Source organism: Thermocatellispora tengchongensis (assembly GCF_014202315.1).
GTDB classification, from domain to species: Bacteria; Actinomycetota; Actinomycetes; order Streptosporangiales; family Streptosporangiaceae; genus Thermocatellispora; species Thermocatellispora tengchongensis.
In genome coordinates this window covers 114103-158798 of record NZ_JACHGN010000028.1, presented here as the reverse complement: position 1 = coordinate 158798, position 44696 = coordinate 114103, and the positions used below count along the sequence as shown (strand labels likewise).

Annotated in this window: 42 protein-coding genes and 1 pseudogene (1 of these 43 running past the window's edge); 29 read left to right on the top strand and 14 right to left on the bottom strand. The window is 69.9% G+C overall.

Going from position 1 to position 44696, the window contains the following annotated elements:
* Positions 1-121 precede the first annotated feature (121 nt).
* The 5 genes and pseudogenes from HNP84_RS44465 to HNP84_RS44445 all read left to right on the top strand — a co-directional run bounded on the left by HNP84_RS44465 (position 122) and on the right by HNP84_RS44445 (position 4888).
* Complete coding sequence (locus HNP84_RS44465; protein ID WP_185056136.1) at positions 122-727, top strand: thiolase family protein; 606 nt, start codon at positions 122-124, stop codon at positions 725-727.
* 8 nt (positions 728-735) lie between these two features.
* Positions 736-2283 carry a class I adenylate-forming enzyme family protein gene (locus HNP84_RS44460; protein ID WP_185056135.1) on the top strand — a complete coding sequence of 516 codons (1548 nt, stop codon included), beginning with the start codon at positions 736-738 and terminating at the stop codon, positions 2281-2283.
* A gap of 342 nt (positions 2284-2625) precedes the next feature.
* Positions 2626-3402, top strand: a pseudogene (locus HNP84_RS44455) (IS3 family transposase); the annotation flags it as partial.
* A gap of 197 nt (positions 3403-3599) precedes the next feature.
* A complete protein-coding gene (locus HNP84_RS44450; protein ID WP_185056133.1) occupies positions 3600-4100 on the top strand; it encodes a SigE family RNA polymerase sigma factor in 501 nt (166 codons plus the stop codon).
* Positions 4097-4888, top strand: coding sequence for a hypothetical protein (locus HNP84_RS44445; RefSeq protein ID WP_185056132.1), 792 nt, complete (start codon positions 4097-4099; stop codon positions 4886-4888). Before HNP84_RS44450 ends, HNP84_RS44445 begins: the two co-directional genes overlap by 4 nt.
* A 320-nt stretch (positions 4889-5208) precedes the next feature.
* On the opposite strand, the gene HNP84_RS44440 is transcribed toward HNP84_RS44445, so the two are convergent.
* The 3 genes from HNP84_RS44440 to HNP84_RS44430 form a co-directional block, all read right to left on the bottom strand.
* On the bottom strand, positions 5209-5349 hold the full coding sequence (locus tag HNP84_RS44440) for a hypothetical protein (RefSeq protein ID WP_185056150.1): 141 nt from the start codon (positions 5347-5349) through the stop codon (positions 5209-5211).
* Positions 5350-5471: 122 nt separating this feature from the next.
* Positions 5472-5714, bottom strand: coding sequence for a hypothetical protein (locus HNP84_RS44435; protein ID WP_185056131.1), 243 nt, complete (start codon positions 5712-5714; stop codon positions 5472-5474).
* A gap of 364 nt (positions 5715-6078) precedes the next feature.
* Positions 6079-6621 (bottom strand): hypothetical protein, encoded by a 543-nt coding sequence (locus HNP84_RS44430; RefSeq protein ID WP_185056130.1) that lies wholly within the window; start codon positions 6619-6621, stop codon positions 6079-6081.
* Between the two features lie 250 nt (positions 6622-6871).
* Between HNP84_RS44430 and HNP84_RS44425 the strand changes: the two genes are divergently transcribed.
* Positions 6872-7093 (top strand): hypothetical protein, encoded by a 222-nt coding sequence (locus HNP84_RS44425; protein WP_185056129.1) that lies wholly within the window; start codon positions 6872-6874, stop codon positions 7091-7093.
* An 897-nt stretch (positions 7094-7990) separates the two neighbouring features.
* Here the strand turns inward: HNP84_RS44425 and HNP84_RS44420 are convergent.
* Together HNP84_RS44420 and HNP84_RS44415 are read right to left on the bottom strand one after the other, a co-directional pair.
* Positions 7991-8815 carry a class I SAM-dependent methyltransferase gene (locus tag HNP84_RS44420; RefSeq protein WP_185056128.1) on the bottom strand — a complete coding sequence of 275 codons (825 nt, stop codon included), beginning with the start codon at positions 8813-8815 and terminating at the stop codon, positions 7991-7993.
* An 854-nt stretch (positions 8816-9669) separates the two neighbouring features.
* A complete protein-coding gene (locus HNP84_RS44415) occupies positions 9670-10668 on the bottom strand; it encodes a helix-turn-helix transcriptional regulator (protein WP_185056127.1) in 999 nt (332 codons plus the stop codon).
* A 616-nt stretch (positions 10669-11284) separates the two neighbouring features.
* On the opposite strand from HNP84_RS44415, the gene HNP84_RS54335 reads away from it, so the two are divergent.
* Both HNP84_RS54335 and HNP84_RS44405 read left to right on the top strand, forming a co-directional pair.
* The gene (locus HNP84_RS54335; protein WP_185056126.1) at positions 11285-12022 is read left to right on the top strand and encodes a DedA family protein; all 738 of its coding nucleotides are present in this window, start codon (positions 11285-11287) and stop codon (positions 12020-12022) included.
* A gap of 57 nt (positions 12023-12079) precedes the next feature.
* Positions 12080-12778: a response regulator gene (locus HNP84_RS44405; RefSeq protein ID WP_221337532.1), complete on the top strand. Its 699-nt coding sequence runs from the start codon at positions 12080-12082 to the stop codon at positions 12776-12778.
* Between the two features lie 67 nt (positions 12779-12845).
* Here the strand turns inward: HNP84_RS44405 and HNP84_RS44400 are convergent, their stop codons facing one another.
* Entirely contained in the window at positions 12846-13289 is a 444-nt protein-coding gene (locus HNP84_RS44400; RefSeq protein WP_185056125.1) for a hypothetical protein, read from the bottom strand.
* Positions 13290-13563: 274 nt separating this feature from the next.
* Here HNP84_RS44400 and lxmK point away from each other — a divergent pair, with 274 nt between their 5' ends.
* From lxmK to HNP84_RS44335, 13 genes are all read left to right on the top strand, one after another.
* Entirely contained in the window at positions 13564-14721 is a 1158-nt protein-coding gene (gene lxmK / locus HNP84_RS44395) for a class V lanthionine synthetase subunit LxmK (protein ID WP_185056124.1), read from the top strand.
* The gene (locus HNP84_RS44390; protein ID WP_185056123.1) at positions 14715-15674 is read left to right on the top strand and encodes a T3SS effector HopA1 family protein; all 960 of its coding nucleotides are present in this window, start codon (positions 14715-14717) and stop codon (positions 15672-15674) included. Before lxmK ends, HNP84_RS44390 begins: the two co-directional genes overlap by 7 nt.
* Before the next feature lie 93 nt (positions 15675-15767).
* Positions 15768-15983 (top strand): LxmA leader domain family RiPP, encoded by a 216-nt coding sequence (locus HNP84_RS44385; protein ID WP_185056122.1) that lies wholly within the window; start codon positions 15768-15770, stop codon positions 15981-15983.
* 143 nt (positions 15984-16126) lie between these two features.
* On the top strand, positions 16127-16303 hold the full coding sequence (locus HNP84_RS56545; protein WP_185056121.1) for an LxmA leader domain family RiPP: 177 nt from the start codon (positions 16127-16129) through the stop codon (positions 16301-16303).
* A 114-nt stretch (positions 16304-16417) separates the two neighbouring features.
* Positions 16418-17425 (top strand): methyltransferase, encoded by a 1008-nt coding sequence (locus HNP84_RS44375; protein ID WP_185056120.1) that lies wholly within the window; start codon positions 16418-16420, stop codon positions 17423-17425.
* 19 nt (positions 17426-17444) lie between these two features.
* Positions 17445-18164, top strand: coding sequence for an ABC transporter ATP-binding protein (locus tag HNP84_RS44370; protein WP_185056119.1), 720 nt, complete (start codon positions 17445-17447; stop codon positions 18162-18164).
* An 8-nt stretch (positions 18165-18172) separates the two neighbouring features.
* On the top strand, positions 18173-19363 hold the full coding sequence (locus HNP84_RS44365; RefSeq protein WP_185056118.1) for an ABC transporter permease: 1191 nt from the start codon (positions 18173-18175) through the stop codon (positions 19361-19363).
* Positions 19364-19366: 3 nt separating this feature from the next.
* Positions 19367-21166, top strand: coding sequence for an ABC transporter ATP-binding protein (locus HNP84_RS44360; protein ID WP_185056117.1), 1800 nt, complete (start codon positions 19367-19369; stop codon positions 21164-21166).
* Entirely contained in the window at positions 21163-22125 is a 963-nt protein-coding gene (locus HNP84_RS44355; protein ID WP_185056116.1) for an LLM class flavin-dependent oxidoreductase, read from the top strand. Before HNP84_RS44360 ends, HNP84_RS44355 begins: the two co-directional genes overlap by 4 nt.
* Positions 22122-23606, top strand: coding sequence for a flavoprotein (locus HNP84_RS52205; RefSeq protein ID WP_221337531.1), 1485 nt, complete (start codon positions 22122-22124; stop codon positions 23604-23606). The genes HNP84_RS44355 and HNP84_RS52205 overlap by 4 nt, the downstream gene beginning before the upstream one ends.
* Before the next feature lie 13 nt (positions 23607-23619).
* Positions 23620-26217, top strand: coding sequence for a M16 family metallopeptidase (locus HNP84_RS44345; RefSeq protein WP_185056115.1), 2598 nt, complete (start codon positions 23620-23622; stop codon positions 26215-26217).
* Complete coding sequence (locus tag HNP84_RS44340; protein ID WP_185056114.1) at positions 26214-26498, top strand: hypothetical protein; 285 nt, start codon at positions 26214-26216, stop codon at positions 26496-26498. Before HNP84_RS44345 ends, HNP84_RS44340 begins: the two co-directional genes overlap by 4 nt.
* Before the next feature lie 47 nt (positions 26499-26545).
* Positions 26546-26830, top strand: coding sequence for a hypothetical protein (locus HNP84_RS44335; RefSeq protein WP_185056113.1), 285 nt, complete (start codon positions 26546-26548; stop codon positions 26828-26830).
* A gap of 218 nt (positions 26831-27048) precedes the next feature.
* Here the strand turns inward: HNP84_RS44335 and HNP84_RS44330 are convergent, their stop codons facing one another.
* The 3 genes from HNP84_RS44330 to HNP84_RS44320 form a co-directional block, all read right to left on the bottom strand.
* Positions 27049-27369 carry a GYD domain-containing protein gene (locus tag HNP84_RS44330; protein ID WP_185056112.1) on the bottom strand — a complete coding sequence of 107 codons (321 nt, stop codon included), beginning with the start codon at positions 27367-27369 and terminating at the stop codon, positions 27049-27051.
* 238 nt (positions 27370-27607) lie between these two features.
* The gene (locus tag HNP84_RS44325; RefSeq protein WP_185056111.1) at positions 27608-28087 is read right to left on the bottom strand and encodes a carboxymuconolactone decarboxylase family protein; all 480 of its coding nucleotides are present in this window, start codon (positions 28085-28087) and stop codon (positions 27608-27610) included.
* On the bottom strand, positions 28084-29031 hold the full coding sequence (locus tag HNP84_RS44320) for an MBL fold metallo-hydrolase (protein WP_185056110.1): 948 nt from the start codon (positions 29029-29031) through the stop codon (positions 28084-28086). Before HNP84_RS44320 ends, HNP84_RS44325 begins: the two co-directional genes overlap by 4 nt.
* Positions 29032-29110: 79 nt before the next feature.
* On the opposite strand from HNP84_RS44320, the gene HNP84_RS44315 reads away from it, so the two are divergent.
* The gene (locus HNP84_RS44315; RefSeq protein ID WP_185056109.1) at positions 29111-29794 is read left to right on the top strand and encodes a TetR/AcrR family transcriptional regulator; all 684 of its coding nucleotides are present in this window, start codon (positions 29111-29113) and stop codon (positions 29792-29794) included.
* Positions 29795-29834: 40 nt separating this feature from the next.
* Here the strand turns inward: HNP84_RS44315 and HNP84_RS44310 are convergent, their stop codons facing one another.
* Together HNP84_RS44310 and HNP84_RS44305 are read right to left on the bottom strand one after the other, a co-directional pair.
* On the bottom strand, positions 29835-30572 hold the full coding sequence (locus HNP84_RS44310; protein WP_185056108.1) for a DUF429 domain-containing protein: 738 nt from the start codon (positions 30570-30572) through the stop codon (positions 29835-29837).
* 191 nt (positions 30573-30763) lie between these two features.
* The gene (locus HNP84_RS44305) at positions 30764-31213 is read right to left on the bottom strand and encodes a winged helix-turn-helix transcriptional regulator (RefSeq protein ID WP_185056107.1); all 450 of its coding nucleotides are present in this window, start codon (positions 31211-31213) and stop codon (positions 30764-30766) included.
* A 60-nt stretch (positions 31214-31273) separates the two neighbouring features.
* On the opposite strand from HNP84_RS44305, the gene HNP84_RS44300 reads away from it, so the two are divergent.
* Positions 31274-32704, top strand: coding sequence for an MFS transporter (locus HNP84_RS44300; protein WP_312927073.1), 1431 nt, complete (start codon positions 31274-31276; stop codon positions 32702-32704).
* Positions 32701-33183 carry a pyridoxamine 5'-phosphate oxidase family protein gene (locus tag HNP84_RS44295; protein WP_185056106.1) on the top strand — a complete coding sequence of 161 codons (483 nt, stop codon included), beginning with the start codon at positions 32701-32703 and terminating at the stop codon, positions 33181-33183. The genes HNP84_RS44300 and HNP84_RS44295 overlap by 4 nt, the downstream gene beginning before the upstream one ends.
* A gap of 93 nt (positions 33184-33276) precedes the next feature.
* On the opposite strand, the gene HNP84_RS44290 is transcribed toward HNP84_RS44295, so the two are convergent.
* Both HNP84_RS44290 and HNP84_RS44285 read right to left on the bottom strand, forming a co-directional pair.
* A complete protein-coding gene (locus HNP84_RS44290; protein ID WP_221337530.1) occupies positions 33277-35124 on the bottom strand; it encodes a rhamnogalacturonan lyase family protein in 1848 nt (615 codons plus the stop codon).
* A gap of 33 nt (positions 35125-35157) precedes the next feature.
* The gene (locus HNP84_RS44285) at positions 35158-37845 is read right to left on the bottom strand and encodes an exo-rhamnogalacturonan lyase family protein (protein WP_246519420.1); all 2688 of its coding nucleotides are present in this window, start codon (positions 37843-37845) and stop codon (positions 35158-35160) included.
* A 752-nt stretch (positions 37846-38597) separates the two neighbouring features.
* On the opposite strand from HNP84_RS44285, the gene HNP84_RS44280 reads away from it, so the two are divergent.
* From HNP84_RS44280 to HNP84_RS44260, 5 genes are read left to right on the top strand one after another with little or no spacing between them, the layout of a single operon-like run.
* The gene (locus tag HNP84_RS44280; protein WP_312927069.1) at positions 38598-39620 is read left to right on the top strand and encodes an ABC transporter ATP-binding protein; all 1023 of its coding nucleotides are present in this window, start codon (positions 38598-38600) and stop codon (positions 39618-39620) included.
* The gene (locus HNP84_RS44275; RefSeq protein ID WP_185056103.1) at positions 39610-40686 is read left to right on the top strand and encodes an ABC transporter ATP-binding protein; all 1077 of its coding nucleotides are present in this window, start codon (positions 39610-39612) and stop codon (positions 40684-40686) included. The genes HNP84_RS44280 and HNP84_RS44275 overlap by 11 nt, the downstream gene beginning before the upstream one ends.
* Positions 40683-41642, top strand: coding sequence for an ABC transporter permease (locus HNP84_RS44270; protein ID WP_185056102.1), 960 nt, complete (start codon positions 40683-40685; stop codon positions 41640-41642). The genes HNP84_RS44275 and HNP84_RS44270 overlap by 4 nt, the downstream gene beginning before the upstream one ends.
* Positions 41639-42706 (top strand): ABC transporter permease, encoded by a 1068-nt coding sequence (locus HNP84_RS44265; RefSeq protein WP_185056101.1) that lies wholly within the window; start codon positions 41639-41641, stop codon positions 42704-42706. The genes HNP84_RS44270 and HNP84_RS44265 overlap by 4 nt, the downstream gene beginning before the upstream one ends.
* Before the next feature lie 19 nt (positions 42707-42725).
* Complete coding sequence (locus HNP84_RS44260) at positions 42726-44324, top strand: ABC transporter substrate-binding protein (protein WP_185056100.1); 1599 nt, start codon at positions 42726-42728, stop codon at positions 44322-44324.
* A 75-nt stretch (positions 44325-44399) separates the two neighbouring features.
* On the opposite strand, the gene HNP84_RS44255 is transcribed toward HNP84_RS44260, so the two are convergent.
* Positions 44400-44696, bottom strand: the final stretch of a protein-coding gene (locus HNP84_RS44255; RefSeq protein WP_185056099.1) for a hypothetical protein. The gene runs 783 nt beyond the window's last position; only the last 297 of its 1080 coding nucleotides appear in the window; its start codon lies off the right edge, out of view; it ends in the stop codon at positions 44400-44402.

Below are 44696 nucleotides of genomic sequence, written 5' to 3'. Positions count from 1 at the left end.
TGGTCGACTGCTGTCTTACCGGGAGCCTCTTGTCATGCCAACCCGGTCCCGGCCCCACCCCTGCTGACCTGCGCGATCAGGTTGGAAAAGCCTCAATGAGCGCGCGTTCTTCCGCAAGTCGATGAGCCTGGATGAGGTGTTGGCGGCCCGTCCTTTGGCCTTCCCCATCACAGTGCCCATGTGCTCGCCGCTCACGGACGGTGCTGCCGCAGTGGTGGTGTGCCGCGAATCCGTGCTGAAACGGTATGGAGTGCTGCATCCCGTTCGTGTCAGGGCGTGCCGTGTGGCGACTGGTCTTGAACGCGATCTCCACGACTATGAGACGAATCTGAGTCGGCTGTGCGGTCTTGACGCGTATGAGGAAGCCGGCATGGGACCGGCTGACATTGATGTCGCCGAGGTACACGACGCCACGGCGTTCGCGGAGATTCAGCTCAGTGAGATGCTCGGGCTCTTCCCGGTCGGCGACGGAGGGCCCGCCGCTGAGCGCGGGGACACCCGGATCGGAGGATCCATGCCTATCAATCCCTCCGGCGGGCTGGAGGCCAAGGGGCATCCGCTGGCCGCCACTGGTCTCGGTCAGATCTTCGAGCTCGTCGACCAGCTCCGTGGCCGGTGCGGTCCTCGGCAGGTCGAGGCGGCTCGTGTCGGTCTCGCCGAGAACGGCGGCGGCTTCCACCGCGGTCAAGAGGCCGTGGCCGTAGTGACGATCCTCGAAGCCGTGTAGGTGAAGAGATGGCCCTCATCGACTTCTTCGACCGAGGATGGAGACGGAACAGGGACGGCCTGGCCTACGTCATGGGTCAAGAGGCATGGACATTTGAGGAAGCTCGAATCTATACCTGCCGTGTCGCGGTTGGCGTGCGGCGGTTGGCACACGGTATGGAAGGCACGGCCGCGGTCCTCGCCCCCAACTCACCCGCTGCCTGGATGTGCGTGCTCGGAATCTGGCGCGCTGGGCTTGCCTGGCTTCCTCTCAACCCAGGCTATCCGCCAAAGGTCCTTGCAGACCATCTGCGCCGCTTCGACGGCCGCCTCGTCTTCTTCGACAGCAGGCTGCTGAACGAAGTCATGGAACTGCAAGCCGATTTGAGCCGCCACGGCAGCAAGGTTAAGTTCGTCTGTCTGGACGAACCCATCGAATCGTTCGAGTCCGTCACCGACTGGAGCGACACGTCGTGCGCAGAGGCAGAGACCAACTCGATCGTCGCGATCATGCCGACCGGGGGAACAACCGGCCGGCCGAAGGGCGTCGTGGTGACGCAACAAAACGCGACGGCCTTCGTATCTCACGTGCTTGCCGAGTTCACGTACAAGGCGGATGAGAAGATCGTCAATCTCGCCGCTGCCCCCCTCACCCACACTGCCGGAATGCTGAGCATCCCTGCTTCAGCACGTGGCGGAACCGTGGCCATGCTGGAGCGCGCTGATCCCAGAGCCATCCTGAAGGCCATCGAGACCTACGGCGTGACAGAGACCTTCCTGCCGCCCACGGTCATCTATCGGCTCCTGGAGCAGGGCGACGTATCGCAGTACGACCTTGCTTCGCTCAAGTATCTGCTCTACGGAGCGGCCCCCATGTCGACTGCGAAACTGAAGCAGGCGCTTACCGTCTTCGGGCCAGTGATGATGGAAGGCTACGGGCAGACCGAAGCCTTTGCGAGCATCGCCGTGCTCCGGCCCGAAGAGCACTTCCTGAACGGCTCGCCGGCACCTGACACCCGCCTGAAGTCCTGCGGGCGGCCCTCGACGTACATCGACCTGCGGATCATCAACGAGGCCGGTGAGACGGCGGAGCCCGGAGAAACCGGTGAGATCTGCGTACGCGGCGATGTCGTCACGCCCGGTTACTACAAGGACCCCGAGCAGACCGCCGCGACAATCATCGACGGTTGGCTGCACACGGGTGACGTGGGGCACCTGGACGAGGCAGGCTATCTCTATATCACAGACCGCAAGAAGGATGTGATCATCACAGGCGGCCTGAACGTATACCCAGCCGAGGTCGAGCAGGTTCTGTGGTCCCATCCCGGGGTCGCCGATTGCGCTGTCGTTGGAATTCCGGATGACGACTGGGGTGAGCGTGTGGTCGCAGTAATCGAGACCACGGACGGTCAGCCCATCGACAATGCCGAAGTACTGGCGTGGTGTCGCTCCGAACTCGGCGCCGTAAAAACCCCCAAAGAGTTGTTCCAAGTTGACAGTTTGCCCCGCAGCCCAAACGGCAAAGTGATGCGCCGAGAGGCAGCACTGCTGTTCAGGGAAACACAAAGGAGACAGTGAGCTATTTCAGCGTTGCCGCTCAAGGCCAAGGACGACCGCGGCGATTGACGACACCCGATTCGGGGTGAAAGTGTTCGGGAACCGCGATAGCTCGGACCGACCGAGCGCGGGCCGGGTCCACCCCCTCATGCTGGAAAGCGCGGTCGCTGTGCGAGTCCCTCTCGGACCCCGACCCCATCTATACCTAGATCATCGGTGTGCCCCGTGGGCACACCGGGCTGGCGAGAGCCAACAGAACCCCGCACAACCGGGTTCAAGCCGGTCGCCCTGAGCAGCCAAGAGAGCGAACCCGCAGGTGAGAACCCTCTTACCGGTCCAGTTCGATTCCCGTCACCTGCTCCAACAACGAAAGCCGTGCTGGAAGAGGAGAACAAGCAGCTCAAGGCGCGGATCTGGGAGCTGGAGATGGAGCACGACATCCTGCGCCGGGCGGCGAAGTATTTCGCGGGCGAGACGAACTGGTGAGCCGTTTCCAGTTGGTCGCCGTCCACCGGGACGCCTTCGGGGTGAAGCGGCTGTGCCGAGTGCCGGAGCTGTCTCGATCCGGCTTCTACCGGTGGCTCAAGGCGGCACCGGCTCGGGCGGTACGGGCCGCGGCCGATGCCGCGCTGGCACAAGGAGATCAAGCGGATTCACGGCGAGTTCGACGGCACCTATGGCAGCCCTCGCCTCACCGCCGAACTACGCGCTGTGCGGCGGCGGGTCAACCGCAAGCGGGTGAAGCGCGTCTTCGGCATCGCCGGAGTACGGCTGCGCAGGAAGGTGCGCACCACCGTGAGCGAGCCGTCGCACCAGAAGGTGCCCGACCTGCTCCAGCGTGACTTCACCCCGCCCGCGCCCGGCCGGCGCTATGTGGGCGACATCACCTACCTGCCACTGGCCGACGGTGGTTTCCTGTATCTGGCGACCGTGCTGGACTTGCCTCACGCCGTTCGGCGGGCTGGTCGATCGCGGATCACATGCGCACCGAGCCGGTGGCCCACCACCCACGCCGCCCGCCTGGCGGTCTTCGGATGGATCACCCGCTACAACACCCGCTGGCGACACTCCACTCTGGACTACTTCAGCCCCACCGAGTACGAGCAGCGCTTGCTCGATACGGTGCTGCTCGCTGCATAACCACCGGTGTCCGCATTTCGGGCGAAGCCCCGGCTCCGGCGCGCTCCTCGCCGTCGCGCGCTACCAGCCGTTGACCGACTACGACCGCGAGGCCGCGTGGCCGGATGCCTTGCTGTGGCCGGGTGATGAACGCCTGTCATCCGAATGCGCACCCTGAACGGTAGTCATCACCGGAGACGACAAGACGGAGATGATGCATGGACGACGGGTTCGCCGAGTACGTGGCGCAGCGGCATCTACGGCTGTGCCGGATGGCGTATCTCCTCGCCCGCGACTGGGGCGCGGCCGAGGATCTGGTGCAGACCGCGCTGGCGAAGGCATGGCTCGCCTGGCGGCGGATCGAGGGCAACCCCGACCCGTACGTGTACCGGATCATCGTGAACACCCACTCGTCGTGGTGGCGCAGGCGCTGGCGTGGCGAGGTCCCCGCCGAGACGGTTCCTGAGACGGCCGATCCGCGCGACGCGGCCGCCGAGGTGGACGATCAGGCCGCGCTGTGGAGTGCGATCGGCGCGCTTTCCCCGCGCCAGCGGGCGGTGATCGTTCTGCACTACTTCGAGGGACGGACGCTCACCCAGGTCGCCGAGATCGTCGGCTGCTCACTGGGAGCGGTGAAGAGCCAGCTCAGCCGAGCGCTCACCCGTCTTCGGGTCGATCCGGACATTCAGACGATGAGCTTGGAGAAGGTTCCGCGATGACGTACACCGAGAGTGACCTGCGAAGGCTGCTGACCGAGCGGGTGCGGGAACAGGACGGCGGCGAACCGTCCGCTCATCTCGACGCGATCGTACGGCGGGGCCGCCGCACGCGCCGTACCCGGCGGGCCATGGCGGCCGGCGGCGCGTTGGCCCTCGCCGTCGCCGCGGCCGGGCTGATGAACGTCCTGCCCGCCGCCCAGCCCGGGACGGGCGAGACGGCGGCCGCCCAGCAGCGCGCGGACTCGGCGCGGGTCGAGCGCGGCCCGGAACTTCCCGAGACGTACGCCGTGGTGCTGGGGGCCGAGAGATTCGACCTTGCGCTCATCCACTCCCGGCACTTCGAGACGATGGGCGTCGCGCAGAAGGTGACCTTCAGTCCGTCCACGTTCTCTACCGGGTACAAGGTGGTCTGCGATGACCCCCGGGCTTGGGTCGTCACGGTGGAGCGGCTCAAGGGCGGCGAACCGGGCGGTACGGCCGGACGGTGCGACTCTTCGGTGGGCGGGCATCACGACCGGCTTTCGGCGCCGTCCGACTGGCTGAAGCGTCCGCAGTCGTTGCAGGTCTGGGTCTTCCCGGCGGACGCCCCGGTCCGCGAGGTGGCGGAGGCCGTCACGGGATGCCCGGTCACGCCGGTGTCGAAGGACTGTGACGAGAAGGCCCAGTCCCAGGCCCTGATGCGCCCCGAAGTGCGCGAACGGCTGTCGGCCCAACTCGGCGAACGGCCGGGCAGGTGGGCGGTCGGAGTCTACGACCGGCCCGCCGAGGCCAGCCCTGGACCGGACTGAAAAGGCATCCGCACGAGATCCTGCGGATCGCGGTGACGGACATGCGCGAGATCAAGATCCGCGATCGGACAAGAGGTCGAACGGGGTGGACCCGTCCTGCGGCGGCGACGCCGCCTCCAGGCCGGCCTCGGCCTGGACGGCGCGGGCCCCGGCGGCCGCGGCGCGCTCCGTGGCGGCGGTGGCCATCTCGGCCCGCAGGGGCGCGACCTTCTCGCGGGCGGCCTGCTCGGCGGCGCGATGCTCGTCGGTCGGCGTCGCGTGCCGTCCAGTCTACGGGCCCTCGCCCTGATACCAGGGCGAGGGGTGCAACGCGGTGGAGGTCAGCAGGTGGCGAGCATGCCCTGCAACGCGGCCTCCTCCGCGCTGTCCACGGTCAGGCCGTAGTAGTACTTGACCTGGATCCATGCCGGCCCCCGCCCGCAGATCACGACACGGGCCGGCGACGGGGGATGGCGGGCCATGGGCGCCTGCGTTCTTGGACGCGGGCCCCGCCTGAACTCCCATGACCGCGGATGGCTGGCTCCCCTCCTGGCCAACCACCACAGTCATATCAGCATCCGATCAACTACTTTTAGTAATTGCTTCAGGTAGGTGACGCCGCTGATGCGGTGACGCACCGCCTCTGAGCCCTCGCCCGGGGCCCGCCCGGCAGGGGCCCCTCGGCGAGGTCCTGCGCTGCGGACTCCCCGCCCAGGCGCTGCCACCACTCCCCGGCGCTGCGCGCCAGCAGCAGCACCCGCACCCGCCGTCCGGTATCGGCGGCGACCTGCTGCAGCAGTGCGGCCAGGCCGGTGCGAGTCTCGGCGTAGTCCACCACCAGCAGCACCCGCCCACCGTGCGCCGCGCGCGAGCGGGGCCAGCGCCTCGGCCTCGCCGTCGTCGATGATCTCCACCACCTGCCAGCCCTCGGCCTGCAAGCACGCGTCTCCCAGGTCGTCTTGGCCGGGTCTCTAATGCGGTGCATGCCGGCGCATTCCTCACGATCACCCCGGCGGTGGCCAGCCACCGTACGTGGCTGGGGGCGATCGACGGTTGGAGGGCTTCGTCCTCAGCCCTGGGCGCGACGGAGGAGCAACCGTCCCGTGCCCGCTGCGTGCCCGTCCACCAGGGGGGGGAAGAGGGGAACCACGGGCAATCACGACTGGCCCGAGGTCGTCGGTGACCAGGAGCGCAGAGCCCAGGATCCGTGGTCATTGCGGTTCCCAGGATTCAGGGTTCAGCAAGTACTGCAAGAATTGACTGGTGGATTTCAGCACGGCGGGGTCATACTGCGGCGCGGGCCATATTTGAAGGTAGTAGCCATCTATGGGCCAGCTCTCCATATCCCCTTGGGTGTGGTACCGCAGGCGGTATGTTCCGGGACCACCTGGCAACGGAGGAAGGATGTGCGCCTTTTCATCGTCCCAATCCATATGCCATCCTGCCAGGAGGAACTCGCCTGAGGGGGAATCGCAGCTGATCTCCACGATGTCTTCGTAGCCGTCGAAGTGGGCACCCGGGTCCTGATCGGCGACGGCCACCGTGAAGTCCACCGGCCCCCACTGAGCGGCGATGTGCAGGCAGACGACGCCCTTATCCTCCACCTTGACGAGCCCGATGGAGTGAGTCGGTGAGTCATCGAGGCCACCGCCGGCCCCGTAATCCCTCCGATCCAGGAGATAGACCGCGCCGCAGTCCTCCACCTCCACCTTCATCCGCTTGATGTGCACGACAGGGCTCTCATCGCTACTCATAGGCGGGAAGCATAGGGCCCGTCACCGACAATTCCGGCTGTCGGGACAGCGCGACGAGCCGCCCGCAGGCGATGGATACCGAACGGCTTCCGTGCCAGACACGTGCCAGAACGGGCGGGGAAACGCGGTCAGTCACGGAGACTCATGGTCAACCGCATCCCGGTTTTCCCAGATTAGGACGGTATGATCAGCAGCGGTTTCCAAACTGACAGCGCAGCGTCAAAGACAAGGGCGAGATGGCTTGACAAGGGTGCGATCAGGCATCGGCCGCGTTACTCGCGGCACGCTGATTGCCGTCGTATTGGCAGGGGTGGCGCTGTTCGGGGTCTACCTCGTCGCACAGTGGGTGTGGGGACGCGCAGAGGCCGATCCTGTCGCTCTAGAACAGGTGAAGTCGCTCGGGCGGATCGAAGCGGAGGCGCGCACAGAGTTCTCGGAGGGGGACGACTTGGTGGAACGAACCACCTGCTGATCAGCACGACGACTCAAGATCCCGAACAGGTACCACGGGTCGGCGCGGAACAACTCCGGTCGCATGGGTGGACCGTGGTGAGCGATCATTCCCCGGACGGGATCTATTTGCAGTCGCAGAAGCTGGATGCCTTGCTGGGCGCTGAGGCCGCTACGCCATATCGAATCCGACCCTATACTTAACAATGAATATCTGGGATCGAAGGAGTTCGTGAGCGCCGCTAAGGCGGTGCGAGTTAGAGTCGGGAATTCAGACCTGGTCATCTACGCCAATCTGCGGCCATATGTTGTGATGACCGGTAAGCATTCACGTTCTGCGCATGGGGGAATGATCGGGCTGGATGAGTGACTGTCCGTGACTTCGATCTCATGGGCTCGCGGATGATGTGATCACGGGCTGTGTCCGATCTAGAGGAGATGTCCGCGAGGAGTTGATCGCTCTGACGCGTTCCCTCGTGGCCGAGAACGCCGCGCTGACGGCAGAGGTCGCCCGGCCGCGGGAACGGGTGGCCAAGCTGGAGCGGCTGGTCTCGCGCAGCAACGAGAACTGTGGGAGGCGGCGGCGACGGGGCGGTGCGGTTGAATGCGCAGGCAGCAGTGGCCAGCCGTGCCGGCTCAGCATGCACCTTTGACCTCACCGGCATGACCGGCAGCGGCGCCGAGGCTGCCGCTGCCGCTCGCGCCTTCCCACCTACGACCTGACCGCCATCGTCGTGCGGCATCGGCGGCTGCCTGGGCGAATCCCGCTCGCGCGCCGCTACGACCCGTTGAGCCGACCAGCGGGGCCAAGCTCAGGGCCGCGGGCCGGGCGGTGAGATCGACGGCATCCACGTCACCAAAGAGCCCGCTCCATCTGCTGACTCGGCCGCGGCGGTGGTTCGGGGATCGGTCCCTGCACTCATTGGGCGCGCTGGCCGACGCGGAGGACGCTCAGATAGCGGCGTGATGCGCGGTCGCCCATCCGCGTACGGATGCGCTCGGCGATGGCGTCGAGCAGGGGCTCACGGACGTCGGGGGCGAGCCTTCGATACAGCGACGTGGAGCGAAGGAGATCGGCGAAGCCGTCCCCGTTGAACCACTGAACGGTCGGGTACCAGCGCACGATCGTTGGGCCGAACAATCCTCCGGGATCCTCGACCAGGCCCCAGCCCTCGTCGGTGGTGCGTACGTCGTCCTCCAGCGGCGGATGACCCCAGCCGGGGTTGCCGGGGCAGAACCGCTCGTGGAGATCGGCGGTCTCGGCGTAGACTTCCGGCTCTCCGGGCCTGCGGACGACGACGTTGCCGAGCAGCGCCACCCAGCCTCCGGGATTGAGCACGTCGTGTGCTCGCTGCCAGCCGACCGACGGGTCGACCCAGTGCCACGACGACGCAGCCACGAGGACATCGAAGCGTCGGCCGCGGTCGTCCCATTCCTCAAACGTCGATGCCTCGACTTCGACGTTGCGGAAGGTGGCCATCCGACGGCGGGCGAGTGCGGCCATGTCCGCGCCCGGCTCGATGGCGGTCACCGAGCATCCGAGTGCTGCCAGCGAGCGCGTCGCCTGGCCGGTGCCGCAGCCCACCTCCAGCACCGACGACCTTTCGTCCAGGCCGGTGATGGCGCCGAGGTCCGCGAACAACTCGTCGGGGTATCCCGGCCGGACCCGGTCGTAGAGTTCCGGCACCTCGTTGAACACCCGGCCGAGGTCGTGTCGGGGGCGCTTCTTCGGATCCTCAGTCACGAATGCACAAGCTATGAGGCTCGTCCACGGGGACGCCACTGGTTTACCGGCGGCCTGCTGACGCGCTGCCGCCGATAGGTGGAGAAGCATGCGTTCTCTGCTCGATGCTCCCTCGATCCCCGGCAATGCCCGAGGCTCGTCATAGGGTACGCCGCGGGCAAGGCGGCCGGCGTGATCGTGGGGCGGTCGGGCTGCCGGCAGAAGCCGCGTGTGACCGTACGCTGGGCACCTGCGCTGTCGATGTGCCCTGCGGCCCCGAGTCGGCTGCTCGAAGCCGAGGTCATCATCGGCATGGGCGATCCGGGACGGGCTGGAGTACTCATCGGGCAGGGCATCTCGGTGCCCAACCGCTGCCGGTGCCACCCTCCGTGACGCAGTGGGCACGGAACCGCATGCGGGGCTGATTAGGTCAGGCCCATTTAGGTCACGCGCAAGATCTCCTGAAGTCGCGAGCCGCCGGCCATACTGGGGTGTGTCAAGCCGGGCACCGGTGTAAGGGAGGAGAAGAAGAAATGCGCTTGATCCGCAATATCGCCGTCGCAATCGCCGTCGCCGCCATAGCGGGGGGCGTTTCAGTGAGCACCGGCGATCGGCCGCAGTCTTTCCTCGCGGCCGACGACGTGGAGGGTGGCAACATTTGGGGCTGGCCTAGAAGCGATTGCGGTAGATGCGGCGCAGAACTAGGACCGATACCTCTTGAACCAGGCAAGTGACGGAGGAATACCGCGGGTGGCAGATGTCGCACGAGTCCGGGCGATGCCGGCCGGTGCGGTGACCACGTAGGTCCACCGGTTGCGGACACCCATACGGCCTGCGCCACATCATGGCGTCGGCCCGGTGTGGTGGTCACCGCACTAGAGCCAGCCCATCTCCGCCACACGGAGCCCCGCTTCGAAGCGGCTGCGTGCGCCGAGCCGCTCCATGATCCCGGCCATCATGCGCCGTACCGTTCGCTGGGACAGTCCGAGATGGTGCCCGGCCGCCTCGTCCGTCATTCCCTGTGCGAGGAGCTTTAGGAGTTGACGTTCTTGAGGCAGTAACCCTGATTCGTCCTTGGGCAGCGGGGTCCTGATCGGTATCGCGGCGTCCCAGATCCGGTCGAACAGAGCGAGGACCGCTGTGATGGTCCCGTTGTCGGAGACCTGTACGGCACCCGCCTGCGTATTGCTGGAATCCAGTGGAAGAAAGGCGATCTTCCGATCGTAGACCAGCATTCTGATGGGCAGGGTCGGAGCTGTGCGGACCTCGGCGCCGATGTCGACCAGCCATTCAGCGTAGGCCAGTGTCGGGGGATCGTTCCTGATGCTGTCGAGAATGAGGGTGCGAATTGCCACCCCTCGGTCCCGCACCTGGCGGTCCACTATTTTGGCCGCTTCGATGAGTGAGGGCTCCTGAGCGCCGCCGGGCACCATGCTGGCGACTTCGTAGACGGCGTTCATCCCCAATCTCTCGATTTGGCGATGTATGGCGTCCATACCGAGCACGGACTGCGCGCGGGGATGCTGGGCGACAGGATGGAGTTCGGAGTATTCGCTTATGAGCGCTGCGATCGCGGTTTCCGCATCGGCTATCTGTTTCTGGCGCTGCTGTACCTCTGCCTGCCGATGCTGGAGCAGCTTCAGGAGTCCGACCTGTGGGCTTACCGGGCGATAGCCTCCCGGCGACTCCCAGGACGGAAGGAGTAATCCCAGCTCGGTCAGGTGCTCAAGCGCTTCTTGGACCTGCTGTTCGGTGACCGCCAGCTCTTGTGCGACGAGAACCACATCGAGACCGGTTTTCGTCAGGAGTAATCGGTAGACGCGCTCGGCAAACGGATCCAACCCTAGTGACACCAGCATCAGCGCCGCCTCCAACCCCGGGACACGGGTGTGCAAGATTCTCGCGGATGATGATCGGAGAGCGCAACCCCGGTCGTGCGGAGGGTGCCTACGGCGCTGACCTGTGACGCCGGCGGAGGCGCGCCGGCTGAAAGCCCGCTGCGGGCCGTGCGCACCGGTTACCGGCACTGCGCCGACCGGCGCGGCCGGGGACGTGCACGCTCGGGTGGCCGCCGTGGACGCCGAAGCCTTTCTCAAGGAGGCGGCCTCTGGGGCCGGTGCTATTGATACCTGGCCTGTCATACCGCTTATCCGTGCGCATGACAGGCACTTGAAAACCGCCCAGGATCGCCGTGAAAGACATACGGCCATGAATGGAGAGGTGTCCGCATTAGGTCAGGCCCCAATAGGACGGGTGCACGCCGGCCTATGCGAACTAGCATCTCCCATGCCGTGACTGATCTTTTCTACAATGGAGGTACCCGGCAATGGTCGTCTTATCCGGTGGCCGTGCAGCAGAAGCGGCGACGTCGATTTCTGGCATCCCGGCCGCGCTCACGGCGATCGAAGTGCACGACGGCACGGTCCCGCTCAAGGCATCTGGCGGTCCGGTCCGGATGAGGCAGGACGCCCCCGGAAGGCGGGAGAGAACGTGACCGCGGGAAGCCGCAAAGGCCCGAGCGCCAAGTCCTGGTCGCCGTGGGAGGGCACACCCTCGCGAAGCGACCTGATCTGCTGGTACGGCATGCTGGCGGTCTTCGCCTACTCCCTGCTCATGTGGCCGCTCAAGCCCTGGCTGATCGGCACGAACCCGATCCTGCTGGAGGCCATGACCGGCACGCAGTCCTCGATAGCGATCGCGGCCGCCTTCGCCCGCGTCGGCGAGGCTCCGATCGCCCTCGTCGTGGCCGCGGGGGTGTTCGGGCTGATGAAGTTCTCCTGGATCTTCTGGTGGGCGGGCAAGCTGTGGGGCGAGCGGATCGTGCGGTACTTCCTCGGCTCGGCCGAGGGCAGGAAGGCGCGGCTGCTCCTCAACCGCGACCCGTCCAAGAACTGGCTCGTGTGGGCCGCTGTTCTCCTCGCTCACCTGCCGTTCGTGCCCTCGGCGCTCGCCTACGCGGCCGCAGGGTGGGCACGGATGCGCCTGGCCACCTTTCTCGTGCTCCACCTGTCGGCGTCACTCGCGTGGGCGGGGCTCTTCGCCGGCCTCGGGTATTCACTCGGCCGGCCGGGGGTCGATCTGGCGGAGACCATCACGCACTATGCCCTGTGGATTTCCCTGGGCACGATCGTGGTGATCCTCTTCATCCAGGTGCGGGCGGCCAGACGCGCGTTCGCCGAACAGGACGCCGCCCGAAACGCACCGCAGGACGCCGGCGAGCCCAACTGAGTAGGTGCCGTCGGTGAGTCCCTGTCCAGGATCAGCATCATCACGGAGACGGTTGGTGTGACACGTATTCTGATCGTTGACGACGAGTCCCTGTTACGAGCCGGCCTGCTGTTGATCATCGGCTCGGTCCAAGGTTTCGAGGCCGTCGCGGTGGACGGCGCCGAAGCGGTGGGCGAGACCCGGCGGCGGCGCCCGGACGTCGTGCTCCTGCATCTCGGGATGCGGAGCATGGACGGCTTCGCCGTACTGAAAGTCCTGCTGTCACTGCCGGACCCGCCACGGGTGGCGGTGCTCACCACCTCGTCCGTCGATGTCTGCGTGGTGCGCGCCCTGCGCATGGGAGCCTCCGGCTTCCTCTCCAGGGACGGCAGACCCGAGGAGCTCATAGCGTCGGTGTCGGCGCTGGTCCTGGGAAAGACCGTCCTGTCACCGCTGGCCGTCGCCCAGCTCCTCGCCGAGTTGGAGCGACAGGAGCCTCGGGCCGGCGTCGCCACGGAGGCACGGCGGTTGACCGCCGGCCTGACCACGCGCGAGCACGACGTGCTGACGATGATGGCCGCGGGCCTGTCCAATGCCGACATCGGACGGCGCCTGCTGCTCGGCACCGGGACGGTGAAGGACTACGTCAGCGCCATCTTGAGCAAGCTCCGCGTCACGAACCGGGTGCAGGCCGCGATGATCGCGTACCGGGCCGGTCTGCTGGACGCGACGTTCACCGGTGCTCTGGAGGGCTCGCCCAGCGGGCAGCCGGCCTGACGGTGCGGGTGACCGGGCCGAGCACGCCGGGGACGCGCAGCCGGTCCGGGGCGCGGGTCGGCCCACCTCAGCGGGCTGTCCGCAGCTCCCGCCGTACGGCGTCGTCCACGCGGTACCCCATGACGATCGTGCCGACCCCGATCAGCACCCCGGCCCCCGCGATGGCGAACCGGACGCCGGCTCCCCATTCGAGGTACATCCCGAGGGCGGCCAGCCCGACGAAGATCAGCCCGAAGACCCCCGACAGCCGCCGCGAGCCGGGGGTGGCCGTGTAGCGGTCGCGGGAGACGCCGGTCGCCCGTCGGCGCGCTCTGTTCAGCGCGAGCGCCACGAGTAAGGCGATCGGCACCCCGAAGCCGGCGAAGCGCAGGCTCATGGAGACGAACGCGAACGTGAGCGACGCCCCTAGGCCCACGTGATACCACCATGGGCCGACGATGCGCTCCGCCGTTCCGGCAGAGGACTCACCGTTGTCCAGGTTCACCCGGGGGCCGGGGTTCACGTTTTCCATGTGTGCAGCGTAAGCAGCCGAATTGAATATCGACAAGTAGTGGGCGGGAGGTCCGGCTCGGTCGCGGGGGCTCATCGACAGTGGCACTCCCGCCGCTCGGCAGGATCTGCCGCAAGAAACCCGTCATATGGCGGGTCGCGCCCGACGACCGGCGGATGGCTTCCGGTCGCCGCCGGCGCGATATTGATTCCAGTCGTCCGATTCTGCGGCTTCCGAATCCCCGGGGGGAAATGGTTACCCCGGGAGAACGCGGAGGTCTCCGTACCAGCGTGCGATGGTGAAAACATTGGCAGAGAATCAGAAAGCCTCCCCGACAGAAAGCAAGTCCAAAGCAGTGCTCGAATTCCAGCCCGTGGACCTGAGCCGGTTCCCCGCCGTGGACGCGCTTTTGACGAGGCTGGGCGTGGGGCCGTTCATCCGCGAGTCGCTGTCGGCTCCGGTGGGGCGAAACGACGTCTGGACGGGGCGCACCCAAGGCGGCCGCAGCATATTCGTCAAGCGCCTCGTGGGCCCCTCCGCCGATGTGCGGGAGCGCATGAGCCGGCTGTTGTCGTTCGAGCGTTTCCTCGGCGACAACCCGGCATTCGCGCCCCATGCCCCGGCGTTCCTCGGCTCCGACCTGGCGGCCGACCTCGTCGTGTTCGAGAGCGTCGAAGACGCGAAGACCGGCGCCCGGCTCATGGTGGACGAGGACTTCGACGAGGACCTGGCGGAACGGCTGGGCCGGGTGATCGGCACCTTGCACGACGCCGATCCCGGGATCGGCGACCACATCGACCGGTCGCCGCCCCTGCTGCCGGAACTCTCCCTTCTCGAGGGACTGCCCCTGCCGGTCTTCGACGGACTCACCTTCGCCGGGCTGTCGGCGTGGCGGCTCATGCAGCAGGACTCCGACCTCACCACGGCGATCGGGAAGCAGCTCGAACGGGAGTCGGTCGCCCCGCGGGTCCCGTCGCACTGCGATTTCCGTGTCGACCAGATTCTCGTCTCCGACGTGATCCGCGTCACCGACTGGGAGGAGTTCCGCCTGGCCGATCCGGCGCGCGACGTCGGCGCGTTCGCCGGAGAATGGCTCTACCGCTCGGTGCTGGACATCGTCACCAGCCGCGGAGACGCCGATTCGTCCTTCATCGACCTCGAACTCACGCACGAACAGGTGCTCGCGCGAGGCGCGGAGAAACTGGAAAGGCTGCTCCCGCTCGTCCACGCTTTCTGGCGCGGTTACCGGTCGGTGCGGAAGGACATCGACGACGCCATGCCGGTCCGCGCGACCGCCTTCGCCGGCTGGCACCTTCTGGACCGTCTGATCGCCGGCGCGGCGGGCAGCGCCCGGCTTTCTGGAATAGAACGGGCCGCCGCGGGTGTGGGCCGCCGCGCGCTCATGGATCCGCACCGATTCGCCGCGACTCTGGGTTTCGAGGAGTCATGGTGACCGCTGATCAGATCTCTCCCGCCCTGCTGGCGGCCGTGCGGCAGGTCACCGTCGCGCCCGACCGGTTGAGCGCGGTCGTCGGCACCCGGGACATCCAGGCGGACGATCCGCCTGAGCTGCGCCGCATGCTCGCCGACGCGTTCTACGAGATCCTGCACGCCGGGCAGGACACGCACGACAGGCGGTTTCCGCTCCGGATTCGGGACGAGGAGTTCGAGCGGGTGCTGGACCAGGCCGTGCCGCACCGCGAGACCGTCGCCCCGGCCGTGGTGTGCGCGGCCGAGCGGGAGACCGAGGCCGGCCGGCAGCTCCTGGTGGAGCTGGCCGGGGTCCGGGTCTGGATGCCACTGGACCGGATCCGGCACGCCGAGCGGAAGTTGGCCGCCGGTGACGTGGTCACCGTGACCACCACGTCACGGCGTCCGGCACTGTCCCCCGGATTCTTCCTGGTCGACGGCGCCAGGCCGCGCCGGTCCGGGAACGTGCTGCGGGTGTACGTGCACATCGCGGACTGGGACGGTTCGCCGGAGATCTGGGGGCGGGTGCTCACGCACCTGGAGCGGGAGCAGGTGGCGTACCGGGCGAAGGTGCTCTCGTCCAAGCACCTCTATCCCCGCCAGGACGCCCTGGTGGTCTACCTCGATTCGGAGTTCCGGCAGGCCGCCAAGAGCGTCGCCGACCTGGTCCGCGGTATGGCCGGCGTCGGCTCTGGGACCTCGCTGTTCGCGGAACGGCTGGCCCCCGGCGTCGCGATGGCCTGGGAACCGGGTGATCGGCGCCCCGGCATGGACGCTCTGAGCTTCGGCCAGCACCGGGCCAGCGTCCTGGCGCAGGTCCTGGTGGACACATCCGGCGAGGAGGACACCCTCATCGCCGCGATCAGGTCGTCATTCATAGAGGCGAACATCGACCCCGGCGATCCGTCGCGGAATCTCGACTCGCCCGCCAGTTAAGGCTTCGGCCGCCCCCGGCCGAAATTGCTCCAGGGGGTGAGTATGCGCACTCCCCGGACCGGTTCAGTACACGACACAGAGAGGTTACAGAAAATGAAGAAGAGCGCAGCGATCACCGAGCTCGTCGCCGGCTACGACGCCTACACCGACGTCCAGGAGCTGAACATCAGCGCCGCCGCCGGCGCCCCGGCGACGAGCTGGATCTGCGTCTCCGCGGTGAGCGCGATGAAGAGCTCCAACGCCTGCAAGGCGGCTTCCGGGGTGGTCGTCAGCTTCGTCAGCGGCGTCACCTACGAGGTCGCCTGCTGACGCGAAGCGGGAATCCCGCGGGTGCCATGCCGCCGAATGGCCATCGAATTCCCGACAAGGTGCGCCGGCCGCGGCAAGGCCGAACAGACCCCTTTCCCATCGGGAAAGGAGAGGCTTCCGATCTTTCGAAAGGAGGTGTAGAGGTGAAAAGCGCAGTCATCACCGACCTGGTCGCCGGTTACGACTCCTACGTCGATCCCCCGGAGCTGGAGTTGCGCGCCGCAGGCGACGCGCCGGCGACGACGTTCATCTGCAGTCTGGGCGTCAGCTGGATGTCGGGCCAGCTGATCAGCAAGATCACCATGGTACACGGCTGCTGACCTTCAGGTAGGTCGCGGACGCCCGTGGTGAACCGGGGCTGGGCACGATCCCGGACGTGTGAGCGTGCCCAGCTCCCCGGCGAGTCTCGACGGCTCTGAGCAACGGAGAATCCGATGGAGAACCACACCCTCGCGGAAACGCTGGCCGACATGGCGGACCTGCTGCGGCCGGCCGCGATCCGCGCCGCGGCGACCCTCAAGGTGGCCGACCACATCGCGGCGGGCGCGGCGGACCCCGGCGAGCTGGCGCGGCGCTGCGGCGCCCGCCCCGACTTGATGGACATCCTCCTGCGCTACCTCGCCTCACTCGGCGTGCTCCAGCCTGAAGCGGATGGCCGGTACGGCGTCGCGGAGCTCGGCGCGCCGCTGCTGAGCGACCACCCGACGAGCCTCCGCGATCACCTCAGCATGACCGGCATGGTGGGGCGGGGCGACGCGGCGATGGTGAACCTGGTCCACACCCTGCGGACCGGTGAGCCGGCGCACGCCGTACCCCTGGAGAAGGGGTACTGGGAGAGCGTCAACAACGATCCCGAGTTCGCCGGGTCGCTCATGCGGAACTTCTCCGAGAATCTCGTCTTCGACGGAGAGATCGTCGTCCACGGCTACGACTGGAGCGGCGCGCGCGACGTGGTGGACGTCGGCGGCAACAGCGGCGCCATGTTGATCAACCTCTTACGTCGCCACCCGCACCTGCGCGGTACGCTCCTCGACCTGAAGAACTCGGCGGAGCTCGCGTCGAAGAACTTCGCCGACGCCGGGTTGGGCGACCGGTGCACGGCCGTGGTGGGCAGCTTCTTCGATCCGCTGCCGGCCGGCCGGGACGTGTACCTGCTGTCGGCGATCCTCGCCGACTGGACCGACGAGCAGGCGGTCGCCATCCTGCGGCGCTGCGCCGAGGCGGCCGGCCCGTCGGGCAAGGTGCTGCTGGCCGAGGTGAACCTCGACGTACGCGGCGGCGGCCTGGCAGGCGCCAGGACGGAGCTGATGCTGCGCGCCCTCATGCCCGCGCCGGTGCGGACCGTGCCGGAGCTGGTGGCGCTCGCGCAGCAGGCCGGACTACGGCTCACCTGGCAGGGCGCGGGCACGCCGTTCAGGTCGCTGCTGGAATTCTCCGGTTGAGCGCGGGCGGGATCGCGACATGCTGGTTCTGGACCGCCTTGAGAAGCGTTTCGAGGGCAAGCAGGTGCTCCGCGGGCTGACGCTCGCCGTACGACCCGGTGAGCTGTTCGGCCTGTGCGGCGCGAACGGGTCGGGCAAGACGACGGTCATGCGGATCGTGCTGGGCGTCACCACGGCGGACGCGGGCGAGGTGCGCTGGAACGGGGCACCGATGGACGCCGCCGCCCGGCGCCGGATCGGGTACATGCCCGAGGATCGCGGTCTGTACCTGAAGCAGCGCCCCCTCGACCAGCTCGTCTACTTCGCGATGTTGAGCGGCGTCCCGCAGGAGGAGGCCGAGCGCCGCGCCCGCGAGTGGCTGGAAGGGCTGGAGGTGAAGGCCGCCGCGAACGACAAACTGGAGGACCTGTCCCTGGGCAACCAGCAGAAGGTGCAACTGATCGCCGCGGTCATCCATGACCCGGAGCTGCTGATCCTGGACGAGCCGTTCTCCGGCCTGGACCTTCACGCGGTGGACGCGATGGTCGAGGTGCTGCGGGCATTCGCCGCCGGCGGCATCCCCGTGCTCTTCTCCAGCCACCAGCTCGACCTGGTGGAACGGCTGTGCGACCGGGTCGCGATCATCCGGGACGGTGCGCAGGTCGCGGTGGGGACGGTGGCGGAGCTGCGCGAGAGCCTCCAGCAGGAAGGCCCCAGCGGGTGGACGCTGGCCGAGGTCTACCGGGAACTCTCCCGATGAGCCGGCCGGTGACCCGGGTCCTGGGACCTACGGCACGCCGTGATCTCGGCGAATGGCGGTTGATCGGGATCGTGGCCAGGCACGAGCTGCGGAACCAGTGGCGTAAGAACGCCTTCTGGACGTCCGGTTTCCTCACCGTGCTGCTCATCTGCCTCGCCCTGGGCACGGTCGCCTACCTTGGCGGCAACCGCGATGCCGCGCCCGCCGTGGGCGTGGTCGGGGACCGGCCGCACCTGGTCACGGCGCTGGAGCGCGAGGTGAAGGTGGAGCGCTTCGCCTCGGTGCGGGACGCCCGCTCCGCCGTACGGGAGGGCCGGGTGGACGCGGCGGTGGCGGCCGGCGGCGAGATCCTGGTGTCCTGGACTCTCGACCCGGGGCTGGGCCGGCTGCTCCGGCAGGCGTACGTGACCGCCGGTTACGCCGAGAGGCTGACGCGGCTCGGCACGCCGCCCGACGCCGTCGCGAACGCGTCGCCGCCGCTGCGGGTGGTCCCGCTCACCGCCGACGTCGCGCTGCTCCAGGAGCGCACGCTCGCCGCCGTCGCGGGCGTGTCCATGCTGCTCATCATGATGATGTTCTTCGGGAACTCCATCATGCGCGTCGTGGTCGAGGAGAAGACCAGCCGCCTCGCCGAGATGCTGCTCCTCAAGATCGACGCCTGGCAACTGCTGACAGGAAAGATCATCGGCGTGGGGGCCGCGGCGCTGGGGCAGATCCTCGCCGCGTTCGCCGCCGCGGCGGCGCTCGCGCTGGGCGCCGGAGTCTTCGATCGCCCCGGCGACGTGCTCGCCGTCGCCGCGAATCTCGTGCTCTGGTTCGTCCCGGCTTTCATCCTCTTCACCGGCCTCTACGCCATCGCCGGCTCGCTGGTGTCCGTGCCCGACGACGTTCACCACACCGGGACGCCGGTGTCGCTGGTGCAACTGCTCGGCGTCTTCGGCCCGGCGATGGTCGTCCTCGGGGCGAACGAGACGGTCACCGCGGTCGTCTCCGTGATCCCCGGCTTCTCCTGGACGACGATGCCCGTGCGGATGGCCCACACCGACGTCCCGTGGTGGCAGGTGGGTGTGGCGTACGCGCTCATGCTGCTCACCGTCCGGGGACTGATCCGCACCAGCAGCACGACCTACACCACCGTGTTCCTGCACGCCGGCCGGCGCATCACCGTCCAGGACTGTCTACGCGGCCAACGGAGTTGACTCATGCACATCCCGGAAACACCGAACACGAATACCGATGGGCGGCCGGAGCGCCTGCTCATCCTGCGGGAGATATTCCGCGGCAGGCGCGTCCGGCTCGCCTCCATCATGCTGCTCGCCCTGGCCTCCACGGCGGGGACCCTGCTGCTTCCCTGGACGGTCGGCCACCTGCTCTCCGCCATCCAGCAGGGCGAGGGCTTCAGCCGATGGACCTGGCTCATGATCGCCGTCGGCATCGGGTCCGGTACCGCCAACGCCGCCGGCACCTATCTGCTCTCCCGGATGGGACACCGGCTGGTCTGCCGGCTGCGGGTGCGGTCCATGCGGCACTCGCTGCGACTGGGCGTCCGGGCCGCGCGTGAGGAAGGCACGGGCAACCTCGCGACGCGGCTCACCTCGGACGCCGGCGCGGTGAAGAGCATCATCGACGTCGGGCCGATCCAGATCCCGATGGCCATGATCACCCTGGTCGGCACCCTGGTGATCATGGGTGTGCTGGACTGGGTCCTGCTCCTCATCACCCTCGGCGCCTTCCTCGTGGCCCTGGGCATCGTGACGGTCGTGGTGGTCGGCCTGCGCCGTAAGTACCTGGCCATCCAGGAAGGGGTCGGCGCGCTCACCGAGGACTTCGTCGCGGCGATGGAGGCGCTGACCATCATCAAGGCGCACGGGGCCGAGGACGCGGTGTCCGCGCGGCTCTCCGGCCAGGCGGATCGGATCGCCGAGACGGAGATCGGCGCCTCCCGCCTTGAGGCGCTGATGGTGCCGGTGATCACCCTGGGCCAGCAGGTGGCCCTGGTGGCGGTCATCCTCGGTGGCGGCGCGCGCATCGTCAGCGGAGACCTCTCCCTCGGCTCGTTCGTGGCCTTCCTGCTCTACCTCTTCCAGCTCGTCGCACCGTTGATCATGGCGATGTCCGCGACGAACACCGTCCAGATGGGCCTGGCGGCGCGTAAGCGGTTCGACGACCTGTTCGCCCTGCCGGTCGAGCAGGCGGAACGCGCCGCCGGTGACGGCGACGTGGTGCCGGACGAGCACGCTCCGGCGGTCCGGTTCGAGGGGGTGACCTTCGCCTATGGCGAGGAGCCGGTGCTGCGGCAGGTGAACCTGGAGGTCCCGGCGCGCGGGCTGACCGCGATGGTCGGCCTCTCAGGTTCCGGCAAGACCACCGTTCTCGGACTGATCGAACGTTTCATGGACCCCGACTCGGGACGGATCGAGGTGTTCGGCCAGGACGCCACCCGCTGGCCGCTGGAGGCGCTCCGCCGCCGGCTCGCCTATGTGGACCAGGGCAACACCCTGCTGCGTGACACGGTCCGCAACAATCTCACGCTCGGCCAGGACGTCCCCGTGGACGACGAGGCCCTGGTCGACGCGCTGCGCCGGGTGGGCCTGGAGGAGAGCGCGCTCCTGGAGGAAGGGCTGGACACGGTCCTGGGCGGCGCCCACGACCTGTCCGGTGGGCAGCGGCAGCGGCTGGCCCTCGCCAGGGCCAGTCTGTCCGACGCCCCCCTGATCCTGCTGGACGAGCCGTCATCGCAGCTCGACAGCGTCAACGAACAGCTCCTGCGCGGCCTGGTCGACGACATGGCACGCGAACGCGCCGTGCTCGTGGTCGCCCACCGCATGTCCACCGTCCGGCACGCCGCTCACGTGATCGTGATGGACGCGGGCGAGGTGGTGGCCCAGGGCTGCCACGACGATCTCATGCTCACCTGCCCGCGGTACGCCGAGCTGGTGCAGGGGCAGGCCCTCAAGATCGCCGACGAGACGGTCGCGGCCATGGCGGGAGCCGACCGATGAACACCTACTCCATCCTGATGCCGTTCGTGCCCCAGCGCCCCGAGCGGATGCTGCCGTACGCCGCGCTCACGCAGTGGAGCGCGGCGGGGAGGCTGTGGCAGGGCCAGGCCCCCGCCAACGACCCCTTCCAGGACTTCACCCACCTGGCCGCGAGCGGGTTTCGCGTGCCGGCGGGCATCGGGGTCACCCTGATGGCGCTGCGCCACCCTTACCAGGCCGCGGTGCAGGCTCACGAACTCGCCGTCTGCACCGGGCATCCGGTGGTGGCCGGTTTCGGGCCGGGGTCGCTCCCGTTCCAGCGGAGCACCCTCGCCGCGCCGTACCGCAGCCAGCTCGGCGCGGTCCGCGAGTACGTCCACGTCATGCGGGAACTGCTCGGCAAGGGGGAGGTCGACCACGTCGGAGAGCACTTCACCTGCCGGTCGGGCTTGGGCCAACTGCCCCGGCCACCGGTGGAGATCGGCCTGGGCGTGCTGCGCCCGGCCATGGCCCGGCTCGCCGGAGAGGTCGCCGACGTCGCGATCACATGGCTGACGCCCGCGGCGTACATCAGGGACACCCTCGTTCCGGCGCTGCGGGCCGGCGCCCAGTCCGCCGGACGCGCCATGCCGCGGATCGTCGCGATGGTCCCGCTGGCGCTGGCCGGGCCGGACCGCGACCCGTTCGAGCTGGCGATGCTGGGAAGCAGCGGGCACACCCAACTGGCGCACTACGCCGACATGCTCCGGCGCTCGGGCATCCAGGTGTCCCGCGACGACCCGGCGGGCAACGCGGCCGCCCTGGTCGACGGCCACGCCTTCCTGTACGGCGACGCCGCCGGGCTGACCGTGCAGTTGGAGGAGTTCTTCCAGGCCGGCGTGGACGAGATCGTGCTGAACGTCACCGGCGTCCACATGCGGTACGGCGACCGGGCCTCGCTGGAGGAACTCGACGCCCTCATGGAGATGGTCACGCCGTGATCGAGGAGTGCGACACCCCGACCTCCGAACCGGGCGTCTCCCGGCTGCTGCTGGTGTGCGCCGGTTCCGCCTACGCCTCCTCGATGCCGTACTGGCTCGACCTGCTGCGGATGCAGTACCCGCGGCTGGCGGTCAAGGTGGTCGTGACCAGGAGCGCGGAACGGTTCGTCACCCGGCAGGCGCTGGGCGGCCGGCTCGCCACCGACGTCCTCCTCGACGCCTGGCCCGGCGAGGAGGCCACGGCGCGGCACGTCGAGTGGGCCGACTGGGCCGAGGCCGTCGTCGTCTACCCCGCCACGCTGCAGTTCATGGCACGGCTGGCGCTGGGACTGGCGGACACCCCTGCCCTGCTCGCCGCCCAGTGCACGAACGCCCCGGTCGTCGTCGCCCCCGCGCTGCCCCCGGGCGGACTGGAGAGCGCGGCGTGCCGGCAGCACTGGGCGGCGCTCGCGGCCCGGCCCAACATCGTGCTGATCCCGCCCGGTCGCGGACGCAGCCTGTTCACCGGGCGGGACGACGCGTGGGTGCCGCCGCCCCTGCCGGAGGTGCTGCACCTGCTCACCGAGCGCCTCGCCGAACTGACGGCCCCCGAGGAGCCGGAGGACGACGGCGCCGAGCCGTCCACCACGTACGGCACCGGCCTGCTCCACACCTCCATCCACTCCATGGCGACCGGCGGATACCGGTGGCGCCGCGCCCCCGGGCCGTTCGCCCCGGCGCCGTTCAGCCCGCTCACCGGCGAGACACGCGACGCGCTGGCGGCGATCGGGGAGGTGGGGACCTGCCGGCTCGCGATCGGCACGGCCGCCGGCGACGCGCGGATCTACGACGTGCGCGGCGGCGAGTCGGCCGCGCGCCGGCTGATGCGGCCCGGAGACCACGACAGGCTGGAAAAGCCCCTGCACGACCTGGGCCGCCTGCTGCGCGCCGTCCACGACCAGGAGCCGCCGGCGGACCTCGTCGGCCGGCCGGCGCGCGGGCTGGTCCGCCTCGGCGACTGGCTGGCCGGTCGCGCGACCAGCCCGCGCGCCGCCTACGCCCAAGGACAGTTCCGGCAACGGCTCGGCGAGGAACGCTGGCAACGGGTCCGGTCCTGGTACGACGCGGTCCGCACCGACACCGGCGTCACCCTCGCGCACGGTGCGGCCGGATTCGGCGCGCTGGCCATCGACGGGGAATCGGGCGCCGGCGACCTGCTCATCGGGGAGGACGTCTGCGCCGCCCCCTGGTACCTCGACGTCGGCTGGCTGATCGGTGAATTGGCCGAACTGCAGTGGCAGGTGGGCGGCGACCAGCACGGCTGGCAGGCCCTGATCAACGCGCTCTTCGAAGGGTACGACCGCGACCTCGGCCCGGAGTGGAACCGGTACGCGGCGCTGCGCATCCTGCTGCACGTCCACGACATCGCGGCGTACTTCGCCGGCTACCAGTACGACTTCGACCACTACCGCAAGTTCCTGCAATACCTCATCGACCTGTAGCGATGGAGAACCCATGCCCGCGAACCATCTGTCGAGGTGGACGCTTCCCAACGGACTGAGGGTGCTCGTCGAACACCGGCCGGGGGCGCCGCGTGCCGCGGTCTGCGTCCACTACGGGGTCGGCTACCGCTCCGAGCGGCCGAGCCGGGAGGGCTTCGCCCATCTGTTCGAGCACCTCATGTTCCGGGGCAGCGAGAATCTGCCGGACGGGCGGTTCTTCGACCACATCCACCGGCTTGGCGGGAACGCCAACGGCACCACCCACCAGGACTACACCGACTACCACCAGATCGTCCCGGCCGAGGCCCTGGAGCAGGCGCTGTTCAGCGAGGCCGACCGGATGCGCGCGCCGCGGTTCACCGAGGAGACGCTCGCCCGGCAACTCGACGGCATCGAGATGGAGATCCACGACGCGGTGACCGGCCGGCCGTACGGCGGGTTCCCGTGGCCGCTGCTCCCCGGCGTTCTCTTCCGGCGCTTCGCCAACGCCCACGACGGGTACGGCCGGCTGAATCGGCTGCGCCGTACCACCCTGGCCGACTGCGCGGAGTTCTTCGACACGCACTACGCCCCCGGCAACGCGATCGTCACCGTGATCGCCGGCCATCCGGCGCAGGACGTTCTGGCGCTGGTCGAACGGCACTTCGGGGACATCGCGCCACGCCCGGTGCCGCCGCTGCCCGATCTCCGCGAACCGGAGCTCGACGAGGACCGGTGGGTGACCTACACCGAGCCAGGGGTGTCCGCCACGGCGATCGCCCTTGGGTACCGGCTGCCCGATCCGGCCGCCGACCTGCCGGGATATCTGGCACATGCGGTACTCGCGGAGATGATCGGCCATCAGGGGGCGGATCTCCCGGAGGTCTACGCGCTGTCGGCCAGTTGCGGGGTCTTCGGGCCGCTCGACGCGCGGAGCCCCGACGCCCTCGTCATCACCGCCCTCGTGGCGCCGGAGGCCGAGCCACGGCGGACGGTGCGGACGCTGACGGAACGGTGGTCCGCCTGGGCCGGCGGCATCGCCCCCGATCAGGTACGGGCGCAGGCCGTCCGCCGCCTGGTCACCGAACACCACCGGGAGCACGCGGACATGTTCGCCCGCTGCCGGGCGCTGGGCCGGATGGAGCTGCTCTTCGGCCGTGCCGAACTCCTCGACGAGATTCCCGGCCTGTTCGAAGTGGTGAGCCGCGAGCGGGTCGCCGCCGCCGCGCGGGGATTGCATACCGGGGCCAAAGGAGTCCTCGCGCTGGTGCCGGGGCCGCTCAGAACCCGCCCCGAGCCCGGCTGCGAATCCGACGATCCGCCGTCGGCGGAGGCACCCCGCTCAGTGGCCGGACCGGCGCGCGGTTCCGCCGCCGTCCGCCCGGTGCCTCCGCTCGGCGTGCGGATCGCCCCCGGCCACACGCCGCGCCGCGACGTCACGTTGGCCGGCGGCATGCGGGTGGCGGCGGTCCGGGACCAGCGGACCCCGCTGGTGGAGCTTCGCCTGCGGTTGCCGGTCAACGCCGCCTGCCGGCGGCATCCCGAGCAGGTGGAGACGCTGGTCCGCCACCTCGCCGCGCGGACGGGTGCGGTGACGCGGTCGGCGCTGGGCGGCGCGCTGGAGATCACCACGGACGGCCAGTGGGTCGATCTCGCCGGATACGCTCTGGCCGCCGGTGTGCCCGGCTGGCTGTCCCTGCTGGCGAAGGTCCTGGCTCCCGCGGAGGACGCCGGCCTGTCACCCCCGGCGCCCCCGCGGCACCGCGACCCGAGCCGGGTCATGGACGACGCGCTGCGCCGGCACCTCACCCACTGTCTCGCCCCGGCGGACCCCGTCGATTGCCACACGCTGCACAGCGCGATCACCCCGGGCGGCGGCTGGTTCGTCGCCGTGGGCGACATCGACCCCGGCCAATTCGTCGCCGACCTGGAACGGGTGCTGCCGGCAGGCTCCGAACACGTCGCCGACCGGCTCGCCGTACCGCAGGAAACCGGCCAAATACTGGCGATCCACCACGACAGCATGCGGGATGTCCACCTGACGCTGAGCAAGCCGGAACCGGCCGGCGATACCGGGGAGGCCGCGCGCTACCTCGCCACCGCGGTCGTCGGCGCCCACTACGACTCCCGGCTCGGGGTCCGCGGCCAGCGCGTGACCCCGGAGTGCCACATGCACGCCGGCCGGGACGTCCTTCTGGACGCCCGCCGCGTCTACGTCCGGGCCAAGGCGCCGAAACGGCACGCCCTCGACGCGATCACCGCGATCCATGCGGAACTGCACCGCCTGGTGGACGCCCCGGTGACTGCGGCGGAGGTGGAGCCGATGCGCGAGTACTGCGCCGGGCAGTTCCTCAGCGCCTTCGACTCGCCGAAGGCCAAGGCCGACCTGCTGCGGGACACCCTGTCCGCCGGCCGGGCCCCCGTCTGGCCCGAGCGGTTTCCCGATCTGCTCCGGCAGGCGACCGTGGACCAGGTCGCCGCGGCCGCCGTCGAACTGTTCGCTCCGGATGACCTGACCCTGGTCGCCCTCGGCGAGCCCGACACCGTGACCGAGGTCACCTCCGGATGGGCCGCTTTCCCATCGGGGCCCCGAAGCCCGTCCCTCACCCCCACGATCGAGGAGGTCTCATGACGCCCAACTTCATCGCGGCATTCATCCTCGGCGCGATGCTCATGCCGCCCGCGCCCGCGGCCGCGTCGGCCCCCACCGAGGCGGCGGCCACCGTGGCGGCGCCGTTCTCCGCGAACCCACCGATACCGACCTGGGGACCGTACTGCCCCGAGCAGGGGCCGCCCGGCGGCCGGTACATCCGCACCGTCCAGCCGCCGTTCGGTCTCGCCTACGACCTGTACCTCGTGACCGCCCCGGACGGCACCCAGACCTACCGGCGGATTCACTGCCGGTTTCCCTGACCGCCGGCCTTCACCTGACACACATCATTCCGAATGAGTGGAGAAACATGAACAAGGTTCGGGCATTAGTCGTCGCCTTCGCCCTGGCCGTGACCCCAGTGGTCATCGGCGCCGCTCCCGCGCAGGCACGGTCCGCCACCGTGACCGCCGGCGAGATTCCGCCGGGCTACACCCTGGTCGGGGGGTACTTCCTCGGCAGGTCGTGGTGCCATAACGAAGGTAGGGCAGGCGTCGCCAACGGTTCGTGGACCGACTACATCTGCGAGGACAAGCTGGTCGGCCTGCCCGGTGGCATGTACCTGCTCCATACGTCCCTCTGGGTCAAGCGCTGACCTGCTGAGCGGGTCGCCGGAGATCCCCCGGGGTGTTGCGGGTCCACCGGGACCACCGGGACCCGGTGGACCCGCAACTCGCCCAGCACCCGGACCCGTACGGGCGTCGAGATCGGCATCGGGGCGGCGTAACACGCTCACCTCCCCCACCACACGCTCGCGAACGTCGCGAAGAGCACCAGGGCGCGGAACATCAGCACGGCCCGCGGTGGGGGAGATCACCTGCCGGGAGCCCGGTACGTCACTTCCAGTCGCGCGGCCTCGTCGATCTCCTCTGGCGTCAGCAGGACGGCGGTCTTCGTCCGTACGGCGCCGGACGCCGACACGGTGAGCCCCACAGCGGCCGAAGCCGCGTTGCTCGGCAGGTCGACGATCAGATACGTGTCCGTCTCGCCGAACGCGAAATACATCTGCTCCACCCGCCCGCCGACGCTTTCCACCATGCGCTCCACCGCTTCCCGGCGTCCGGTGCCGCCATCTTGCAGCACCCCTTTGAGGCCCTCTGCGGTGTAGGTCGCCTGGATCAGGTATTTGGGCATGGTCCGAGTCCCTCTTCTCGTGCCGCCGCCCTGTGCTCAGGCGGCCACTGCGGTCACGGAATCGGACTTCTCGGTATTGGATGAGGGTAATCCCACCCGTTGTACTGCTTTCCCCCTGCCGCCTCACCGAGACGACAGATCGCCGCTCAGGGGATGCCCGCCCTGCGCGCGAGGGGCGGTTTGCCGGCCCCGTGTAAGAGGGAGGCGCCGGCGCTGATGGCGTAGGGCAAGACCAACCTCAGGTGTCCTCCGGTTCCGGTACGGGGGTGTAGGTGGTCGTCGGCGACACGGGCGGGGCGGGCCGCGCGGGGGCGTCCGCCGTTGTGGCGTGGATGGTCTCCATGGCCTGGGAGGCTCGGGGGTATCCGATGTAGCCGGCCAGGAGCGTCATCAGGGCGGTGAGGGCGTCGTCGCCGAGACCGTGCTCGCGGCCCAGCCGCAGGTGGGTGAGGAGGCGGTCGCCGGAGACGCCCTGGGTGGCCAGGGCGGTGATGATGGCCACGCTGCGGTCGCGTCCGGTGAGGGCGGGGTGCGACCAGGCGGCGCCTCCGGCGGCCTGCAGTGCCTCCTCGGCGAACCCTGACCCCACCCGCGCGGCGAAGACGACGGGGACCTCCTGCTCGGGTACGCCGAAGATCCTGGAATAGGCGGCGATGCCGCGCTCCCGCCGTCCATTCCCCTCCTGGCCGCTTGTCTTCTGGTCATGCGTGCCCGTCACCGCTCGACGCCGGCGTAGAAGGCACGGGCGGCGAAGGCGATCCACTCGGGCCGCTCCCAGGTGGCCCAGCGGGTACGGGCCTCCTTGTCGATCGTCGCCGCCGTCTCGTCGGCGGAGGCGCCGGTCGCCCGTAGCCGCGTGGCCTCCGTGCGCACGTAGTCGAGGTAGTCGCGGACGTCGCGGATCAGCGAGGTGCCGGCCACTTCGCCGTGGCCGGGTACGACGATCTCGGCGTCGAGGGCGATCAGTTCGTCGAGCACGCCGATCCAGCGCACGCCGTCCACGTCCACGTCGTACGGCGGGAAGTACGGCGCGATGGGGAAGATGCGGGTCTCGAACAGGTCGCCACCGAACAGCACCCGGTCGTCGATCAGGATGACCTGGTCGGAGCCCGTGTGCGCCGGGCCGACGGCGCGCAGTACGGCCCTGCGTCCGCCCAGGTCGATCTCGGCCTCGCCCTCGTAGACCAGGTCGGGATCGACGAGTTCGACGTCCTGGAGCTCGGCCGCGGCGGCGGGGCTCAGGTCCTTGAACATGTCGATGTAGGCGGCGCCCTTGCGGTGCAGCTCCGCGCGCTGGGAGGCGTTGTAGACGATCGTCGCGGCGCCCTTGAACGCCTGCGCCCCGAAGCCGTGCTCGGGGTGGAAGTGCGTGACGGTCAGGTACAGGCGCCGCTCGCCGGCCAGGCGCCGGGCCTGCTCCAGGACGTGGGCGCCGTTGCGGGGGCCCATGCCGGTGTCGATGACCAGCGCGGCGTGCTCGCCCACGACGATGCCGACGTTCGGGACGAGCTCGATCCGGTTGTCGGGGATGACGTACACGCCGTCGGACACCTCGACGGGCTCGCCTCGCACGATCGGCGGCGGGCTCGTCCGTACGTCGGGGAGGTCGCCCTGGCCGGTGGGCGGGATGCCCGGGGTCGGCGGGGAATCGGTGGGGCACATGACCCGGCTCCAATCTGAACACTGTTGAGATGCCTGCGGCGAGCCTAGCAGCAGATCTGAGCGATGTTAAGATTGGGCGATGGCAAAGGGGCGATACCACCACGGCGACCTGCGCACCGCGCTGCTGGACGCCGCCGAGGCACTCGTACGCGAGCGCGGGGTCGATGGCTGGTCCCTGCGGGAGGCATCGGCGCGGGTCGGCGTCAGCCCCAGCGCCGCCTACCACCACTTCGCCTCACGCGACACGCTGGTCCGCGCCCTGTCCGAGCGGACGCTCGCCTGGCTCGGGGAGCACCTGAGACAGGAGTGCGAGCGGGCGCCGGCCCAGCGGAGCGACCCCCAGCAGCGTCTCGTCGCCCTGGCCCGCGGCTACGTGAACTGGGCGCTCGAAGACCCGGCCGTCGCCCGGCTCGTCCTGCGCGGCGGCGCCACCGGCCCGCACTCGTCCATTCCCACCCACCCGCACGACGTGCTCACCGCGGAGCTCGACCGGCTCGCGGAGGCGGGCGGCCTGCCCGCCCCCGGGCGCCAGGGAGCCGAGTTCGTGCTGTGGGCGGCGATCCACGGACTGGCCGTGCTGCTCGCCGACGGGCTGATCCGCATCGACGGCTCGCAGGCGGTCGATCTCCAGACCGAGCGTGTGGTCCGCTCCGCGCTCAACGGCCTGGCCCAGGAGACGTCCCCCGCGGCGGGCTGGCCGGCGGCGCACTCGGCCCACACCGAGCGCCTGGCCCGCCGGCGATCCACCCCCGAGGTCGATTGACGGTTCTCAAAGCCCGGTTCGGGCGGCCGGGCCTCGGCGTTCAGGGTGCCAGGCGGTGCAACGGCGCGGTGGGGAGCGCGATCCAGCCCTCCGTCGCCGCCTGCTCCCCCACCGGCACGGTCACCAGGCCCAGGGCCGAGGCGCGTGCGGCGAGCGCGGATATGACGGCGTCGATGGCGTCGTCCGAGGCCCGGCACAGCGGCTCGTATCCGCCCAGGTCCAGCCACGGCGCCGCCTCCAGCAGCCGGTCCACGAGCCGGCCCAGCCCGGTGAGATTCGCGGCCCGCTTGTACCCCCGGTACGGCAGCCCCCACACCTTCAGACACGCCGCCGGATAGACCTCCACGACGACTCCGCAGCCGCGCCGATCGACGGGGCGTCCACGCCGCGCGAGCTCGGCCAGCACGGCGGCGCACCGCATGGTCGCGTGCCCGATGCGGTCGGCCGACACGCTCAGCGGCGTGAGCCCGGTCTGCTCGTACACCACCTGGTCGGTGACCCGCAGCGCCAGGTCACGCCGCCAGACCCGGCCCTCCTGCCCCTCGGGCACCTGTACGTGCCCTGCGCGGTGGGCGGCGACGAAGTCCACGAACCTGTCGGGCCAGCCGAGCGGACAGTCGATCCCGGCCTTGGCCGCGTCCATCACCGCCTCGACGATCAGATCGTCGCCCGCTCCGGCCTCCACCCGCTCCAGCCGGGCCCGGCCGGGCGACCAGTCGAGCCACGCCACCGCGGTCCGCACCGCCTCCGCGGCGAGATCGACGCCAACCGTCACCATCCCCTCACAGTAATGTCGGCGCGAGCAGGCAGTCGGCTTGCGACCACGCCTATGGGGGCGGGGCGGGATCGGCGCGAGCAGGTAGTCGCCTGCGGCCACCTACGCCTATGGGGGCGGGGCGGGATCGGCGCGAGCAGGCGGTCTCCTACGGCTACGCCTACGGGGCCGGGGCCGGGCTCGGGGTTTCGGCGTCAGCGGGGGACGGCCTGGAGCAGGCGCTCTTCCTCCGCGGCCCTTTGGTCGTACGCGGAGCGCGCGGCCGAGATCTCCTGCTGGTGCTCCTCGGTCCAGATCACCAACGACTTGATCACCTCGTGCAGCGAGATGCCCAGCGGGGTCAGCTCGTAGTCCACCCGGGGCGGCACCACGGGGTAGACCGTCCGGCTCACCAGCCCGTCGCGCTCCAACTGGCGCAGGGTGACCGTGAGCATGCGCTGGCTCACGCCGTCCACGGCCCGGCGTAGCTCGGAGAACCGCATCGTCCGCCGTTCCAGGAGGGCGATCACCAGCAGCGACCACTTGTCGGCGACGCGGTCCAGGATGTGCCGCACGTCGCAGTCGGCTCGGACATCCCACTGCCGGGCCTGGTCGTCCTCGGTTCCCGTGCAGTAACCCAGTGCCTTTGAAGTGCCGTCTTCCATGGTTCCCCATGGTGACGCAAGATTCCTTCGTTACCAAACAGAACCGTGGGAGAGAGTCCTGTGTCCATCACCGTCCAATCCCCGGCGCCGTCGTTGCGCCTGACGCCACGGGCCTGGGGAATGCTGTTCGTCCTGTGCGGGGCGATCTTCCTGGAGGGCATCAACGTCGCCATGCTCAACGTGGCGCTGCCCGCGATCCGGACCGACCTCGGCCTGTCCACCGGGGAACTGCAGTGGGTGATCAGCGCCTACGTCCTGGGCTACGGCGGATTCATGCTGGTCGGCGGCAGGGCGGCCGACCTGTTCGGCCGCCGCCGCATGTTCCTGATCTGGCTCGCGGTCTTCCTCGTCGTCTCCGCCCTGGGCGGGATGGCCGGCGAGGGCTGGGTCCTGATCGCCGCCCGCTTCGTGGCAGGCGTCGCCGCCGCGGTCATGACCCCGGCCGGACTGTCGATCATCACCACCAGTTTCCCGGAAGGACCGCAACGCAACCAGGCGCTGCTGGTCTACTCCGGCACCGCGGCCGGCGGCTTCTCACTCGGACTGGTGCTCGGCGGCCTGCTGGCCGCGGTGAACTGGCGGCTGGTGCTGTTCGCGCCCGCCGTACTGGCCCTGATCATCCTCGTCCTGGCGGTGCCGCTGATCCCCGCCACCCCGGTGGAACGTTCCCGCGACCGGCGCGTGGACGTGCTCGGAGCGGTCACCATCACCGCCGCCATCATGCTGCTGGTGCTCGGCGTCGAGCGGGCCGCCCACGCCGACGCCGTCTGGACCGCCGCCATCATCGCCGCCGGGCTCGCCCTCACCGCCCTGTTCATCGTGATCGAACGCAGGTCGGCCGCGCCGCTGCTCCGGCTGGGCATCCTGCGCTCCGGGCCGCTGGTGCGGGCCAACCTGGCGGGCCTGCTGTTCGCCGGCGCCTTCTTCGGATTCCAGTTCATCGCGGTGCTCTATCTGCAGGAACTACGCGGCTGGAGCTCGTTGCAGACCAGCCTGGCCATGCTGGCGATCGGCGCGGACGCCATCCTCGCCCCCACCCTCACCCCCCGGCTGGTCAACCGTTTCGGCAACCCGAAGGTCATCCTGGCCGGGCTGCTGCTCGCGGTGCTGTCCTACGTCCTGTTCCTGCCGATCGGCCTGGACACCGTCTACCTGGCCATGTTCCCCACCATGATCATCCTCGGTGTGGCGTTCGCCCTCGCCTACGGACCGCTGACCATCGTGGCCACCGACGGCGTGGAGGAGAGCGAGCAGGGACTGGCCGGCGGACTGCTGTACACCTCCTTCCAGTTCGGCGCCGCACTCGGACTCGCCGCCAGCACCGCCGTCATCGTCGCCACGACCGCCGGCGGCGGCCCGGCCGATCTGCTCGACGGCTATCGCGCCGCACTGGCCGTGCCCATCGCCGCGGCGATCCTGGCCGCCGTCATCAGCGCCTTCGGCCTGCGCGAGGACCGGCACAAGGACCTGCGGAAGGAGTCCGTTCGATGAGCGCCGTCGTCTCGTCCTTCGCCGACATCGAAAGCGAGTTCAACGCCTTCATCGGCACCACCGTCTACGCCACCATGGTCACCATCGACGCCAAGAACCGTCCTCGCACCCGCGTCCTCATCCCCGTCTGGGAGACCGTGGACGGGCGGCCGCGGGGCTGGCTGGCCACCTACAAGACCCCCGTCAAGGCCGCCCATCTGGCCCGTAACCCGCACACCTCCTTCTCCTACTGGAAACCGGGCAACAACTCGGTCGCCATCGAGGCCGTGGCCACCTGGATCGAAGATCTGGAGGTCAAGCGGCACGTCTGGGACCTCTACCGCGCCACCAGCCCGCGCGGGGCCGGCTACGACCTCGGCAACTTCTGGCGGTCGCCCGCCGACCCCCAGTTGCACGTCCTCCGCCTCGATCCGTGGCGCGTCCAGGTGATCCGGGGCATGGACCTGCGCAGCCGCATCTGGACGGCGCCGGAGGCGTGACCTCCGCGGTCCCGCCGGCCGCGCCCACATCGCCGCGGCCGGCGGGAACGTACGGGTGCGTCGGCGGGAACGTACGGGTGCGTCGGCGGGAGGTCAGCCGCCGGCGTAGGAGATGTTCGGCCGGGGCGGGCGGGTCATGCCCGCGCCGAGGAAGTAGTCGACGTGGTGGGACTGCACGTATCCCTTGAGGGTCATGCCGTTGCGGTAGGCGGGGTTGTGCGCCAGGGTGTACAGCCGGGTGGTGGTCGGGCGGTCCGTGGTGAAGACGATCAGCTCGTCGTAGCCGGCGTTGGTGTAGACGGCCTCCTCACGCCAGTCGCCGAGGATGTCGCCCACCAGGGCCGGGTTGCGGCCGCCGGCGGCGTTGACCGCGCCGAACCTGGAGATGGTGAGCAGCCGCGGCAGGCTGTTGCTCGTCGTGGGGTTCTCGGGGTCCCACTTCTCGAACTTGCCGTCGTTGAGCAGTTCCATGGTCAGGTCGCCGTCCCACCACAGGCCCAGGTGCGGCCATGGGCTCAGTGAGGTGTCCGGCTCGGCGAGGGTGTTGCGGGGCGCGTTGTAGAGGCCGGAGAAGGACCACACCTCCATGCCGGGGAAGCGGGGATCGATGTCGCCGGCCATGCCGCGTCCGACATCGGCGACGCCGTCCTCGATGTGCTTCCAGATGATGGTGCCGGTACGGGCGTCGTAGTAGTACTCGCGCAGGCCGCTGGGGTTGTTCTGCTGCACGCCGTAACCCTGCAGACCGGCGCGGCGGGGATCCATCTTGGCGATGTGGAAGCGGTCGCCGTGGACGATCCCCTCGTCGGCGAGGCTGTAGCGCAGGGTGCCGTCGCCGTTGAGGACGAAGCCGATCTCGGCGATCTCGTCCTTGCCGTCGCCGTCTACGTCCACGATGCGGGTGTTGTGCCCGTCGGCCATGTCCCCGTCGCCGCGCAGCCACTTCCACTGGCGGGTCAGCGCTCTGCCGTCGAATCTCCAGGCGCACATCATGAGATTGAAGTCGCCGTCACCGATCCGGTTCTTCATGAACGCGACCAGGCTGGGGGTGACACCGTCGAGGTAGCCGATGCCGAAGCGGGCGTACATGGGGCCGTCGCCGATGTAGTCGGTGGGGACGGGGGCCGTGGCCCGGGGTGCTCCGGTCCGGCCGTCGAGGATCGCGATGGCCTGGCGGACGTTGTCGGCGGCGGTGTGTTTCGTGCCGTCGCCGAAGGTGACGCCGTTGGCGACGCGCAGGGCGACCTCGGCGCGGCCGTCGCTGTCGAGGTCGCCGACCGTGACGCCGTCCCAGTGGCCCACGTCGATGGTGGCCGAGCCGCCTTCGATGTTGTCCTGGTCGGTGCTGTTGGGCCCCATGTTCACCGACCACAGGAACCGCCCGTCGCCGCGGTACGCCTCGATGGTCTGCGGGGAGGTCTGGCGGTCCAGGACGTAGTCGTACTCGCCGTCGCCGTCCAGGTCGCCGGCCCAGACGAACTTGACCGGCCCGCCGGGGCGCAGCGGCACCCGTACCACGGGCTCGACGGCGTGGTTCGCGCTCAAGGTGAAGGCGGCGCTCGGCGCCTGCTCCGTGCCGTTGATCACCGGGCGCACCCGGTAGCTGTTGGCCTTCGTCAGGTCGGCGGTGGAGTCGGTGAAGTTGGTCCCGCCCGTCAAGACGCCGGAGTTGAGCTTGACGTAGGCGCCGCCGGCCGTGGAGCGGTAGACGTTGAAGCCGATCCCGTCCGGGTCCAGCCCCAGCAGCCGCCAGGTGACCAGCACGCTGGTGCTGCTGGAGCGCACGGCCACGACCCCGCGGCCGAGGTTCTCCATCGGGCGGACGAGCGCGGCGGCCGAAGCGGTGGCGGCGGACGCGGAGGCGCCGGTCAGTGTGGTGGTCGCGGCCAGGAGCGCCGAAGCGGCGATGGCGCCTTTCCGGAGAGCGCGCGCGAGGTGCATGGTGTTCTCCTTGCGTCGGGGGGTGAAGCGGGCTTACGCCGGGAGCCGGTCGCCGATCAGGGCGAGGCACTGGATGGCGGCCAGGCCGTACTGCGCGGAGGCGTTGGTGGACAGGTCGGCCTCGTCGATGGGCTTGAGCACCTTCGAGCCCTCGATCCGCCTGGACGTGAACGGGTGGTTCTTCGGGTAGCCGGCGTGGCCGGTGTCGAACTCCTTCCACGCCCGCGCCGCCAGGGTGGCGTCGCCGAGCTTGGCGGCGGCGTACGCGGTCAGCCGGGAGTGCGCCTGGCGCAGGTTCTGGCTGCCGAACGACTGCCCGGTCTCGGCCCGCTGCTCGGCGGCGGTGCCGTTGTAGAGGCGGCAGTACTGCAGCCACGCCCTGGTGAACGCCTCGTCGCCGGTCAGCGAGATGACCTCGCCGCACAGCTCGACCAGTCCGAACACGGCGCCGAGCGAGCCGACGGCGACCGCCGTGCCGGTGGGCCTGAAGGTGCCGTCGTCGAGGTTGTACAGGCCCTCGCCGCGGATGAACCCGTTGGGCATGGCGGCGATCGTGCGCATGCCGTTCAGCAGCTTCTCCCGGGCGATCGGGTCGCCGCCGCGCTCCCATTCGGTGAGCCAGGCGAGCGCGAGACCGCTCCAGCTCGTCGTGGTGCTGATCAGCAGGGCGTGGGGGTCGGGCTCGTACGGCTCGGTGCGCAGCTTGCGGTTGGCGTCGAGGACGAGGAAGGACCTGTCGGAGTCGACGAGGTCGCGCATCAGGTCGCCGACCCGCTCGTCGGCGGTCAGGAAGTAGTAGAAGCGCCGGTAGCCGGCGTTGCTGATGCGCACCTGCTTGGCGCTGTCACCGAAGTGCTGCACGCCGTGCCGGGTGCCGAGGTCCTTCCATCGGCCGATGTGGTAGACATCGACCTCGCCGGTGTGGCGGGTCATGGCCTCGGCGAGCCGGAACGCCTCCGCCTTGCCGGTGCGCAGGTAGTGGTACCACAGCCACAGGTCCGTGGACAGCTCGGAGTTGTCCCACGCGTAGCCGCCGACGTCGTACCGCCAGACGTGCCGGTCCTCGTCGTAGCTGTGCATGACGTCGCCGTAGTCCCAGAAGCCGTACCAGGAGCGCTGCTCGACCTGCTTGCGGTAGTGGTCGAACATGAAGTCCAGCCGGTCCTCGATCTCCTTCCTGGCCGGGGTCGAGCGGTCCACCGGCGACCAGTCGCCGAACACCCCGGCCGCGTGCAGGTGCGCCGGGGGCGCGACGATGAGCGGCGGCGTCCGTACGGCGTCCGTCAGCTCGGCGATCTTCTCGGCGGCTGGGGTCGCCTCCAGGGCCCAGAACATCAGCTCCGTCGTACGCGCGATGCCGTACGGGGTGCCGAAGCCCGGCTCGTAGTCCTCATACGTGATCTCCAGCCCTTCGAGCTGCTCGGGATAGGTGTCCTGGCCCATGCCGTCGTGGTAGAAGCGCAGGTCCATCGCCCCGGCGTCGGGCGACCACAGCCACACCGTCGCCTCGGCCGTGTCGCCGGCCGCGCCGCGGATGTCGAGCTGGGTGGGGTGGAGCTGCCAGAAGTCGCGCATGCCGAAGGCGAACCCGCCCTCCGGGCCGCCGACATAGGCGAGCCCGCCGGCCCGGCCGCCGGCGTCCACCGGGATCCAGCCGTGACCCGCCTTGGTGCGCTTGCGGATCTGGAAGCCGTCGGCGGTGAGCTGGCGCAGCGAGTAGTCGCCGAAGGCGGGGATGAGGTGGAGGCGGGAGCCGACCCGGGGGTCCCAGGTCTCCACCGGCGGGGTGGCCCGGCCGGCGACCTGGGCCTGCCGCACCGCCGCGCCCGGGTCGCGGCGCAGGCCGGTGATCCCGCGCACCGCCTCCGACAGCACGCCGTCGCCCGGCCCGGCGAAGCGCACGTGCCGGTCGTGCGGCTCGCCGCGCATCGGCACCTCGAACCGGATGCCCAGGCCGCGGATGAAGTCCTTCTTCTCGTTGCCGTCGTAGACGAAGCTGTGCACGGCGCGGATGCCGTCGCCGCCGGCGTAGAAGTACAGGCGCACGGTGAACGGCAGCCACGACCGGTTGCCGTGCCTGTGCCTGCCCTCGATCCTGACCACGGCGCGAACCGGGCCGGACTGCTCGACCGTCACCTTCTCCGTCCGGCCGGAGAACTTCTCCCGCTTGCCCGATCCGCCCTCGTCGTCGTCCGGCTCGTCCTGGCGCAGGCAGATCAGCTCGCCGTCGCGGGCGATCTCGACGTCGCCGCGCAGGATGGCGCGTACCAACCGGTCGCCCTTCTTCGGAATCCGGCAGGTGATCACGCCGGTGCTCACCTCGACCTCGTCGCGGCCGTCCTTGACCGTCACGGCCGCGGCGGGCGCGGCGGGCTGCCCGGAGGTGAGCACGTACTGCTCGGCCGGGGCCACCTCGGGGCCGATGGCGTGGGCGGTCCACTTCAGCGACCCGTCCGGCCAGTACGCCGTGGCCCACGACTGCACGGGCACCTGCTGCCCGGCGGCCGTCCGCAGCGCGAAGGTCTGTCCCTTGGGCACGGCGCCCTTCGGCCAGGCCACACCCCACGTGGACCCGGCGGCGAGCTGCCGCGGCGCGCCGCCTTCCAGCCACCTGAGCTGTACGCCGTCGGCGAGCGCCCTGCTCGGCCGCTCGGCCTCGGCGCGGGCGGGCCGGGCGGGCAAGCCGATCTGACCGGCGACGCCGATCGCCGCCGCGCTCAACAGGAGATTCCGTCGGGACATCATCGCCATGGGGGGCTCCGCTCGGGTAGGCGTAACGTCGCTGAAACGGCCACGTGTTTAACCGTTTACTAAGAAGGGATCGCAGCACGCGTCTCGATGCATGTCAAGTGGGAGGTTTTGGCATGGATACGCTTGCAATGCATTGCCGCAGCGTGTGACCCTGAGACGATCCAGGGCGTACGAGCAGGCGCTTCGGCAGGGATGCGGACACCTCGCCGGGCGCGTGGACGCATCTCGTGCAAGCGGTTTACCTGCGTGTTGCGGCGTCAGGTGGTGCTGCGGGCAGGTGCCTGGCACCCGGCGTCGCGTGTCGCCGCTCATCCCTCGTGTCCCGGTGGTCGCGAGTGTGGCCGTAACCGGGCGGCGCGTGCGGGCGTGAAATCTTTTCGCAGGGCGAAAGGGCTGTGGCGAGCCCAATTCCCGCAGCTCATAGTGGCGTGACAAGAGTCACAGCCAGGGCGCGGCGATGCCCCCGCACCGCCCGGCCGGCGCGCGTACCGGAGGGGATGCCCGTAGCGAGTCGATCGTCGATCTCACCCGGTCACCTCCGCCGCGGCGGAGACGCACTGTCTCGACGAGTTGGTCACCCCGATGAACGCGAAGCCGTTCCTCGCGCCCCTGGAGCGGGTGGCGCCGGGCCGAGGAGCGGGCCCCGCCCCGCCGATGGGCGGCGTTTCGGCCACGCGGGCCGCCTTCCCCTGCGATTTCCCGATGACGAAGGAGCGACGACGGTGCCGTCACCACCGCTGCTCGAAGTTAATGATCTGTACGTCCGATTCCCGAGCCCGGCAGGACCGGTGGACGCCGTCGCCGGTGTGTCGTTCACGGTCTCGGCCGGTGAGACGGTCGCGGTCGTCGGTGAGTCCGGTTCCGGCAAGAGCGTGATGTCGCTCGCGGTGCTGGGACTGCTCGCCCCGGGCGGCAGCGCGGCGGGCTCGGTGCTGTTGCGGGGCGAGGAGCTGGTCGGGGCCGATGCGGAGCGGCTGCGGCGGCTGCGCGGCGCCGACATCGCCATGATCTTCCAGAACCCGATGAGCTCCCTGGACCCGCTGTTCACGATCGGCGACCAGGTGGCCGAGGCGCTGCGGGCGCACCGGCCGATGCCGCGGCGGGCCGCGCGGACGCGCGCCGTGGAGCTGTTGCGGGAGGTCGGGCTGCCGGACCCGGAGCGGCGCATGCGGGCCTACCCGCACGAGCTGTCCGGCGGCCAGCAGCAGCGGGTCATGGTGGCCATCGCCCTGACCTGCGAGCCGGCGCTGATCATCGCCGACGAGCCCACGACGGCGCTGGACGTGACCGTCGAGGCGCAGATCCTGGACCTGCTGCGCAGGATGCGCCGCGACCACGGCACGGCGTTGCTGCTCATCACCCATGACATGGCGGTCGTGGCCGAGATGGCCGACCGCGTCGTGGTGATGTACGCCGGGCGGGTGGTGGAGCACGGCCCGGTGGCCGAGGTGCTGCGCGCGCCGCGCAATCCGTACACCCAGGCGTTGATCGCGTCGATCCCGACGCCCGCCACCCCGCGGGACCGGCCCATGGCGGCCATCCCCGGGAGCGTGCCGACGCCCGCGGCGGCGCCCCCCGGCTGCCGGTTCCACCCGCGCTGCCCGTCGGCGCAGGACCGGTGCGCGGAGGAGGAACCCCCGCTGTACGACCTGGGCGCGCGGCGGGCGAGCCGGTGCTGGCTGCACGACGCCCCCTGGGCGGGCTCGGCCGCGGCGGTGGGCGGGGAGGTGCGCCGTGCGGGGTGACGCGACGGCGGTGGAGGCTCCGGTGGCGGCGCCGCCGCTGTTCGAGGCGCGCGACCTGGTCAAGCACTTCCGCTCCCGGCGCAGCGTGGTGCACGCGGTCAACGGCGTCTCCCTGAAGATCCCGCGGGGCCGTACGGTTGGGCTGGTGGGCGAATCCGGGTCCGGGAAGTCCACGGTCGCCCGGCTGGCCCTGCGCCTGCTCGAACCGACCTCGGGCGAGCTGACCTTCGACGGCGTCGATCTGCGGCGGGCCTCGCGGGGCGAGATGCGGGCGCTGCGGCGGCGGATGCAGATCGTCTTCCAGGACCCGCTCGGCTCGCTGAACCCCCGGATGCGGGTGATCGACGCGGTGGGGGAACCGCTCGCCGTGCACCGGATCGCCAAGGGCAGGGCCCAGGTGGACCGGGTGGTGGAGCTGCTGGAGCGGGTCGGGCTCGGCGCGGGCGATTTGTACCGATTCTCCCACCAGTTCTCCGGCGGGCAGGCGCAGCGCATCGGCATCGCCCGCGCGCTGGCGACCGACCCGGATCTGATCGTCTGCGACGAGGCCGTCTCGGCGCTCGACGTGTCGGTGCAGGCCCAGGTACTGAACCTGCTCAAGCGGCTCCAGGCCGAGCTGGGCCTGTCCTACCTGTTCATCGCGCACGATCTCAACGTCGTGCGGTACATGGCCGACGAGGTCTGCGTGATGTACCTCGGGGAGATCGTGGAACGGGGCGACGGCGACGCGCTGTTCGCCGATCCGCGCCACCCGTACACGGAGATGCTGGTCTCCGCCGTACCGGAGTTCGCCCCCGAGCGGATCGGCGACGACCGGCACCGCCCGGTGCCCCGGGGCGAGCCGGCCAGCCCGAGCGATCCCCCGCCGGGATGCCGGTTCCACCCCCGCTGCCCGCGCGCGATGCCGCGCTGCCGCGAGGAGGCGCCCGCGATGCGCCGGATCTCGGCCGGCCGCACCGTGGCCTGTCACCTGTACGACCCCGGCGAGTCCGGCCGCGCAGAGTCCGGCCCCAGAGCGTCCGGCCCCGGAGCGTTCGACGCCGGAGAGGAGGGGGGTCAGCGATGATCGGCTACACCCTGCGCAGGCTGGGCTACGGCGCCGTGGTCATGCTCCTGGTCACGGTGTTCGTGTTCGTGGTCATGCGGCTGGTGCCCGGCGACGCGGTGAGCCTGCAGTTGCAGGACACCGGGGTGAGCAGGGCGGAGGCCGACGCGCTGCGCGCGGAGTTCGGGCTGGACGCCCCGGTGTGGGCGCAGTTGTGGGACTGGCTCGGGAACGCGGCGCGGGGAGACCTGGGCGTTTCCTTCTACAGCGGGGAGCCCGTGGTCGAGATGTTCCTGGCCCGCGTCCCGGTGACCGTGCAGCTCGGCCTGCTGGCGATGCTGGTCGGCTCGCTGCTCGGGATCGCCCTCGGCGTCGTCGCCGCGGTCACCCGGGGCTCGGCGGTGGACGGCGCGATGCGGCTGTTCGCGGTGGCGTTCCTGTCGGTGCCGAACTTCGTGGTCGCCCTGCTGGTGCTGACGATGCTCGCGCTGTGGTTCGCCTGGTCGCCGCCCATCGTGTACGCCGGGCCGGGCGAGGACTTCGCCGGATGGGCGCAGCAGATCGCGATCCCGGTGCTCGCGCTGGGGACCGGGGGGATGGCCGCGGTGGCCCGGCTGACGCGCTCGTCGATGCTGGAGTCGCTGGGGTCGGACTACATCCGCACGGTGCGCGCCAAGGGAGTGCGGGAGCGCACCGTGGTGGTCAAGCACGCGCTGCGCAACTCCACGATCGCGGTGCTCACGCTGCTCGGGCTGGAGCTGGCCACCGTGCTCGGCGGGACGGTGATCATCGAGCAGATGTTCGCGCTCCCCGGCACCGGACAGCTCATCTACCAGGCGGTGCTCGACCGGGACTACCCGGTGGTGGTGGCCTGCACGATCTTCTACGCCGGCCTGTTCGTCATCACGATCATTCTCCTCGACCTGCTGTACGCGCTGGTCGATCCGCGGATTCGTACCGGGAGGGCGCTGTCGTGACCCCGAAGCAGACGCTGCCGGAGAAGGCGGCGGTGCGGCCCGTGCGCAAGGCCGGGCCGGTGGCCGAGCCGCGCCGGGACGGTGTGCGGCGCGCGCTGAAGGCGTTGCGCGGGTTCGCCCGCGCCCAGCCGCTGGGCGCCACCGCGTTGCTGCTGATCTGCGTGTTCGTGCTGGTGGCGCTGGCCGCGCCGTGGATCGCCCCGCACGACCCGCTGGAGCAGTTCCGCCGGGACATCCTGGAGCCGCCCTCGGGAACGTTCCCGCTCGGGACCGACGACCTGGGCCGCGACGTGCTGAGCCGGACGATCCACGGCGCCCGCACGTCGCTGATCATCGGCCTGGCGACCACGGCCGTCAGCCTGGTGCTCGGCACCGCGATCGGCGTGGTCTCCGGCTACTTCGGCCGGGTGCCGGACCTGGTGGTGCAGCGGGTGATGGACGCCGTCCAGGCCGTCCCCGGGATCGTGCTGCTGCTGTTCATCGCGGTGATCCTGGGCCCGTCGGTACGCAACACGATCATCGCCCTCGCGGTGGTGATCACGCCGTCGTTCAACCGGATCGCACGGGCCGAGACGCTGCGGGTCCGCCAGGAGCCCTACGTCGAGGCGGCCCGCGCCACCGGGGCGCACGCGCCGCGCATCCTGGCGCTGCACGTGCTGCCCAACATCCTGGCCTCGGTGTTCACCCTGGGCAGCCTGATCTTCGCCGGTGTGATCATCGCGGAGTCGGCGCTGAGCTTCCTCGGCATCGGCGCGCCGCCGCCCACCCCGTCCTGGGGTCTGATGCTCTCGGAAGGGGTGCGCTACGTCGAACGCGCGCCCTGGATGATCATCGTGCCCGCCGTGGCGCTCTCGCTCGCGGTCTTCAGTTTCAACCTGCTCGGCGACGCCCTGCGCGACCATCTCGACCCGCGCGTGCAGCGGCCGGCCCTGGGCCGGATCACGGGCCCGTGGTGGGGGCGCCGGGCGCTGTCCCGGCTGGCCCCGAGCCTGGCCCGCGCCACCGAGCGCATCGACCCCACCGACGTACGGGCCGGCGCCTCCGGCCGTACCCACGCACGATGAACGATTGGAGGCGGGAGCATTGAACCTCTCGTGGAAGCGCCGCCGTACGCTGCTGGGCGCAGCCCTCGCCGCGGCGTTGACCCTGTCGGCCTGCGGCAGCGGCGGCGGCGGTGACGACGGCAAGGCGGCCCCGGCCGGCAGACCCCAGGCGGGCGGCACTCTGGTGCTCCAGCTTCCCTCGGAGGTCACCCGCGGGCTCAACCCGCTGACCAGCAGCGATCCGACGCTGATGGGGCTGCTGTCGGGCACCGTCTACAGCAAGCTGGTGGACGTCAAGACCGGCCCGGACACCAGGTCGCTGGAGATCGTGCCCGACCTGGCCGAGTCGTGGGAGATCTCCAAGGACGGGCTCACCTACACCTTCAAGCTGCGCGACGACGTGCGCTGGCACGATATCCCTCCGGTGAACGGGCGCCCGTTCACCTCCGACGACGTGGTGGCCACCTTCGAGGGGCTGAAGAAGGCCACCATGGTCCACCAGTGGATGATCGAGCCGGTCCGCGTCATCGAGGCGCCCGACGAGCACACCGTGGTGTTCAAGCTGAAGCGGCCCTACAGCCCGCTGCTGGACTACCTCGCCTACCACTTCAACATGATCCTGCCCCGCGAGGGCGTCGAGGGCGAGTTCGACCTGAAGACCAAGGCGATCGGGACCGGCCCGTTCATGCTGGACCGGCACACCCCGGACGTCGAGTGGGTGCTGAAGAAGAACCCCGACTACTTCATCCCGGGCCGGCCCTACCTGGATGAGATCCGGCGTCCGATCATGACCGACATCGCGGCCGTCACCGCGGCGCTGCGCAGCGGGCGCGTGGACGTCGGGACCACCAGCGACGTGAACGTGGCCAAGCAGCTCGAATCCAAGGGCTTCCAGGTCAGCGAAACACCGGGCGCCCCGGTCAGCATCTACATCAACCCGAAGGTGGAGCCGTTCGACGACGTGCGGGTGCGGCAGGCCGTGGTGCGGGCCGTCGACTGGGCCGGCATGGGGGAGAACATCCGGGGCCGCTACAACCTGACCTCGATGCTGCGGCCGGACATCACCCCGGCCGCGCTGCCCCGGGAGGAGGTCATGAGGCTGCGGCCGTACGACCCGCAGGGCGCCAAGGCGCTGCTGGCGCAGGCGGGCCTGCCGAACGGTTTCACGACCAAGCTGATGGTGCAGCGCGTCGATGACGAGGACGTCCGCGAGGCGCAGTGGATACAGGACGACCTGGCCAAGATCGGCGTCAAGATGGAGATCGAGATGGTCGATCCGGGCACCGGCATCGAGCGGCGCCGCAACCACGACTTCGCCATGGCCAAGGCGCTGCGCGGCGTGCACCTGCCCGACCAGGTGTGGCGCGACTTCGAGCCCCAGTCGCTGGAGAACTACACCCAGGTCGACGACGCCGAGCTGAACAGGCTCCTCGAACGGTCGCGCGCCGAGCTGGACGAGGACAAGCGCAACGAGATCTACCGGCAGATGCAGGTGCGGATGGAGACGCAGATCGTCCAGGCCGTCTACCCGATCCAGAAGTTCGACTACTCCATCTCCCGCGACCGGGTGCGGGATCTGTGGCCGAGCCCGATCTACCAGGGCAGGCGGCTCGCGGACGTGTGGCTGAGCGATTCGTAGGCGGGACATGAGAACGGCGGCCACCGGGAGAACCCGGTGGCCGCCGTTGTGTGTGCTGTTCGGGGTGCCCGCTAGCTAGCGCGGCGGCTCGATGCGGACGGCGGCGCCCGACCAACTGGAGAACACCCGGACGACCATGGAGATGCCGGCGTTGCGGGCCCCGGCCACGATGATCGGCAGGTTCCGCGGCGAGTCGTCGGCGAAGAACCGGTCGAAGCCCTCCAGCTCGCCGTCGTCGTCCTGGCGCCTGACGTTCCCCGACAGGCCGTTCTTGCCGGCGCGGGCCAGCTCGGCCTTGGACCGCCCGCTCCGCTCCAGCAGCCAGCCGCGTACGTCGGCCTTGCTCATGCCGGCCGCGGCCAGCATCTGCGC

Bases quoted from the DNA above. Each gene is read 5' to 3' on its own strand.
- HNP84_RS44465 (WP_185056136.1), top strand. From the start codon at position 122: ATGAGCCTGGATGAGGTGTTGGCGGCCCGTCCTTTGGCCTTCCCCATC.
- HNP84_RS44460 (WP_185056135.1), top strand. From the start codon at position 736: ATGGCCCTCATCGACTTCTTCGACCGAGGATGGAGACGGAACAGGGAC.
- HNP84_RS44450 (WP_185056133.1), top strand. From the start codon at position 3,600: ATGGACGACGGGTTCGCCGAGTACGTGGCGCAGCGGCATCTACGGCTG.
- HNP84_RS44445 (WP_185056132.1), top strand. From the start codon at position 4,097: ATGACGTACACCGAGAGTGACCTGCGAAGGCTGCTGACCGAGCGGGTG.
- HNP84_RS44440 (WP_185056150.1), bottom strand. From the start codon at position 5,349: ATGGCCCGCCATCCCCCGTCGCCGGCCCGTGTCGTGATCTGCGGGCGG.
- HNP84_RS44430 (WP_185056130.1), bottom strand. From the start codon at position 6,621: ATGAGTAGCGATGAGAGCCCTGTCGTGCACATCAAGCGGATGAAGGTG.
- HNP84_RS44400 (WP_185056125.1), bottom strand. From the start codon at position 13,289: ATGGAAAACGTGAACCCCGGCCCCCGGGTGAACCTGGACAACGGTGAG.
- lxmK (WP_185056124.1), top strand. From the start codon at position 13,564: ATGGTGAAAACATTGGCAGAGAATCAGAAAGCCTCCCCGACAGAAAGC.
- HNP84_RS44390 (WP_185056123.1), top strand. From the start codon at position 14,715: ATGGTGACCGCTGATCAGATCTCTCCCGCCCTGCTGGCGGCCGTGCGG.
- HNP84_RS44385 (WP_185056122.1), top strand. From the start codon at position 15,768: ATGAAGAAGAGCGCAGCGATCACCGAGCTCGTCGCCGGCTACGACGCC.
- HNP84_RS44375 (WP_185056120.1), top strand. From the start codon at position 16,418: ATGGAGAACCACACCCTCGCGGAAACGCTGGCCGACATGGCGGACCTG.
- HNP84_RS44370 (WP_185056119.1), top strand. From the start codon at position 17,445: ATGCTGGTTCTGGACCGCCTTGAGAAGCGTTTCGAGGGCAAGCAGGTG.
- HNP84_RS44360 (WP_185056117.1), top strand. From the start codon at position 19,367: ATGCACATCCCGGAAACACCGAACACGAATACCGATGGGCGGCCGGAG.
- HNP84_RS44355 (WP_185056116.1), top strand. From the start codon at position 21,163: ATGAACACCTACTCCATCCTGATGCCGTTCGTGCCCCAGCGCCCCGAG.
- HNP84_RS44345 (WP_185056115.1), top strand. From the start codon at position 23,620: ATGCCCGCGAACCATCTGTCGAGGTGGACGCTTCCCAACGGACTGAGG.
- HNP84_RS44340 (WP_185056114.1), top strand. From the start codon at position 26,214: ATGACGCCCAACTTCATCGCGGCATTCATCCTCGGCGCGATGCTCATG.
- HNP84_RS44335 (WP_185056113.1), top strand. From the start codon at position 26,546: ATGAACAAGGTTCGGGCATTAGTCGTCGCCTTCGCCCTGGCCGTGACC.
- HNP84_RS44330 (WP_185056112.1), bottom strand. From the start codon at position 27,369: ATGCCCAAATACCTGATCCAGGCGACCTACACCGCAGAGGGCCTCAAA.
- HNP84_RS44320 (WP_185056110.1), bottom strand. From the start codon at position 29,031: ATGTGCCCCACCGATTCCCCGCCGACCCCGGGCATCCCGCCCACCGGC.
- HNP84_RS44315 (WP_185056109.1), top strand. From the start codon at position 29,111: ATGGCAAAGGGGCGATACCACCACGGCGACCTGCGCACCGCGCTGCTG.
- HNP84_RS44310 (WP_185056108.1), bottom strand. From the start codon at position 30,572: ATGGTGACGGTTGGCGTCGATCTCGCCGCGGAGGCGGTGCGGACCGCG.
- HNP84_RS44305 (WP_185056107.1), bottom strand. From the start codon at position 31,213: ATGGAAGACGGCACTTCAAAGGCACTGGGTTACTGCACGGGAACCGAG.
- HNP84_RS44295 (WP_185056106.1), top strand. From the start codon at position 32,701: ATGAGCGCCGTCGTCTCGTCCTTCGCCGACATCGAAAGCGAGTTCAAC.
- HNP84_RS44290 (WP_221337530.1), bottom strand. From the start codon at position 35,124: ATGCACCTCGCGCGCGCTCTCCGGAAAGGCGCCATCGCCGCTTCGGCG.
- HNP84_RS44270 (WP_185056102.1), top strand. From the start codon at position 40,683: ATGATCGGCTACACCCTGCGCAGGCTGGGCTACGGCGCCGTGGTCATG.